Raw genomic sequence first — 55936 nt, forward strand, 5'->3', positions numbered from 1 at the left:
TTCTTTATTGGACTGGCAAGCCGAACAAACTCTAGAACAGATGTTATTGGACTCGTGGCGTTGGAAAAAAAATTATCCAGACGGATTCTGAATATAAAAGGTTTCAGTTTTATGAATCAATCAGAGCAGAGAAAAAAAATACTGGTTCTTACACCTCGCTTTCCCTACCCTGTCATTGGAGGGGATAGATTAAGAGTCTATATGTTATGTAAAGAACTTTCCAAAAAATATGATCTTATTCTTCTGAGCTTATGTGATCAACCACTAGAACTTGAAATAAATATAAATGACTCGGTCTTCAAAGAAATTCATCGTGTCTATCTACCAAAATATAAATCATATTATAATGTATTAAAAGCTTTGGTTACGCAAAAACCGTTGCAAATTGCTTATTATCAATCGGACACATTTAAGAATAAATACAATAAATTAATTAAACAATGCGATGCAGTATTTTGTCATCTGATAAGAGTTGCTGATTATGTTAAGGATACAGACAAGTTCAAAATTCTTGATATGACAGATGCAATATCTTTGAATTACAGTCGCGTTAAAAAATTAGCAAGTAAAAAAAGTTTGCGTGCAATTATTTATTCTCTGGAACAAAAAAGATTAGAATCATATGAACGTTCTGTGGCGAATCTTTTTGATTTGACCACTTTTATTTCATCCGTAGACCGTGACTATCTCTACCCTAATCCGGGCAGTAATATCCATATAGTCAATAATGGGGTTGATACATCAGCCTTGAGATATATAAAAAGAGAAATAAAAATCGATAAGCCTGTGGAACTTATATTTATCGGAAATATGTATTCTTTACAAAATATGGATGCTGCAAAACATTTTGCTAAGAATATTTTACCTTGCTTGTATGATGAGTTTAATATTATTTTTAAAGTGATTGGTAAGATCTCAGAAACTAATAAAAATATATTAAATTCATTTAAAAATACAATTGCTTTAGGTACTGTTGATGATATCAATTCTTCCGCTTCTACAGGGCATATAGGTATATGTCCTGTTCGTCTTGGAGCAGGCGTACAAAATAAAATTCTTGAATACATGGCTTTAGGTTTACCATGTATTACATCTAGCATTGGTTATGAAGGTATTAATGCAAAATCAGGTAGCGAAATTTTTGTTGCAGATACAGTAGAGCAATATAAAAACGTACTAAGAGAAATAATTTACGATTATAATCGTTATACTGAAGTGGCTGAAAATGCCCGTAGTTTTGTAGAAAATAATTTTTCTTGGGAATCAAAAGTTGCCAATTTAATGAATACATTAGATGAGAAATTATATGAACAATAATAAAATTATTACACCTATCATTATGGCTGGTGGTTCAGGCAGTCGGTTGTGGCCACTATCAAGAATTCTCTATCCGAAACAATTTCTTAGCCTAATCGGTAGTCATACCATGCTTCAAACAACGGCTAATCGTCTGGATGGTTTGGATTGTACCAACCCTTATGTCATTTGTAATGAACAATACCGCTTTATAGTTGCTGAACAGCTTAGAAAAATCGATAGATTGACTTCAAAGAATATCATCCTTGAGCCTGTTGGGCGTAACACTGCCCCTGCAATTGCATTAGCGGCGTTGCTGATGTCTAAGTCTGATAAAAGTGCAGATGATCTTATGCTCGTACTGGCTGCAGATCACGTTATACACGATGAAGAAAAATTTTGTAACGCTGTTAGATCGGCAATTCCATACGCTGCTGATGGGAAATTGGTAACATTTGGTATAATTCCAGACAAAGCAGAAACTGGTTATGGTTATATACATCGAGGACAATATATTAATCAGGAAGATTCGGATGCATTTATAGTGTCATCATTTGTTGAAAAGCCAAATCATGAGACAGCCACTAAATATCTTGCTTCCGGTGAGTATTATTGGAATAGCGGTATGTTTTTGTTTAGTGCAAATCGTTATATAGAGGAACTTAAACAATTTCGGCCTGATATTTTATCCGCTTGTGAAAAAGCAATTGCTTCAGCGAACTTTGACCTTGATTTTGTGCGTTTAGATGAAAGTTCTTTCTCTAAGTGTCCTGAAGAGTCAATTGATTACGCTGTAATGGAAAAAACAAAAGACGCAATTGTTATTCCAATGGATGCTGGCTGGAGTGATGTCGGTTCATGGTCTTCTCTTTGGGAAATTAATGATAAAGACTCAGACGGCAACGTAATAGTTGGGGATATTTTCTCTCATGAAACAAAGAATTCTTTCATATATGCCGAATCGGGAATTGTTGCTACAGTTGGAGTGGAAAATTTAGTTGTTGTCCAAACAAAGGATGCTGTTCTTGTCTCAGAGAGAAATAAAGTTCAGGATGTAAAGAAAATAGTCGAACAAATTAAAAATTCAGGTCGTAGCGAGCATTATGTTCATCGCGAAGTATATCGTCCTTGGGGTAAATATGATTCCATTGACACAGGGGAGCGTTATCAGGTCAAACGTATAACAGTAAATCCTGGTGAAGGACTTTCTTTACAAATGCACCATCATAGGGCAGAACATTGGATCATAGTTTCTGGAACTGCAAGGGTGACTATAGGTTCTGAAACTAAGATTCTTAGCGAAAATGAATCTGTTTACATACCTCTTGGTGTAATACACTGCTTGGAAAATCCAGGGAAAATTCCTCTTGATTTAATTGAAGTTCGTTCTGGATCTTATTTAGAAGAAGACGATGTTATCCGTTTTCAGGACCGATATGGTCGTAGCTAAATTTTTGATAATGTAACGTTAGTAGAAGAGCGCTAATATTTTTAGTTAATCTGTAATAAGTATTATTTGTTTAAGGTATATCATGTCGAGTTTACCCTGCTTTAAAGCCTATGATATTCGCGGGAAATTAGGCGAAGAACTGAATGAAGATATTGCCTGGCGCATTGGTCGCGCTTATGGCGAATTTCTCAAACCGAAAACCATTGTGTTAGGCGGTGACGTCCGACTCACCAGCGAAACCTTAAAACTGGCGCTGGCGAAGGGGTTACAGGATGCGGGCGTCGATGTGCTGGATATTGGCATGTCCGGCACCGAAGAAATCTATTTCGCCACGTTCCATCTCGGCGTGGATGGCGGCATCGAAGTTACCGCCAGCCATAACCCGATGGATTACAACGGCATGAAACTGGTGCGCGAAGGGGCTCGCCCGATCAGCGGTGATACCGGACTGCGCGACATCCAGCGTCTGGCAGAAGCCAACGACTTTCCTCCCGTTGATGAAACCAAACGCGGTCGCTATCAGCAAATCAATCTGCGTGACGCTTACGTTGATCACCTGTTCGGTTATATCAACGTCAAAAACCTCACGCCGCTCAAGCTGGTGATTAACTCCGGGAACGGCGCGGCGGGTCCGGTGGTGGACGCCATTGAAGCCCGCTTTAAAGCCCTCGGCGCACCCGTGGAATTAATCAAAGTGCACAACACGCCGGACGGCAATTTCCCCAACGGTATTCCTAACCCGCTACTGCCGGAATGTCGCGACGACACCCGCAATGCGGTCATCAAACACGGCGCGGATATGGGCATTGCCTTTGATGGCGATTTTGACCGCTGTTTCCTGTTTGACGAAAAAGGGCAGTTTATTGAGGGCTACTACATTGTCGGCCTGCTGGCAGAAGCGTTCCTCGAAAAAAATCCCGGCGCGAAGATCATCCACGATCCACGTCTCTCCTGGAACACCGTTGATGTGGTGACTGCCGCAGGCGGCACCCCGGTAATGTCGAAAACCGGACACGCCTTTATTAAAGAACGTATGCGCAAGGAAGACGCTATCTACGGTGGCGAAATGAGCGCCCACCATTACTTCCGTGATTTCGCTTACTGCGACAGCGGCATGATCCCGTGGCTGCTGGTCGCCGAACTGGTGTGCCTGAAAGGAAAAACGCTGGGCGAACTGGTGCGCGACCGGATGGCAGCGTTTCCGGCAAGCGGTGAGATCAACAGCAAACTGGCGCAACCCGTTGAGGCGATTAACCGCGTGGAACAGCATTTTAGCCGTGAGGCGCTGGCGGTGGATCGTACCGATGGCATCAGCATGACCTTTGCCGACTGGCGCTTTAACCTGCGCTCCTCCAACACCGAACCGGTGGTGCGGTTGAATGTGGAATCGCGCGGCGATGTACCGCTGATGGAAGAAAAGACAAAACTTATCCTTGAGTTACTGAACAAGTAATTCAGTAATTTCATATAAATGGGTTTTAAAAAACGGAAAAGATGAGATATCCGGTGTGGTATATCCAAGGTAATGCTATTCAGTATCTCTATGAGTGAGTTAACATCTATACCACATTTAAGCCGCACACTTCGCGGTGACCACCCCTGACAGGAGTAAACAATGTCAAAGCAACAGATCGGCGTAGTCGGTATGGCAGTGATGGGGCGCAACCTTGCGCTCAACATCGAAAGTCGTGGTTATACCGTCTCTATTTTCAACCGTTCCCGTGAAAAGACGGAAGAAGTGATTGCCGAAAATCCAGGCAAAAAACTGGTTCCTTACTATACGGTGAAAGAGTTTGTTGAATCTCTGGAAACGCCTCGTCGCATCCTGTTAATGGTGAAAGCAGGTGCAGGCACGGATGCTGCTATTGATTCCCTCAAGCCATACCTCGATAAAGGTGACATCATCATTGATGGTGGTAATACCTTCTTCCAGGACACCATTCGTCGTAACCGTGAGCTTTCTGCCGAAGGCTTTAACTTCATTGGTACCGGTGTCTCCGGTGGTGAAGAAGGCGCGCTGAAAGGTCCTTCCATTATGCCTGGTGGGCAGAAAGAAGCCTATGAACTTGTTGCGCCGATCCTGACCAAAATCGCCGCAGTGGCTGAAGACGGTGAGCCATGCGTTACCTATATTGGTGCCGATGGCGCAGGTCACTATGTGAAGATGGTTCACAACGGTATTGAATACGGAGATATGCAACTGATTGCTGAAGCCTATTCTCTGCTTAAAGGTGGCCTGAACCTCACCAACGAAGAACTGGCGCAGACCTTTACCGAGTGGAATAACGGTGAACTGAGCAGCTACCTGATCGACATCACCAAAGATATCTTCACCAAAAAAGATGAAGATGGTAACTACCTGGTTGATGTGATCCTGGATGAAGCAGCAAACAAAGGCACGGGCAAATGGACCAGCCAGAGTGCGCTGGATCTCGGCGAACCGCTGTCGCTGATTACCGAGTCTGTGTTTGCACGTTATATCTCTTCTCTGAAAGATCAGCGTGTTGCCGCATCTAAAGTTCTCTCTGGCCCGCAAGCACAGCCAGCAGGCGACAAGGCTGAGTTCATCGAAAAAGTTCGCCGTGCGCTGTATCTTGGCAAAATCGTTTCTTACGCTCAGGGCTTCTCTCAGCTGCGTGCTGCGTCTGAAGAGTACAACTGGGATCTGAACTACGGTGAAATCGCGAAGATTTTCCGTGCTGGCTGCATCATCCGTGCGCAGTTCCTGCAGAAAATCACCGATGCTTATGCCGAAAATCCGCAGATCGCTAACCTGCTGCTGGCTCCGTACTTCAAGCAAATTGCCGATGACTACCAGCAGGCTCTGCGTGATGTCGTTGCTTATGCAGTACAGAACGGTATCCCGGTTCCGACCTTCGCCGCTGCGGTTGCCTATTACGATAGCTACCGTGCCGCTGTTCTGCCTGCGAACCTGATCCAGGCACAGCGTGACTATTTCGGTGCACATACTTATAAGCGCATTGATAAAGAAGGTGTGTTCCATACTGAATGGCTGGATTAATCTGATTTAACCAACATTAAAAATTGAGGCCCGGCGTATATTGCACCGGGCTTTTTTTTGCCAATTATCTTATAGACTAAATTTCACTGCTTAATATTAACTTAATAAATATCAGCTATCCTTATAAAGAAAATCTGAATTTTTTTTCGTTGCGTTGACCATCGAACAACGTAGCGTTAAAACTTTTAGCTCTTATCAGGATGCTAAAAACATCATGATTCACAGTTAAGTTAATTCTGAGAGCATGAAATGAAAATCACCATTTCCGGTACTGGCTATGTAGGCTTGTCAAACGGGCTTCTAATCGCACAAAATCATGAGGTTGTGGCATTAGATATTTTACCGTCACGCGTTGCTATGCTGAATGATCGGATATCTCCTATTGTTGATAAGGAAATTCAGCAGTTTTTGCAATCAGATAAAATACACTTTAATGCCACATTAGATAAAAATGAAGCCTACCGGGATGCTGATTATGTCATCATCGCCACTCCAACCGACTATGATCCTAAAACTAATTATTTCAATACATCCAGTGTAGAATCAGTAATTAAAGACGTAGTTGAGATAAATCCTTATGCGGTTATGGTCATCAAATCAACGGTTCCCGTTGGTTTTACCGCAGCGATGCATAAGAAATATCGTACTGAAAATATTATTTTCTCTCCGGAATTCCTCCGCGAAGGTAAAGCCCTTTACGATAATCTCCATCCGTCACGTATTGTCATCGGTGAGCGTTCAGAACGCGCAGAACGTTTTGCTGCGTTGTTACAGGAAGGCGCGATTAAGCAAAATATCCCGACCCTGTTTACCGACTCCACTGAAGCAGAAGCGATTAAACTTTTCGCTAATACCTATCTGGCGATGCGCGTAGCATACTTTAATGAACTGGATAGCTATGCAGAAAGTTTAGGTCTGAATACTCGCCAGATTATCGAAGGCGTTTGTCTCGATCCGCGTATTGGCAACCATTACAACAATCCGTCGTTTGGTTATGGTGGTTATTGTCTGCCGAAAGATACCAAGCAGTTACTGGCGAACTACCAGTCTGTGCCGAATAACCTGATCTCGGCAATTGTCGATGCAAACCGCACGCGTAAAGATTTTATTGCCGATGCCATTTTGTCACGCAAACCGCAAGTGGTGGGTATTTATCGTCTGATTATGAAGAGCGGGTCAGATAACTTCCGTGCGTCTTCTATTCAGGGGATTATGAAGCGTATCAAGGCGAAAGGCGTTGAAGTGATCATCTACGAGCCGGTGATGAAAGAAGACTCATTCTTCAACTCTCGCCTGGAACGTGATCTCGCCACCTTCAAACAACAAGCCGACATCATTATCTCCAACCGTATGGCAGAAGAGCTTAAGGATGTGGCAGATAAGGTCTACACCCGCGATCTCTTTGGCAGCGACTAACATCTTGTTAGGGCTATTTACGCCCTGATTGTCTTTTGTTACCTCCGCAATAATTCATTATTTTTATCACTTATCCTATAGCATTCACGGGGATTATCGCTAAACTATGCGGACTTGGAAATTTCCGTCAGTTAGGGTAATGATGAGAGTAGAAAATAATAATGTTTCTGGGCAAAACCATGACCCGGAACAGATTGATTTGATTGATTTACTAGTGCAGTTGTGGCGTGGCAAGATGACAATTATCATTTCCGTCATTGTGGCTATTGCCTTGGCTATTGGTTATTTGGCAGTAGCGAAGGAGAAATGGACGTCAACAGCAATTATCACTCAGCCCGACGTGGGGCAAATTGCTGGCTATAACAATGCCATGAATGTTATCTATGGTCAGGCTGCACCGAAAGTATCGGATTTGCAGGAGACGTTAATTGGTCGCTTCAGTTCTGCCTTCTCTGCATTAGCAGAAACGCTGGATAATCAGGAAGAGCCAGAAAAACTTACCATCGAATCTTCTGTTAAGAACCAGCAATTACCATTGACTGTTTCTTATGTTGGGCAAACTGCAGAGGGCGCACAAATGAAGTTGGCCCAATACATTCAGCAAGTTGATGATAAAGTGAATCAAGAGCTAGAAAAGGATCTCAAGGACAACATTGTTCTGGGACGGAAAAACTTGCAGGACTCTTTAAGAACCCAGGAAGTGGTCGCGCAGGAGCAGAAAGATCTGCGTATTCGTCAGATTCAGGAAGCGTTGCAGTATGCGAATCAGGCGCAGGTGACAAAGCCGCAGATTCAACAGACACAGGACGTAACCCAGGATACTATGTTTCTTTTGGGGAGCGAAGCGCTGGAGTCGATGATTAAGCACGAAGCGACCCGTCCGTTGGTGTTCTCATCAAACTACTATCAGACTCGTCAAAACCTGCTGGATATTGACAATCTTGACGTTGATAAACTTGATATTCATGCTTACCGCTATGTAATGAAACCGACGTTACCTATTCGTCGCGATAGCCCGAAGAAAGCAATTACCTTGATTCTGGCTGTGCTGCTGGGCGGCATGGTTGGCGCGGGGATTGTGCTTGGGCGTAACGCGCTGCGTAATTACAACGCGAAATAATATTATTGTGCATTTAAGAGAAACGGGCAGGGTGGTGACACCATGCCCGTTTTTTTTGCCGGATGCGATGCTGGCGCATCTTATCCGGCCTACGTGTGTTGAGATAATGTGTAGGCACGATAAGCTTGCGCATCGGGCAATGGCTCCGGGTGTGACAACAACATCACACCTGCTCAGCACGCCACTCACTGATGCCGTTTACGCAGGTTCTCAATTACCGTTGTTAAATCCAGATCCTGATCCTGCAACAACACCAGCAGGTGATACATCAAGTCAGATGCCTCGTTGGTCAGCTCAAAGCGGTCATGTACCGTTGCTGCCAGTGCGGTTTCCACGCCTTCTTCGCCCACTTTCTGCGCAATGCGTTTGGAGCCGCTGGCATACAGTTTGGCGGTGTAGGAGGTTTCCGGGTCGGCAGATTTACGTTCGGCGAGCAGTTGTTCCAGTTGATACAGGAACAGCCACTGGTGAGCGGTGTCGCCGAAGCAGCTGCTGGTGCCTTTGTGGCAGGTTGGCCCGATGGGATTCGCCAGCACCAGTAACGTGTCGTTGTCGCAGTCCGGCGCAATGCTCACCACATTGAGGAAATTGCCCGAGGTTTCGCCTTTGGTCCACAGTCGCTGTTTAGTGCGCGAGAAGAAGGTAACTTTACCGCTTTCGATGGTTCTGTCTAAGGCTTCCGGGTTCATGTAGCCCAGCATTAACACTTCGCCGGATACCGCGTGTTGCACAATCACCGGCATCAGACCGTCGGTTTTTTCCCAGTCCAGTTCGCGACGTTGTTGTTCTGTTAACATATCCTGATCTCCACGCCCTGTGTTGCCAGGTACGCTTTTAATTCGCCAATATTGATTATTTGTTTGTGGAATACGGAAGCTGCCAGCGCACCGTCAACGTCGGCATCGCGGAAGGCTTCCAGGAAGTGTTCCATGGTGCCCGCGCCACCGGAGGCAATCAGCGGGACGTGGCAAACTTCACGCACTTTTTTCAGCTGCTTGAGGTCGTAACCGTTACGCACGCCGTCCTGATTCATCATGTTGAGGACGATTTCTCCGGCGCCGCGTTTTTGCACTTCCTGCACCCAGTCGAGTGTTTCCCACTGAGTGACGCGGGTGCGGCTTTCATCGCCGGTATATTGATTCACATGATATTTACCGGTTTCGGCGTCGTACCAGGTATCAATGCCGACCACAATACACTGCACGCCAAAGCGATCCGCCAGGCGAGTAATTAACGTCGGGTCCGCCAGCGCAGGGGAGTTAATGGAGATTTTATCCGCGCCAAAGGAAAGAATTTTCGCGGCATCTTCCAGAGACTTAATCCCACCCGCCACACAAAACGGAATGTCGATCACTTCCGCCACGCGAGATACCCAGCTTTTATCTACCACACGGCCATCGCTGGAAGCGGTGATATCGTAGAACACCAGTTCATCTGCACCTTCTTCGGCGTAGCGTTTTGCCAGTGGCACGATATCGCCAATGATTTCATGGTTGCGAAACTGTACGCCTTTCACCACCTGACCATCACGAACGTCGAGACAAGGGATTATGCGTTTTGCCAGCATGCGATGGCCTCCTTCACGGTGAATTTACCTTCCAGTAATGCACGACCAACTATTACGCCGCGTACACCAGTACCACGCAGGGCCGCCACATCGTTAATGTCGCCAATACCGCCGGAGGACTGAAATGCCACCTGTGGATATCTGGCGCACACTTCTTCATATAAAGAGACGTTAGATCCCGCCAGCGTGCCGTCGCGCGAGATATCGGTACATAGCACATGTTTCAGGCCGACGGGCAGATAGGTTTCCACCAGTTGTTCCAGTGAAACGCCCGAGTTCTCTTGCCAGCCGCTGACCGCCACCTGCTTGTTGCCTTGCTCGTCAATACGGACATCCAGCGCCAGCACTAAGGCATCCGCACCGAAACGTTCAAACCAACCTTTCACCATTTCTGGTGATTTCACCGCGGTGGAGCCGACCACCACACGCGCAACGCCCGCTTCCAGTAACGCCGCTACGTCTTTTTCACTACGCACACCGCCGCCAACCTGCACCGGGACGTTAACGCCCGCGACCAGGGTTTTAATCAGCGGGATTTGACGCTTAGCCGGATCTTTTGCCCCGGTCAGATCCACCAGGTGCAACACTTCGGCACCTTGCGCAGCGTAATCCTGTAAGCGCGGCAGCGGGTTGTTACCGTAATCGCGTTGTTTGCCGTAATCGCCCTGATGGAGACGCACCACGGTGCCGTCGATTAAATCTAATGCCGGAATAATCATCACATCTCCAGGAAGTTTTTCAGCAACTTAGCTCCAGCGGCACCAGAACGCTCCGGGTGGAACTGCACGCCGTAGAAGTTATCTTTTTGTACCGCCGCGGTGAACGGTTCGCCGTAATTACACTGGGCGATGGTCCACGGATTGACCGGCATTGCGTAGCTGTGAACAAAGTAAAAGTACGCGCCGTCTTCAATCCCCTGAAACAGGCGGTTGCCTGCCTGCGGGTAAACGCGATTCCAGCCCATATGTGGCAGTGGCAGACCAAAGTCGGTCATTTTCGGCACGTCTTCGTCGATGATGCCCAGCAAGTCGACGCCATTGCTCTCTTCGCTACGTCGCCCGAGCAGTTGCATCCCTAAGCAGATGCCCAGCACCGGTTGGGTACAGGCTTTGATGAGATCAAATAGCTCGCGCTCACGCACCTGGTCCATCGCTGCTTGTGCGGTGCCAACGCCGGGTAAAAACAGTTTATCGGCCAGCAACACGACGTCCGGGTCACGGCTGACTTTGGGTTCATAACCGTGGCGCGCAATGGCAGACTTCACAGAGTTCAGGTTGGCGCAGCCAGTATCAAGGATCACCACGTTCATTACAGCACTCCTTTCGACGAGGGCAGGGTGTCGCCTTCGACGCGGATGGCCTGGCGCAGGGTACGACCAAAGGCTTTGAACAGGCTCTCTACACGGTGGTGATCGTTTTTACCTTTGGTTTTCAGGTGTAGCGTCACGCCCATGGTGTATGAAAGCGAACGGAAGAAGTGCTCGATCATCTCGGTGCTGAGATCGCCCACGCGCTGGTAGGTAAATTCAGCTTTATATTCCAGGTGCGGGCGACCAGAGATATCCAGCGCGCAGCGGGCAAGGCATTCGTCCATCGGCAGCACAAAACCAAAGCGGCAAATACCGCGTTTATCGCCGAGGGCAATTTTTAACGCTTCCCCCAGCGCCAGGCCGGTATCTTCGACGGTGTGGTGATCGTCGATATAGAGGTCGCCTTTGACGTTGATTTCCATACGGAAACCGCCGTGGGTAGCGATCTGATCCAGCATGTGATCAAAGAAGCCAACGCCGGTGTTAATCTTGCTGCCACCCTCGCGATCCAGCCACACCTGGACGTCAATTTGCGTCTCTTTGGTGTTGCGCACTACATGGGCGTAACGGTCTCGTTTAGTGAGTTGCTCACCAATCATCGGCCAGTTCAGGATTTCACGGTCGTAGCGTAAACCATTAATGCCCATGTTTTCCGCCAGTTGAATGTCGGTCGCGCGATCGCCAATCACATAACTGTTGGCGCGATCCATCGCTTGCTCAGCGAGATAACGCTCCACCAGTTTTACTTTCGGCTTACGGCAGTCGCACTCATCGGCGGGCAGGTGTGGGCAAATCAGCACTTCATCAAACTGTACGCCTTGCGAGGTGAAGATCTGCATCATCAGGTTGTGCGGGCCATCGAAATCCGCCTGCGGGAAACTTTGTGTTCCAAGACCATCCTGATTAGTGATCATCACCAGCTTGTAGCCCGCTTTTTGCAGCCTCAGCAGCTCCGGGATCACGCCAGGTTCAAAGGCGAGTTTGTCAAAACGGTCCACCTGAAAATCACTCGGCGGTTCGCTAATCAGGGTTCCATCGCGATCGATAAAAAGATACTTCTGACTCATCAAACTTGCTCCGCACGTAAGGCGTCAATGACGCACTGGCTTTCTTCACGGGTTCCGACGGTAATTCGCAGGCAGCCGCTTAAAGAGGGTTGTTTATTCTGATCACGTAAGATAATGCCCTGATCCCACAAAGATTTAAACACCGCACTGGAGGCTTTAAAGCGCGCCAGAATGTAGTTGGTTTCAGAGTCGAAAACCTGCTCCACGCAGGGGATCTCTTTCAGTGCGGCAATCAGGTATTCGCGTTCTGTAATAATTTGCGCCACCCGTTCGCGCATGGCGACGATTCCCTGCGGGCTTAACGCCTGTGCGGCAATGTCGGCAACCGGCGTCGAGAGCGGGTAGGGGGCGATCACTTTCATCAGCAGGTTGATGACTTCTTCGTTTGCCAGCGTAAATCCGCAACGAAGCCCCGCCAGAGCAAAAGCTTTCGACAGTGTGCGCAAAATAGCCAGGTGCGGATATTCCGCCAGCCAGCCAGCCAGCGATGCCTGCGGGCAAAACTCGATATAGGCTTCATCGGCAACCACAATCGCCTTACCGCGGGTTAACTCCAGCAGGGTGCGAAAATCCTGCGGGTTGATCAGTTGCCCGGTGGGGTTGTTGGGGCTGCAAACATAGACCACTTTTACGCCATCCAGCTTGTCGGAAATGCCCTGTAAGTCCAGTTGCCAGTTGTCCAGCGTCGGCACTGTGCGGCACTCGACGCCAATGGTTTCAGCGCTGACGCTGTACATGCCGTACGTTGGCGGGCAGTAGAGGATGGCGTCTTTACCCGGTTCGCAAAAAGCGCGAATCAGCAGTTCAATGCCTTCGTCCGCGCCACGGCTGACCAGCACCTGTTCCGGTTTTACGCCTGCATATTGCGCGTAATTTTCAATCACCACTTTCGGTTGGCATTCCGGATAGCGGTTGAGCGTTTGCTGAGTGAGCTGAAACTCCACGGCAGTGGGATATTCGTTGGCGTTCAGCCAGACATCGCCGTTACCGCCCAGACGACGCGCTGACTGATACGGCGTCAGGTTGCGGACGTTTTCACGCGCTAAATCGGTAATAGTCACGGTGCTCATGCTTGCTCCTTAAGGGCGTTAACACGCAAAGTAACGGCATTTTTGTGGGCGGTCAGGCGCTCGGCGGCGGCCAGTGTTTCAATGGTCGAAGCCAGCGTGGAAAAGCCTTCTTTCGACAGTTCCTGTACGGTCATGCGCTTCTGGAAATCTGCCAGCCCGAGGCTGGAACAGGTGGCGGTGTAGCCGTAAGTCGGTAGAACGTGGTTGGTGCCGGAGGCGTAGTCGCCTGCCGATTCCGGTGACCAGTCACCAAGAAATACCGAACCGGCGCTGGTGATGCCATCGACCAGTTCGCGGGCGTTGCGGGTCTGAATGATCAGGTGCTCCGGGCCGTACTGGTTGGAGATCTCCACGCACTGCGCTAAATCTTTAGTCACGATCAGGCGGCTGGCGTTCAGTGCCTGGCGGGCGGTTTCGGCACGCGGCAGTTCTGCCAGTTGGCGTTCGACGGCCTCGGCAACGCGACGCGCCATATCGGCGTCGGGGGTCAGTAAAATTACCTGTGAGTCAGGGCCGTGTTCAGCCTGAGAAAGCAAATCAGAAGCCACGAAATCCGGCGTAGCGCCGCTGTCAGCAATCACCAGCACTTCCGACGGGCCTGCGGGCATATCGATCGCCGCACCGTCCAGACGCTGGCTTACCTGGCGTTTTGCTTCGGTGACAAAGGCGTTACCCGGCCCGAAGATTTTGTCCACTTTCGGCACAGATTCCGTACCAAACGCCAGCGCGGCAATGGCCTGTGCACCGCCGACGTTAAACACGTCCTGCACACCGCACAGCTGCGCCGCGTAAAGTATCTCATCGGCTATCGGCGGCGGTGAGCACAGCACCACTTTTTTACAGCCCGCAATACGCGCCGGAGTCGCCAGCATTAATACCGTTGAGAAGAGCGGGGCGGAGCCGCCAGGAATATACAACCCAACTGAAGCTACCGGACGCGTGACTTGCTGGCAACGTACGCCTGGCTGCGTTTCTACATCTACCGGCGGCAGTTTTTGCGCAGTGTGGAAGGTTTCAATATTCTTTACTGCCACCGCCATCGCCTGTTTTAGCTCGTCGCTCAGGCGTTCGCTGGCGGCGGCGATCTCATCAGCAGACACCTTCAGCGCGGTAACCGTGGTTTTATCAAACTTCGCGCTGTATTCACGCAGGGCCTCATCGCCACGCGTTTTCACGTTATCGAGAATATCGTTAACGGTGCGGGTAATGCTTTCAGAAGCGGAGATCGCCGGGCGCATTAACAGCTGGCGTTGTTGCTCCGCAGTACAGCTATTCCAGTCAATGATTGTGTTAAAGCTCATGGCGATCACTCCATCATCTTCTCAATCGGCAGGACCAGGATTGAACTGGCACCCAACGCTTTCAGTTTTTCCATCGTTTCCCAGAACAGGGTTTCGCTACTCACCATGTGCATCGCTACGCGCTGTTGGTCACCCGCCAGCGGCAGAATGGTTGGGCGTTCGGCACCTGGCAGCAGGGCGATGACTTCATCCAGGCGTTCGGTCGGTGCGTGCATCATGATGTATTTTGATTCGCGCGCCTGGATCACACCCTGAATACGGGTCAGCAGTTTGTCGATCAGTTGCTGTTTGGATTCTTCCATTTCGCCATCGCGCTGGATCAGGCAGGCTTTCGAGCGGTAGATAACTTCGACTTCGCGCAGGCCGTTAGCTTCCAGCGTGGCACCGGTGGAAACCAGATCGCAAATCGCATCCGCCAGTCCGGCACGCGGCGCAACTTCGACAGAACCGTTCAGTAAGCAGGATTTAAAAGAGATACCTTTCTGATCGAGATAACGCTTGAGCAGGTGAGGATAAGAGGTGGCGATACGTTTACCGTTTAAGGAGAGCGGACCGTCCCAGGCTTCATCAACCGGCGTTGCCAGTGAAAGTCGGCAGCCGCCGAAATCCAGACGACGCAGGGTAAAGTAGCGCGGATCTTCACCCTGGGCTCGGCGGTTAAGCAGCTCTTCTTCCAGCACGTTTTCGCCGATAATCCCAAGATCTACCACGCCGTCCATTACCAGACCGGGAATGTCGTCGTCACGCACGCGCAGAATATCAATCGGCATGTTTTCTGCCATCGCGATCAGGCGCTGGGTGTGAAGATTAATTTTAATGCCGCAGCGCGCCAGTAATTCGCGTGAGTCATCACTTAAACGGCCGGATTTCTGCATAGCTATGCGTAAACGAGTGTTGTCTGTCATTTTCTTATTCCTCTTTAAACCTGTCTGAACCGTTAACAACCGCGCAATAAAAAAGCCCCCGGAAGGTGATCTTCCGGGGGCTTTCTCATGCGTTCATGCACCACTGGAAGATCTGAATGTCTTCCAGCACACATCGCCTGAAAGACTAGTCAGGATGATGGTGATGATGGTGGTGTTTAAATTGAACGCGTGTCATAAAAGTCTCTGTGAATGTTTATTCAACTGATGTCTTTTAACCTAAACCACTTTCACGTTAGAAAGCAAGGGGTTTTTTATATATTTTATGGCGATGGATTTGTTTAATGAATGAGCGGGGAAAGGAGGGGGCTAAGAGGACTGTCCTCTAACTTGACAGCACCAAAAAGAGCAAAGTCTGATTTTTCGTCTCGCTGACAATGTCTTGATCTACAAACTAATTAATAAATAGTTAATTAACACCCATCATTGTACAATGAACTGTACAAAAGAGGAGATTTACATGCGTACAATTAGCTACAGCGAAGCGCGTCAGAATTTGTCGGCAACAATGATGAAAGCCGTTGAAGATCATGCCCCGATCCTCATTACTCGTCAGAATGGAGAGGCTTGTGTTCTGATGTCACTCGAAGAATACAACTCGCTGGAAGAGACGGCTTATCTACTGCGTTCCCCCGCTAACGCCCGGAGATTGATGGACTCAATCGATAGCCTGAAATCAGGCAAAGGAACGGAAAAGGACATTATTGAGTGAAACTAATCTGGTCTGAGGAATCATGGGATGATTATCTGTACTGGCAGGAAACAGATAAGCGAATTGTTAAAAAGATCAATGAAATTATCAAAGATACACGCAGAACACCATTTGAAGGTAAGGGGAAGCCAGAACCCCTGAAACATAATTTGTCAGGCTTCTGGTCCCGACGCATTACAGAGGAGCACCGTCTGGTATACGCGGTTACCGACGATTCACTGCTCATTGCAGCATGTCGTTATCATTATTGAACAGATTCATTCATAGAATGAATTGTCAGTTTTGATACGCTAGCGTAGCCTTATAGATCTAAGGTGTATCAGGAGATAACGGATGAAAAAGGTCGCAATTGTCGGGTTAGGGTGGTTAGGCATGCCGCTGGCGATGTCACTTTCAGCGCGAGGCTGGCAAGTCACCGGGAGTAAAACCACACAAGATGGTGTCGAAGCGGCCCGAATGAGTGGCATTGATAGCTATCTGCTTCGCATGGAGCCTGAGTTAGTTTGCGATTCTGACGATCTGGATGCCCTGATGGATGCCGATGCGCTGGTCATTACGCTTCCGGCACGTCGTAGCGGCCCCGGCGATGAGTTCTATTTACAAGCGGTACAAGAGTTAGTGGATAGCGCGCTGGCCCATCGTATTCCCCGCATTATTTTTACCAGCTCGACATCTGTCTATGGCGACGCGCAAGGCACGGTGAAAGAAACCACCCCGCGTAATCCGGTGACCAACAGTGGACGAGTATTAGAAGAACTCGAAGACTGGCTGCACAATTTACCCGGTACTTCGGTCGATATTCTGCGTCTTGCGGGCCTGGTCGGACCGGGACGTCATCCCGGACGCTTCTTTGCCGGAAAAACCGCCCCTGATGGTGAACATGGTGTTAATTTAGTCCATTTAGAAGATGTTATTGGCGCTATCACTCTGTTGTTACAGGCACCTAAAGGCGGACACATCTATAATATATGTGCGCTAGCTCACCCTGCGCGTAATGTTTTCTATCCGCAGATGGCCCGTTTACTGGGGCTGGAACCTCCGCAGTTCAGAAATAGTCTGGACAGCGGCAAAGGTAAGATTATTGATGGCAGTCGGATTTGTAATGAACTGGGATTTGAATACCAGTATCCCGATCCGCTGGTAATGCCGCTGGAGTAAACGATCACGCCAGCAGGACGCCGCATGCACTGCAAGGGGGCGTGTATGAAACCACTGCTGGATGTGTTGATGATCCTCGATGCCTTAGAAAAAGAAGGCAGTTTTGCGGCGGCGTCAGCCAAACTCTACAAGACGCCGTCCGCTCTGAGTTACACCGTTCACAAGCTGGAAAGCGACCTTAATATTCAATTGCTTGATCGTAGCGGACACCGCGCTAAATTCACCCGTACCGGAAAAATGTTATTAGAGAAAGGGCGGGAAGTTCTGCATACCGTGCGAGAACTGGAAAAGCAGGCGATCAAACTGCATGAAGGCTGGGAAAACGAGCTGGTGATTGGCGTGGACGACACGTTTCCTTTTTCTCTGCTTGCGCCTCTCATTGAAGCTTTTTATCAACATCATAGCGTGACGCGCCTGAAGTTTATCAATGGCGTACTCGGTGGTTCCTGGGATGCCCTGACTCAGGGGCGAGCGGATATTATCGTTGGCGCGATGCATGAGCCACCATCTTCCAGTGAGTTTGGTTTCTCGCGGTTGGGCGATCTTGAACAAGTCTTTGCGGTCGCGCCTCATCATCCGTTAGCCCAGGAAGAAGAACCGTTAAACCGTCGTATCATTAAACGATATCGGGCGATTGTGGTGGGGGACACTGCGCAGGCAGGCGCTTCTACGGCCTCACAACTTCTCGACGAACAAGAAGCCATTACCGTTTTCGATTTTAAAACCAAGCTGGAGCTGCAAATTAGCGGCCTTGGCTGCGGCTATTTACCACGGTATCTGGCGCAACGTTTTCTCGATAGTGGCGCGTTAATCGAGAAGAAAGTGGTCGCCCAAACTCTCTTTGAACCCGTCTGGATTGGCTGGAATGAACAGACCGCAGGGCTTGCCAGCGGCTGGTGGCGAGATGAAATTTTAGCAAATAGTGCGATCGCCGGTGTTTATGCAAAATCTGATGACGGAAAATCAGCCATTTAAAGAAAAATTATTATGGCAAGCCTCTCATTCTCTTGTCATTTCCCCCCCATTTAGGCACAATGCGCCGCTGTCAAAAAATGACTAAAAACCGACGTTTAATTAGCGTCGGTTATTTTTTGCTTCAAACCAATCATTCATACCAAGAGGCCGGGCTTCGTACCGGATAGATATTTACTAAAAATCGACAGTTGTTGTCGCTGAGGAATCCAAAAAAATGGGGCAATTTTTTGCTTACGCGACGGTTATCACCGTAAAGGAGAATGACCATGTCGCATAACGTTACTCCAAACACCTCTCGCGTGGAATTGCGTAAAACGCTTACGTTAGTTCCGGTTGTAATGATGGGTCTAGCCTATATGCAGCCGATGACGCTGTTTGATACATTTGGTATCGTTTCAGGCCTCACGGATGGTCATGTGCCGACAGCCTATGCGTTCGCATTGATTGCGATCCTGTTTACGGCTCTGAGCTACGGGAAGCTGGTTCGCCGCTATCCTTCTGCTGGCTCTGCATACACTTACGCCCAGAAATCCATTAGCCCGACTGTCGGCTTTATGGTGGGTTGGTCTTCTCTGCTCGACTATCTGTTCGCGCCGATGATCAACATTCTGCTGGCGAAAATCTATTTTGAAGCTCTGGTGCCTTCCATTCCATCGTGGATGTTTGTGGTGGCTCTGGTGGCCTTTATGACCGCCTTTAACCTGCGTAGTCTGAAATCCGTAGCGAACTTCAACACTGTAATCGTCGTGTTGCAGATAGTGCTGATCGCGGTGATTCTGGGCATGGTTGTTTATGGCGTATTTGAAGGTGAAGGCGCTGGTACGCTGGCGAGCACTCGTCCGTTCTGGTCTGGCGATGCGCATGTTATCCCGATGATTACCGGGGCGACAATCCTGTGCTTCTCCTTTACCGGTTTTGACGGCATCAGCAACCTGTCGGAAGAAACCAAAGATGCAGAGCGCGTGATCCCGCGTGCGATTTTCCTGACCGCGCTGATCGGCGGCATGATCTTCATCTTTGCAACTTACTTCCTGCAGCTGTACTTCCCGGATATCTCTCGTTTTAAAGATCCGGATGCGTCACAGCCTGAAATCATGCTGTACGTTGCGGGTAAAGCGTTCCAGGTTGGCGCGCTGATCTTCTCCACCATTACCGTACTGGCGTCCGGTATGGCGGCGCACGCAGGCGTTGCGCGTCTGATGTACGTAATGGGTCGTGACGGCGTGTTCCCGAAAAGCTTCTTCGGTTATGTACACCCGAAATGGCGTACTCCGGCGATGAATATCATCCTGGTTGGCGCGATTGCCCTGCTGGCAATCAACTTCGACCTGGTAATGGCTACGGCGCTGATTAACTTTGGTGCGTTGGTGGCGTTCACCTTCGTTAACCTGTCGGTCATCTCGCAGTTCTGGATCCGTGAGAAGCGTAACAAAACGCTGAAAGATCACTTCCAGTATCTGTTCCTGCCGATGTGTGGTGCGCTGACCGTTGGTGCGCTGTGGGTTAACCTGGAAGAAAGCTCAATGGTTCTGGGTCTGATCTGGGCTGCTATCGGTCTGATTTACCTGGCTTGCGTAACCAAGAGTTTCCGTAACCCGGTTCCGCAGTACGAAGACGTAGCGTAATCTTACAAACCGGATGACATAATCATCCGGTAAATCTCAAAAAGCCGGAGTTTGTCGCTCCGGCTTTTTTGTTTCAGACGATCTCTTCCGCGTACTGCCAAAGCGCTTTTAACAGCGCCACTTTCTCTTTGTCATCGGCATACTGTTGTGCCAGCATCTGCAATTCATCAGCGTAGCCCTGCAAAAACTCTGGCGTGAAGACCTGGCGGCGGTGCTCCAGCCAGCGTTGCTGCTCGGCATAATCCAGCGTCCCCGGGAAGTTGCGCGCTCGATAATTGAACAACAGTTTTTCAATTCGTTTATCAACAAAAGTGATATCCAGTGCCGGTAAATTACGCGGCTCGGTTTCCAGCACAATTTTCATTGCTGCACGATCGGCGTCACTGAAAAAGCCATTATAAAGCTGTGCATCCACGTTCTCTGAAGGCGTAAACGGTTCGGCTTCCGCGAATATCGCCACCACTTTTTCACGCACTTGCGGATTTTCACGCAGAATTTTTAGGTTATCGAGGCAATGCTGACGATTAATTCCCAGTCGGTCGGCATCTTCCGGGCGTAGCGTATTCGCCTGGGCCAGTACCGGACATTTATTGATATGCACCAGCTTAACCGGAACGGCGGCGTTATCGCCAAGATCGGCTTTTGCGGTATATAAACGCTCGCGCAATGTGTCGCTATCCAGCTCCAGTAATGGCGAAATGTCTCCTGCCAAATCCACCATAATTACGGCATTGCGATTTTCAGGATGCCACGCCAGCGGTGCCACCCAGCTGGTATTGCCGCGCCATGCCCCAAACATTCCGGAAACGTGAACCAGGGGTTTCATCTGCGGAACATCAATCAACGCCATCAGTTTGTGTTTATTACGATGGGTAAAGAGATAATCAAACAGGCGTGGCTGACGCGTTTTTACCAGTTTCGCCATCGCAATAGTGGCGTACACATCAGCCATCGCATCGTGGGCGTTGCTATGTTCAATACCATTCGCTTTGGTTAAATGCTCAAGGCGAAAGCTCGGTAGACCGTCATCATTTTCAGGCCAGTTTATTCCTTCCGGGCGCAGGGCATAACAGGCACGCATAACATCCAGTAAATCCCAGCGCGAGTTATCATGCTGCCAGCTCCAGGCGTAAGGATCGTAGAAATTACGATAAAAAACGTTGCGTGTGACTTCGTCGTCGAAACGCACATTGTTGTAGCCCAGAATACAGGTCTTCGGTACGGTAAAAAGCGAGTGAATACGGGCGGCAAATGCGGCTTCGTTTTCTCCTTTCGCCCGAGCTTCCTGCGGGGTAATACCGGTAATTAATACTGCTCCAGGCTGGGGTAAATAGTCATCCGCGGGCTTGCAGTAAAAGACTTCGGGTTCGCCGATGACATTGAATTCGCTATCGGTGCGAATGGCTGCGAACTGTGCAGGGCGATCTAACGCGGGGTGCGTGCCAAAGGTTTCGTAATCGTGAAACAAAAAGGTAGATTGTTGCTTACCGTCATTCATCATTAGGTTAAATCCGTTGTTTCTGCTGTCTGCCAGAGTATCAAATATCACCGTGCTAATCAGCTTTAGCGCGACAATTTGGCAGCGAGTGGCAACAGATCATGTCAGATAAAAATGAGAGGGTAGTCACATTTTCTTGCACTTTATTCCAGCCAGTTCATAAGTATTTCCGTAAAAAGAACAGCTATTTGAAACTCCTGAGGGTTTGCTGTTGAAACGCCGTCTTATTATTGCTGCTTCTTTGTTCGTTTTTAATTTATCGTCTGGTTTTGCGGCGGAAAACATTCCTTTTTCACCTCAACCTCCAGAGATTCATGCCGGGTCCTGGGTATTGATGGATTACACCACCGGTCAGATTCTCACCGCGGGTAATGAGCATCAACAGCGCAATCCCGCCAGCCTGACAAAGCTGATGACGGGCTATGTCGTGGATCGCGCTATCGATAGTCATCGCATTACGCCAGACGATATTGTCACCGTGGGGCGTGATGCGTGGGCGAAAGATAATCCGGTGTTTGTCGGTTCTTCACTGATGTTTTTGAAAGAGGGCGATCGCGTATCGGTACGTGATTTAAGCCGTGGTTTAATTGTGGATTCCGGAAATGACGCTTGTGTTGCACTGGCTGACTATATTGCCGGTGGGCAACGGCAGTTTGTTGAAATGATGAACAACTATGCCGAGAAGCTGCATCTCAAGGATACGCATTTTGAAACAGTGCATGGTCTGGATGCACCTGGCCAGCATAGCTCGGCTTATGATTTAGCTGTGCTTTCTCGCGCTATCATCCACGGCGAGCCCGAGTTTTATCATATGTACAGTGAGAAAAGCCTCACCTGGAACGGTATCACCCAGCAAAACCGTAACGGGTTATTGTGGGATAAAACCATGAATGTTGACGGCCTGAAAACGGGTCATACTTCTGGTGCCGGGTTTAATCTCATTGCTTCGGCTGTAGATGGGCAGCGTCGTCTCATTGCAGTGGTAATGGGGGCTGACAGCGCAAAAGGTCGTGAGGAAGAGGCAAGAAAATTACTGCGTTGGGGTCAACAAAACTTTACTACGGTGCAAATTTTGCACCGTGGGAAAAAGGTTGGTACGGAACGCATCTGGTATGGCGATAAAGAAAATATCGCCCTGGGAACGGAACAAGAGTTCTGGATGGTGCTACCGAAAGCCGAAATTCCACATATCAAAGCCAAATATACCCTTGATGGTAAAGAACTCACCGCGCCAATTAGCGCCCATCAGCGGGTAGGGGAAATTGAACTTTACGACCGTGATAAACAGGTGGCGCACTGGCCGCTGGTTACCCTGGAATCTGTCGGGGAAGGCAGCATGTTTTCCCGGCTGAGTGATTATTTCCACCATAAGGACTGACCTTTCTTTTGCAGCAGACTGGCAGGAGTGCGAATCTGCTCGCATAATCAACACTCATTCCTTGTGGTTTTAATATTGCAACTATACTGTATATAAAAGGGTCTTCCCCTGTTGTGGTGGGTGGTACATAATTGAGTGATTTTCAAACACCACACAGTACCTTTATGGTGTCTCTTTTTACATGAGAGGGAATTCTTATGAGTGTGCCGCAAACAAAAGCTGAACTGCTTTTAGCTATTGATAAAAATTTTAGTAAATTAATTAGTTACCTCAACACAATCCCACCAGAAATTACTTCAGATAAATCAATGGACGGACACGCCAAAGGAACGGAGATGAGTGTTCGTGATCTCGTTTCGTATCTGCTTGGATGGAATGCTCTTGTTGTAAAGTGGATCGCTTCTGATGCTAAAGGTCTGCCTGTCGATTTTCCGGAAACTGGCTATAAATGGAATCAGCTTGGCCTTCTTGCTCAAAAATTTTACTCAGATTACAGTGAGTTAAGTTATGAGTTGTTAGTAGCTGAACTTCAGACTGTAAAAAATGAGATTGTGAACCTTATTAATGATCGTACCGATGATATTTTGTATGGAAGACCATGGTACACAAAATGGACGATGGGGAGAATGATCTCATTTAACACATCTTCGCCTTACGCCAACGCTAATGGAAGATTAAGAAAGTGGGCAAAAAATAATAATATCAGTTTAAAGTAAGCTTCAGAATGAAATTATATGGACGAAAAATCCCTCTATGCCCATATCCTTAACCTGACTGCACCATGGCAGGTTAAATCCCTTACCCTCGATGAAAATGCAGGTTCCGTTACTGTTACAGTCGGAATTGCTGAAAATACTCAGTTAACCTGTCCGACCTGCAGGAAATCCTGTTCTGTTCACGATCACCGACATCGTAAATGGCGCCACCTTGATACCTGCCAGTTCATGACATTAGTAGAAACCGATGTTCCCCGCGTTATGTGCCCGGAGCATGGCTGCCAGACTCTGCCTGTACCGTGGGCAGGTTCCGGCAGTCGGTACACTCTGCTGTTCGAATCGTTCGTGCTCTCATGGCTTAAAATCAGCACCGTTGATGCGGTCAGAAAACAACTTAAACTTAGCTGGAATGCCGTTGACGGCATCATGACCCGCGCGGTTAAGCGAGGCCTGTCGCGGATTAAAAAGCCTTTATCAGTGCGTCATATGAATGTAGACGAAGTCGCCTTTAAAAAAGGGCATAGGTATATAACCGTGGTATCTGATCGCGACGGGCGGGCACTGGCATTAACCGATGATCGTGGCACAGAGAGTCTTGCCAGCTATCTCCGTTCGCTTACTGACAGTCAGTTGTTGGCCATCAAAACACTGTCGATGGACATGAATGCGGGCTATATAAGAGCAGCGCGTATCCATTTACCCAATGCGGTCGAGAAAATCGCCTTCGATCGCTTCCATGTGGCGAAGCAACTGGGCGAAGTGGTTGATAAAACCCGCCAGAATGAACATCCGCACCTCCCTGTTGAAAGTCGTCGTCAGGCCAAAGGTACCCGCTTCCTGTGGCAGTACAGCGACAAATGGATGACTGAGTCCCGGCAGGAAAAGCTGATGTGGTTGCGGGAACAGATGCAACAGACAAGCCAGTGCTGGACACTGAAAGAGCTGGCAAAAAATATCTGGGATCGCCCCTGGAGCACAGAACGCAGGAATGACTGGTTGCAGTGGATATCGCTGGCGTCTGAATGTGATGTGCCGATGATGAAAAACGCAGCGAAAACCATTAAAAAACGGTTATACGGAATACTGAATGCAATGCGTCATCGCGTCTCGAATGGAAATGCGGAGGCGCTGAACAGCAAGATCAGACTGCTGAGGATAAAGGCCAGGGGATACCGAAACCGGGAACGCTTTAAACTGGGAGTTATGTTCCACTATGGGAAACTGAATATGGCGTACTGAGTCTTCCCACCATGATCGGGGAAGACCCATATAAAAACAGTATTAATGGGGGCGTCATGAACTACGAGATTAAGCAGGAAGATAAACGTACCGTTGCAGGTTTCCATCTCGTTGGCCCGTGGGAACAGACGGTAAAGAAAGGCTTTGAGCAGTTGATGATGTGGATAGATAGCAAAAATATTGTGCCGAAGGAGTGGGTTGCTGTCTATTACGACAATCCAGATGAAACACCCGCCGAAAAATTACGCTGCGACACCGTCGTGACGGTGCCGAATAACTTTACGCTCCCCGAAAACAGTGAGGGCGTCATTCTGACAGAAATTTCAGGTGGTCAGTATGCGGTGGCGGTGGCTCGTGTAGTCGGTGATGATTTTGCTAAACCCTGGTATCAGTTCTTTAATAGCCTCTTGCAGGACAGTGCCTATGAAATGTTACCAAAGCCCTGCTTCGAGGTTTACTTGAACAATGGCGCGGAAGATGGGTACTGGGATATCGAAATGTATGTTGCGGTGCAGCCAAAACATCACTAATTCATCTCAGGGCGGTGTGTTGACGCGAAGACCACTCTTTTTTTGAAAGCGAAAAGAGTAAGATGCGCCTTTCAAATTTTTCGCTCCTGCCGGGAAATTACACTGTTCCCGGTATGTCCGTCGGATAACTCAGAGGCGCGCCTTCTGGCCGACAGATGTGTTATGAGCGCTTTTAATCTTCATTACGGAGTTTCTGCGTGCGTGCCGATAAGTCATTAAGCCCGTTTGAAATCCGGGTATACCGCCATTACCGCATTGTGCATGGTACTCGGGTCGCGCTGGCATTCCTGCTCACTTTTCTCATTATCCGCCTGTTTACTATCCCGGAAAGCACCTGGCCGCTGGTCACCATGGTGGTGATTATGGGGCCAATCTCGTTCTGGGGGAACGTTGTCCCTCGTGCCTTCGAACGTATTGGCGGTACGGTGTTGGGTTCGATTTTAGGTCTTATCGCTCTGCAACTGGAGTTAATTTCGTTACCGCTGATGTTAGTCTGGTGCGCGGCGGCGATGTTTCTTTGCGGTTGGCTGGCGCTGGGCAAGAAACCGTATCAAGGATTATTGATTGGGGTGACGCTGGCAATTGTTGTGGGTTCCCCGACAGGTGAAATTGATACGGCGTTATGGCGAAGCGGCGATGTGATCCTCGGCTCTTTACTGGCAATGTTGTTTACCGGTATCTGGCCACAACGGGCGTTCATCCACTGGCGCATTCAACTGGCGAAAAGTCTGACCGAGTATAATCGGGTCTATCAATCTGCATTCTCACCGAACTTACTCGAACGCCCACGTCTGGAAAGCCATCTACAAAAACTGCTGACCGATGCCGTGAAAATGCGTGGGCTGATTGCGCCCGCCAGCAAAGAAACCCGTATTCCCAAATCGATATATGAAGGTATCCAGACCATTAATCGCAATCTGGTTTGTATGCTGGAGTTGCAAATCAATGCATACTGGGCCACGCGCCCCAGCCATTTCGTGTTATTGAACGCGCAAAAACTTCGTGATACCCAGCACATGATGCAGCAAATACTGCTGAGCCTTGTTCATGCGCTGTACGAAGGTAATCCGCAGCCGGTTTTTGCCAATACGGAAAAATTGAACGATGCTGTGGAAGAGCTGCGTCAGTTGCTCGATAACCACCATGATCTGAAAGTCGTGGAAACACCAATCTATGGTTATGTGTGGCTGAACATGGAAACGGCACATCAGCTTGAGTTGCTATCGAATCTGATTTGCCGGGCCTTGCGCAAATAATTCCTGAACTTCAGAATCATCTTGCTGCTGCTTCGATTCAGCAAGGATAAAGGGTATGATAGTGAAAAGGGATAAAAGCATTGTCATCTGCGGCAGCTATGAGTAATGTTGGCCCTAACGAATAGCGGTTGCTTAAACGAATCCGACTCTCACATTATCAGGGGTATAAAAATGGAAACTACCAAGCCTTCATTCCAGGACGTACTGGAATTTGTTCGTCTGTTCCGTCGTAAGAACAAACTGCAACGTGAAATTCAGGACGTTGAGAAAAAGATCCGTGACAACCAGAAGCGCGTCCTGTTGCTGGACAACCTGAGCGATTACATCAAGCCAGGGATGAGCGTTGAAGCAATCCAGGGCATCATCGCCAGCATGAAAGGTGACTATGAAGATCGCGTTGACGATTACATCATCAAAAATGCCGAGCTCTCCAAAGAACGCCGCGATATCTCCAAAAAGCTGAAAGCTATGGGCGAAATGAAAAACGGCGAAGCGAAGTAATTCCCGTTTTATTCAATGAGGGTTGCCCGGCAACCCTCATTGCTCATTGATTCTTATCTGTGTATCACCGTCATCATTCTCATCTGAGAACCAATCGAAATTAACAACAGCCTTCTTCTGTATGCAGCAAGGCAAAAAGTTCTGTAACTCCATTGTTATTAACTGCACTGGTTACTAACACGTTGTGCGCTCCAGCTTCCCGTAACCAACTTTTCACCAAAGATATTTGTTCCATGCTGGCTAAATCTGCTTTGGTTACTACTCCAATGACCGGGTGATTCATGGCCCGGTAGGGCGTTTTTACCTCTAATTCCTGCTTCAGCGCTGAGATTCCTGCTTGTTGCCGGAAAAGCAGGCACCTGCCGTCTGAACGGTATCGATCCGGAAGCGTATCTGCGCCATATTCTGAGCATACTGCCGGAATGGCCCTCCAACCGTGTTGACGAACTCCTGCCATGGAACGTAGTTCTCACCAATAAATAAGCGTCAATACGGTGCTCCGTTGACGCTTACTTTAATCCGTTTTCTGAGCTTAGATTTTTCTGTTCCTACCCAGACCGTGGATTTGGAATTCATTTTTTGTCAGGTCAATGCTAATCGTTAAAACGGCCATAACGCACCTCCACTGGAAGGTTTATCAGTAATATCCTACCGTTGCTTCATGGTCGGGGCGTCCATTCCATTATTATCGGTTTTCCTTTCTGTTTATAAATGAAAACGCCAGCTGTATTCAGGCTGGCGTCAGGGGAAATGAAGCCTGTTGAGTGAGATTCACCGGTTCTGGTGCAGAAGCTGCAGATGGCGCAGGGTAAGGACATCTTCTCTTGCCTGCTTAATACAGGACAACAGTGCTGTTTCTGTGGTTAATGGCACTATACCCTGTATCACTGCATTGTCTTACAGCAACTGGTGAGGGCTGGCATAAGTTGCCGGTGTTTCGGTAGAGTCACGGCCATCCACCACGCGGAGTGAATAACCGTTTTCAGCGGCCTTATTAATCAGTTCAGTGATATTAACACCATCAATGTCAACGACAATGTGCCCCATATCCAGCGCCTGTACGTTAACGCTGTCGGCTTCCAGTGTCATCATTTCGCCTCCGGATACTTACCCAGGGTAATGTTATTTACCGTTCTGTAATTGTCGCGGGTCATCAGGCCGGTCGCCCTGCGAGCCCGGAGGATATCGATGCTGTTTATTAACTGAGAGCGGGTACAGGCGCTGAATCCCGGCTGGTCGGTACGCACCAGCGCGTATTTTTCCACGAGAAAGTTCACCGCATCACACAGTGAAATGCCTGCCTCAATATGCTGCTCAATCACACGTTCATCGGCAAACGGTGTGTCATTCAGTGTGAGGCCGTAGTGCTGGTCCAGCAGTCGGGACAGCAGTATCTGCCAGATTTCAACAGGAGACGGGCGAGAACTGGCCGCCTGCCCGGGTAATACAGGTAATGTTTTCATACTGAAGATTTTCCTGATATGCAGATATAAAAATGGGAAAGTTGCGTGGTGAAAACACCAGGCCGTAGCAGAAGGCTATTCTGGAGAGTTAATTTTTCATTTCGGGCGTCGGATAAACAGCCAGATAAACGTAACCACAGGAGCCCAGGGTATCGGCTTCGCAGGTCAGTCCTTTCGCATACAGCGTGACGGTATGCTGATAGCGGGGGCTGAGTTCACCACTGGTGAGCATGAGCTCCAGTTGTTTCATCAGCAACGGAAAGGCCTGGTCCAGGTGGTACGCATCTGCATCGCTGAACAGGCCTCTGATACCGGCACGGTCGGCAAGGTAATGCAACCGGTTACCCTCCTGCACCAGACGGGCGCCGAAACAGGGCGTCACGGTGCAGGGTAGCCCCCACCAGGGGCGGTCGTGATTGTCGTCGGGAAGTGTTGTCCCGGGGAGTGTGTCTGACACGATAAAATCCCTACAGAAAATCGGTTAAGAATGGTCCGGTGGTGGCGATAATTCTGCTCATCAGAATTCCCACTCAGTTCAGGGTGACGCTCATCAGTCGGACATACGGGCCAAAACTGTCCTTACGGCGTTCAGCAAACACGGCCAGCACACCGGGAATATCCTGCACTTCACGACCGGTATACGCTTCAGCACTGCCGTGCCAGCGGTATTTACCGGTACAGAACGGAAAAAGACGGGATGTCGGATGTTGTTGGTGAATACGCATGGCTTCACCACGGGTGATAATTTTCATAATAGGATACCTTTGAAGACAGAAGATAAAAGTGAAAACAGGTGTGATGTGATTGTGGCGGTGACGGGTTAAAGCAGGCCGTGTTCCGCAAAGGAGAAAACCTGGCTGCCACCGACTATCAGATGGTCCGGCACCCGGATATCCACCAGGCCCAGTGCCTGTACCAGACGTTCGGTGATAAGCCGGTCTGCCTTACTGGGTGTGACTTCACCGGACGGGTGATTGTGTGCCAGCACCACGGCTGCGGCATTGTGATACAGGGCGCATTTAATCACTTCCCGGGGATGGACTTCCGTGCGGTTGATGGTGCCGGTGAAGAGGGTTTCACCGGCAATCAGCTGATTCTGGTTATTCAGATATAGCACCCGGAATTCTTCACGCTCCAGTCCCGCCATGTTCAGAATCAGCCATTCCCGTGCCGCACGGGTGGAGGTGAAGGCCACACCGGGTTCATGAAGATGACGGTCCAGGGTTTTCAGGGCCCGCAGAATGAGACTGCGCTCGCCGGGCGTCATCTCTCCGGGCAGAAAGGAAATCTGTTGCATTGTTCCTGCCCCCTTTCAGTCAATGATGCGCATAATGGCGTCGTATTCCGGATGTTGCAGGGCGTAATCCCGCAGACGGTAATAATGAACCGTCATGGCATAACACTCCGTACGGCAGGCGTGATGACTGTACGTCATCAGACAGGCAGCAATGCCGGCGGCTTCCGGGCTCATTTCAGCGCGGTTACCGTTCATGGCATTGAACAGTACCCATGTTTCGTCATCATCGTCATCCGGTTCGGGTGCCATAAATGCGCCACCGTTGTTCAGGGTGTACAGATTCCAGATACCACCGCAGTAGTCTTCATACAGACGGTCCATCCAGCCGAAGACACGGGGCTCCAGGGTGACCCACTGTGGAATGAGGCCAAAATGCTGCGGCCAGAAGCTGATGCGCTGTTCATCAGGGACGGGAGTGGCAACCAACTGAGACTGGTTATTCCCTGATGCAGCGGCCACGGAAACAGAAGGTGTGGTGGAATTATGCGAAGAGGTTGTCATGAGATTATTCCTTATAAAAAGTAAATGAATGGTGGAATGTCTGGGGGAAGGGACAGCCGTGAACAGGACTGCGCTTTCAGGGAAACGGTATCAGCGCAGGCTCTCCAGCAGCGTTTCTGCCATCACCCACAACGCCCGGTTGAGCTTAATGTCGGTATCGATGCTGTGAATGGCCCGGGTATGGATACGTTTTCCTCTGGCACTGCGACCGGAAATCCCGCCTTTCAGCATATTCTCCTGGATGGTCTGATAAGCACTCCACAGGTCCTTACCGTAATCCTCCCGGCGTCGTGGCGTCAGAATGTCGGTAGTGGTGACGGGCTGATGTTCATCACCATAACGGTAAGTCAGCGCCGCCTGTGCCAGCGCCTGGCGTGCCGGTGGCGGCAGGACCAGCGACTGCATGGCATCACGCTTTTCCTCAATCAGGTCAAACACGCCCACCACTTCGTAAGCACCTTCTATGACCCTGTCCACCACGTTTCCCCGGTGTGGCACCCGGACTTCTCCCAGCGACTGACCGCAGACCAGGCCATTGGTACAAATGGCACGAAAATATCCGGGTAACATCTGGTAGCTGGATGAACCGTCATGGGAGTTGAGCAGAATAATTTCAGGCACATGCTGACCGGTTATCTGTCCGGCCCGCCGCAGACGCAGCATATGTTTGGTATATTCCCGGCGGCTCTGGTCGCGCACACGGGTCTGGCAGGCGAAGAACGGCTGAAAGCCTTCCCGCTGCAGATTTTCCAGTACGGTGATGGTGGGGATGTACGTATAGTTCTGGCTTCGGGACGTGTGTTTCTCTTCCCCGAAAATCCCCGGCACATGGTGCATCAGCTCTTCATGTGTCAGTGGACGGTCACGACGTATCTGGTTTGCAGCATAACCAAAACGACTTGCTAATCGCATACTTTGCTCCTTATCGGTGGTTAAGATTTACTGGTGTAATAAATGAAAAAAGCCACGTCTCCCGGAGAAGACGCGGCCTGACGGGTGAAATGAATGAGGTTTATTGTCTGAGAAGCCTTTCACTGGCGAGCCACGCATTAAGCGGCTTTCCGGCAACAATGGCTGGGGCTGTATTTACCTTTGATATTAATAATGTGCAGAGAAACGCATGGTTTACTCCTCAGGTTTTAAGTTTGTCCAGAGCCACAACGACAGGTTTTCCGGATGTGTCGATGACTCCTACCGTCGGTACGCCATTTTTGATTTCGAAGAACGGTTTGTTGCTACCTGAGCACAGCTGGTTGTCTTTGTATTCGAGCATCTGTGCTTTCCCGGTTTTCAGGTTAAGTACCGAGACAGTGTAGTCGTAACACCAGGCACCACCACGTTCAAGCACGAAAACATAGCTGTTATCTTTATAGTTAAACGGATTCTTCGTCTGGCAATTCATACCGTCAATCTCAGTACAGGAAAACGCCTCTGTAGTATTAACGTATTTGATGTTGTTTGGCAGTTTTACTTGTTTCGCCGTAGCGAAGACAGAGAACAGAATAGTTACAGCAACGAGTAAAGTTTTGATAAAAGTTTTCATGACAGACTCCTTAAATTAGTTAACCGCAGCTACGTAGTTTTTCACCAGATACGCGAATTCATGCACGCCAATTTCGCCGAACCAAACCAGGTAGGCCGGGTCATCTAAACCAAAGTAGCGGTAGCCAACGACTTCATGGGTTTTTGGGTTATAGAGTGTTACGATAAAGTCCCAGCCGCAGGTATTGGCTTTGCAACCGTCGCCCTGGAGCCAGACTGTACCGTTAATGGTTACTGGCGTTACGTTTCCGCCAGGGCCATCCATATACCCGCCTTTACCGAACATGCCGCTCAGTCCGACCGGTTTTAATGCTTTGTCAAGCGCAGCTTTGTAGGCAGCGTCACCTTCGTACAACTCGTACGTTGTTGGACACGCTCCAGGTTGTTCAGCCCGGGCGTTTGGGTCGCAGCTGAGCGCTTGTTTCACGCTCGCTGCTTCCACGTTAAAGCCAGTAAACAGAACCGCCAGAAATAACATCAGGGTATGTAAACGTTTCATTGTAAATATTCTTCCGTTGTAAATGGCGCTGGAAAATTTCTCATCAGTGAAACCTTCCGGAAATTCCCCCCCCTTGTATGATGTATATCGCCAGTATTTTATTTCATCCCGGATGTAATTTTTATATTTCCCGGCACGTGCAATAACGCTGACCAGAGATATAAGGCTCATTAATAACTTTACAGGTAATTGCATAATTAAATTTCCAGTGAGTGAATTGACAGGTGAGGGGTAAAACTTTCTCTCAGGTAATATATATCTGAAAATATTTTCAATAACACCAGCCAGGAAAAACACCACCACAGGCGGTGGCGTTTCTTTGGGGCGTCTTTATTTAATCCGGGCCATCGCGTTTCTCAGTGCCAAATCTGCCTCTTCCGTTATCTCCAGACTTTTCTGCAACACCGTTTCTGACCGGGACAGTACCTGACGTGCTGCCAGCGGTTTCCGGATATGCTCCATCGTCAGCATCGTGTCTTCATAGCCCTGCTGACGCCAGGCGTCGGTATGTGCCAACGTGAAACTGAGCAGACCGCCGCTGTTGTCACCATCACCTGCATATTTCAGCCTTTTCCGGGGACGGATCTCAAGGATTGTGGTGTCCGGAAAAGCCTGGCGATCCCATAAAGAACCGTCACTCAGATGCGTCACAATCACCATATTGCATCCGGCATCGACCAGAGGCGTCACAGGGGTATTTCCCTGCATATTTCGCCATCCTCCCATACCACCATCACCGAACATTGTCCCCTGAACCTCACGGGGACGGAACAGCAGGGGCAGCGCGGCTGACGCAAGCAGAGCCTCTTTCTGCTGTCCGCGGGGCAGGCTCTGGATATGCTGAAAAACGGCGTTTTTCGTGGTTCCGGCACCCAGTTCAGCACGAATGCAGTCAATAATATCCTGCATGCCCCCTTCTGTGGGGTACAGCGACACATACAGCGGTAGCCCGTCTGCCAGAGCATCAGTATCAAGATAATGATCCAACAGCGCTGTCAGGGGCTCATCTGACAACAACGGCTGAGCCATCAGATTGTCAAACCCGTTGAGTATCGATATATGGCGAAGAAGCGTCGTAAGCAGTGCTCCTGCACGTCCGGGGATCTGGCAGAGGTTCATTGCCTGGAACAATTTTTTCAGCAATGAAAAGTAAACCAATCGGTTTACCGACAGCACCTGATTATTCCCCAGATGATCCCAGAGCGCCTCCAGGCGTACGGCAGCTTCTGACAGATCGGGAGAGGCCGCGATAATGGCACCATTGAATGCGCCAATGCTGGCCCCTGAAACCATGCTGATCTGTGTACCACACTCTGCCAGTGCCTTAACCACTCCCGCCTGATAAGCGCCCACCGCCCCGCCACCGGACAGCACCAGCCCCGTTTTCATTTCTGTACTCATGCAGCCCCCTTCTGAAATATTTCATCGACCATACTTTCAGAGAGGCGTTCTGCAGAGCAGAGGCGAGGCATGCGAACCGGTAAGTGTTCTGCAGCCTGCGTGGTTGACCAGATCACCGGATGCTGCTCTTCACTGCACCAGTCTCCCAGCCAGTTAATCGCGTCATGCCACTCGTTATCTGCCTGCTCCCGGCCCTGACCACCAAGCCAGTCCAGAGTGTTCAGACGCACGGTTGCACTACCGCCACTCTCCTGTGCCATCTGCGTTAATGCTTTATGTCTGAGAATATCCAGTAGCTGGTTAACCTGGCCTGTTTCGCCCTGACGTATCACATCACCAAACGCGCCCCAGCGAAGCTCTTCAAGTGCCACATAACAACGTCCGGCAGGGGAAAATGACGCGTATCGCCCGGCGCTCCACCATGAGAATATCTGCTCAAGATGTAACTGCGCCCGCTGAACCTGGTCAACACGGTGGAGTTTTTCTTCAAGATGATTCAGTTTATGGTGAACCTGATCGGCCAGGATGAGTAACTGCTCCCGTGTATCTGCGGAATAATGCGCCAGCCTGGCAGTATCACTGACCAGTGAACTGACCCTGTCGTTTACCCGGGTAATCGCGTAGTTTGTGGTGGCAAGTGACGTTGTCAGCTCCGTCAGCCAGCGCAGGGACGCCTCAACGCCCTGTGCAAGCGAAGCATTGATGGCATTCTGCCGTGCAGCGCCTTCGCCGGTCAGTCCCTCTTTTAAACGCCGGAAGAACGTGCGCTCTCTGGCCGTGCGGATATGCTCCTGTGCAACATCGATTCCGTTTGCGAAATCAACCACAAATTTTTCAGGAAGACAGGTGAGTACCTGACATACCCGGTTATCAGCAATTTGTTGAATAAATGGTGAAGTCACAGCATTGTCTCCAGCTCTTCCCTCAGCGCCTTACTGTCAGTAATGAGCTCAGGAACCCTTTCATTTAATGCCTGAAGTCTCCCGGTAAGCCGTTCCTGTGCCTGCTGATCGCGTTTATGATCTTCAGAGCTCTGAATCAGCGTGTTACGCAGTTGTTCAACTTTCTCCCTGAATGCGCAGAAAAAGGCATCGATTTCCTGGCGGACGGGCTGGTTAATATCCTGCTCAATGGATGCCTGCAGCTCCCCGAAATATGCCCGGGTCAGTGACATAACTTCCTCTCTGACCTTGTTGATATTGATCACGCTGCGACTCACATCCTCGTCATAGTTTTCCCAGCCCAGGTCACTGGTGCCAAACCATCGACAAACGGTTCCCCATACGCCACTCTGCCGACGGCGACGGGTGACGGTCTCCGTTCTTTCCTCCATAAGCGCACTCAGATTTGTTTTTACCGCGAGCCGGGTCTGTAACTGACTGACTGCCGGAAAACTGATTTTTACGGTAAAGCCCTCATCCTCCAGGCGGGCATTGATGCGACCGGCAATGTTTTCTGTGGCGTACAGGGCCGTGCCACGAAAACCTGTTTCAATCCCGCTGACGATTTTCTCCAGCTCAGGCCGGAACTGTGCTTCAGCCTCACGGTGCAGGCTGGTCACGGTCGATTCGATTTGCGTCATCAGTTCAAGGGCTTCCCTGCGATCACTGAATTTTATTTCGGGGCTGTCGGGATCAAAGTCCCGCATCCTGTCATGCTGATTTCCGGTTCCGAAAATATCGTGAAAGAAAGCGAATGCGTTTCTCTCCCGGGGCTGCGCTGAATTTTCTTCCTCCAGCATTTGCTGTTCTTTGCGTTTACCGCTTCTGAAATAGTCATTCAGCTCCTCTTCCAGTGAGGTGCAGACCCCCGTCAGTAATTCCCGGGTTCTGGCATCGATCTCCTCCATGGCCATTCTGACATCAGCGGTCACCTGCTCCTGACAGTCTGCTATTTCCCGGATATCCTCAAGCAGGCTGGTGATATGCGCCTGCAGTGACTGAATACTTTGCATCAGCCCCTGATGGCGTAACGACAGGTATTCACTGATATTTTCTGCATTCTGCATCAGTTTTGCGGCGGCAGAATCAACCGCCAGTGCCGCAGCTCTGGAGTGTGAACTCAGTATGACTTCCGTTATCAGTTGATCGATAAGTGAGCATTCCCACAGGTCTGTCGCCCCTTCAGTTGCCAGTTCGCTGTCTTTACAGACGTAATCTTTTTTCATGCGACCGAAGGCTTCCCTGACAAAATCATCGACCCAGGCTTCATCAACAGGAAGGGTTCCGTTTTTCCGTAACTCATGAAGCGCACGGTTAGCCAGGTATGCCTGGCGTGAGGATCCGGGATAAACGCGGGAGGCGGGCAGCACATCGCTGTTCAGCATTGCCGGAACTTTCTGGCGTACGGCATCTGCCCCATCGCCATTGCGGTCTTTCTCATCAAATTTATTGACCAGTACAAACAGGCGGCCGGCTGATACGTCAGCAATGGCATTAAGCTCTTTACGGACGTCTTCATCCGCTTTTGAGTTCATCTGGGTGTAATCCATCACAGCCAGAACCGCAGAGGCTTTCTGCAGTTGATCCCGCATCATCACTTCCATCTGCGGTTGTCCGGCCTCATTAGGGCCGGGGGTATCCAGCAGTGTGAGTGTTCCCTGGCATGCATCCATCCCCACCAGATGGCTGAATTCCACGTCGATCACCGGCAGTTTCTGCACTTCTGCGTATTCATCAAAAGGAAATTCAGTCCCCATTGCCGCAGCAAGACGAACCAGATCGTTTAACGATGCCAGTCCGGTAAAGATTTCCTCCTCCCCGTGGTATTCATTTTTGAGCCAGCCATCATCCGTCAGAATATCCAGCAGTTCGCGGGTATCCCCGGTTTGCTGCAGGGTCTGTGCGACCTGCTGTCCTGCCGGGGTGGCGAGTTTTTCCTGCAGTGTGATTAATAAATTGCGGACAGGCTGAATATGTTCCAGATGGAGAACCGGCTCAGTTTTTCCGGGAACGTGGCGGATGAGCGTCGGTACAGAGGTCATGGGGCGGTTACGGTTAGGCAGAATTTCCTGCCCCACAATGGCGTTGATGGTGGTTGATTTGCCTGCTTTCATCGTGCCGACAACAGCCAGCACCATCTCCCTGCGGGCGGTTTTGATTTGTTCGCCCTCCAGCTCCTCAATTCTTTTCAGTGCTTTCTGTTTATCAAAAAGCAGTCTGTTTTCGTTCTTACTGTCAGATAACACATCTGGCTCCTCAACCATTTGCCGGAGCAGATTAATGTTCAGTTGCAAAAGTCGGTCGGCTTCATCACAAAGCAGGGCGATGTTCTTTTCGTGCATTATTTAACCTTCCTGAGACGCATTTTCATGACAACCACGGAGGAGGTCATTTACTACAAACGATCGTTTATAACGATCGATATGATAGTAACGATCGATGTATTCTATTAACTTGGGAAGCACAACGCAAGGGGACACCCCGGGTATGGCTGCGTTTGCATAGTGTTTTCATGGAGTTAAAAATCTGTAACAACAGCCTGGTACATCACCACCGGGTTCAGAAGAAAATCCAGTTCCATACCGCGCGGGCAACAGAGACCACCGAGTCACGGACGGCGCGCAGAACCGTGCGTGCAACAGAGGCAATGCAGACACTCTCCGCCGTGTCAAATATCCGGTCCACCGCACCGGTAAACTGTTCACGGGTCTGAGTGCGGACAGACTCCGTGCGCAGTTCGTCCTGCAGGCGTGTCATCAGATGGATGGCGGCATGTCCGGGAAGCACTGTCATGAGTGCACTGACCGGGGTGACCTCCCCCTGAAACAGTGCATTACAGAGTGAGGATTTACCGGCCCCGCTTTTACCCATAATGCCAGGCACGGGTTCGTGACGGGTGAGTTTGCGCAGATGTTCCAGGATGTGACGGGAAATCGGGTAAGGCAGGGAGGAGAGCGGTTTTTCAATTGCCTCAATGGCATCAGACGGATTCATACATGTATTCCCAGTGAAAAAAGACAAAACCCCGTGCACCGGAAAGGTGGCGGGGGATTCACGGAGATAATATCTTTCTGAAATTATTTTGAATGCAGGTATATGTGGCTGATTTGTATCAGCTAATGAGTACAGGTCTGAATCTAATCTGACAGTCCGCTTTGTGCCAAAGGCGGACGCTCAAGTAGATACTGTCCTGACAGTATGCGGTAATCAGAGTTGTTATATATTACTTGCGTCCAAACCAGCTTTCTGACAACCCGGCCGCTCCTGCTTTCAACAACGCGCCGCCATACTTTTATGCTGCAAAGAGCGGAGACAGAAGGTTAGCGTAATTTGTAAATAACTTACATTCACGTGTGATCTGGATCATAATTTTGCCTATGCACCGATCGTAATATAAATATTTACATAACGATCAGTGATTCATGAAAACTCAAATAACTTTCGCTGCGCTTTTGCCAGCATTAGCGTCTTTCATACCGCTTCATGCTCATGCCTCGTCTACTTCTGAAGATGAAATGATTGTCACGGGCAACACCGCCGCCGACACCACCGATTCTGCCGCCGGTGCCGGTTTCAAAACGAACGATATAGATGTCGGCCCGCTGGGAACGAAATCCTGGATCGAAACACCATATTCCAGCACCACTGTAACTAAAGAGATGATTGAAAATCAGCAGGCGCAAAGCGTCAGCGAGATGCTGAAATACTCTCCCAGTACGCAAATGCAGGCGCGCGGTGGAATGGATGTCGGGCGTCCGCAAAGTCGGGGGATGCAGGGCAGCGTGGTGGCCAACAGCCGTCTGGACGGGCTGAATATCGTTTCAACAACCGCGTTTCCGGTGGAAATGCTTGAGCGCATGGATGTGCTTAACAGTTTGACCGGCGCGCTGTACGGCCCGGCGAGCCCAGCAGGGCAGTTTAATTTCGTGGCGAAGCGCCCAACCGAAGAGACGCTGCGTAAAGTGACGCTGGGCTATCAAAGCCGCAGTGCGTTTACCGGCCATGCCGATCTGGGTGGCCATTTTGATGAAAACAAACGGTTTGGCTATCGCGTGAACCTGCTTGATCAGGAAGGGGAAGGCAATGTGGATGACAGCACGCTGCGTCGCAAACTCGTTTCCGTTGCGCTCGACTGGAATATTCAGCCGGGCACTCAGCTACAGCTCGACGCCAGCCATTACGAATTTATCCAGAAAGGCTATGTCGGTAGCTTTAACTATGGGCCGAACGTCAAACTGCCGTCTGCGCCGAATCCGAAGGACAAAAATCTGGCGCTCAGCACTGCGGGCAACGACCTCACTACCGATACCATCAGCACTCGCCTGATCCACTACTTTAACGACGACTGGTCCATGAACGCTGGCGTGGGCTGGCAGCAGGCTGACCGCGCGATGCGTAGTGTTTCCAGTAAAATACTCAACAATCAGGGCGATATCTCTCGTTCGATGAAGGATTCCACCGCTGCCGGACGTTTTCGCGTCCTGAGCAACACCGCCGGGCTGAATGGTCATATTGATACCGGCTCTATCGGCCACGATCTGTCACTTTCTACCACGGGATATGTCTGGTCGCTTTATAGTGCCAAAGGAACAGGTTCCAGCTATAGCTGGGGTACAACAAATATGTATCACCCGGATGCGATAGATGAGCAGGGCGATGGCAAAATCCGCACCGGCGGGCCGCGATACCGCTCCAGCGTAAATACTCAGCAGAGCGTTACGCTCGGCGATACGGTGACATTTACGCCGCAGTGGTCGGCAATGTTCTATCTCAGCCAGAGCTGGCTGCAGACTAAAAACTACGATAAGCACGGTAATCAAACGAACCAGGTTGATGAAAATGGTTTAAGTCCGAACGCCGCGCTGATGTATAAAATTACCCCTAACACAATGGCCTACGTTAGCTATGCCGATTCGCTGGAGCAGGGCGGTACCGCACCGACGGATGAGAGCGTAAAAAATGCCGGTCAAACGCTAAACCCGTATCGCAGCAAGCAGTATGAAGTGGGGCTAAAATCGGACATCGGCGAGATGAATCTAGGCGCCGCGCTGTTCCGACTGGAACGTCCGTTTGCCTATCTTGATACGGATAACGTGTATAAAGAGCAGGGTAACCAGGTTAACAACGGCCTTGAGTTAACCGCTGCCGGGAATGTGTGGCAGGGGCTGAATATTTACAGCGGCGTGACCTTCCTCGACCCGAAACTGAAAGATACGGCGAATGCCTCAACCAGCAATAAACAGGTTGTCGGCGTGCCGAAAGTGCAGGCCAATCTGTTGGCGGAATACAGTTTGCCGTCCATACCGGAATGGGTTTACAGCGCTAACGTCCATTATACGGGCAAACGCGCGGCGAACGATACCAACACCTCTTACGCCAGCAGCTATACCACATGGGATTTGGGAACGCGTTACACCACGAAAGTGAGCAACGTCCCAACCACTTTCCGCGTGGTGGTAAACAACGTGTTTGATAAACATTACTGGGCTTCTATCTTCCCATCGGGTACCGATGGCGATAACGGTTCCCCAAGTGCGTTTATCGGCGGCGGCCGCGAAGTGCGTGCATCCGTCACCTTCGATTTCTGATGGATAAATGATGAAACTCTCCCGTTTATTTCCGCTGCTGGCGCTGCTGCTGGCGGCCAGCCTGCACGCAGAAAATACGCACAAGGAGGTGCGTATCGCGTCACCGTGGCCGGCGCAAAATACCATTATTGCCATGCTGGGGTACGGCGATAACATTGTCGGAACCTCGATGATTGCAAAAAGGATCCCCCTGTTTCGCCAGAGCCTGCCGCGCATAGAGAAAGTCGCAGCAGTTAGCGTAAACAGCGGGCATGAAATCAATCCCGAACAGATTATCGCGCTGGGGGTCGATATGCTTTTTGTACCGCAGAATATGGTAGTGCCTCAACAGGCGTTGCTGAAACAGGCTGGGGTGCAGGTGCTGGCGTTTGAGGCGAATTCACTGCGGGCGTTAACGCAGCGCGTACAGCAAACGGCAGCGGTGCTGGGGCCCGATGCGCAGCAAAAAGCGCTCGCCTATCAACGCTACTTCGATCGCAACGTGGCCCTGGTCACCGGGCGCCTGAAAGATCTTCCTGCGTCACAGCGCGTGTCGCTCTATCACAGTATGGGCAATCCGCTGACCACCACCGGTAGACCCTCGCTAAACCAGGACTGGATTGACCTGGCCGGCGGCAAAAATATCGCTGAAAATTGGTTTGGCGAGCATCAACAAAACCGTTCGGGTGAAGTCGCGCTGGAGAAAATTGTCACTGCCAATCCGGCGGTTATCATCGCGATGAACAAGCGCGACGCGGATGCCATTCTGAGTTCTCCGCAGTGGGCAAGCGTGGACGCGGTCATTCATCATCGCGTTTACGTTAATCCGAAAGGAATGTTCTGGTGGTGCCGTGAAACCAGCGAAGAGGCGCTGCAATTTTTGTGGCTGGCGAAAACGCTTTATCCTGCGCGATTTGCTGATGTGGATATACGCAAAGAGACGCGTGAGTTTTATCGGCAGTTCTTTGGCCTGACGTTAAGCGATGCGCAGATGAGCGATGTGCTCAATCCGCCGCGCTAACGGAGGCTGTGAAAAACCATGACTGTATTGGAAAGTACGCTGTCGGTCGAGAACCGCTATCGCCAGCTTTTTCGCCAGCGTCTGGTAATACTGGCGGTTATTTTTATCGCTATCATTGCTTCGCTGCTGCTCGATTTCACCCTCGGCCCCTCAGGGCTCCCTTTACATTCGCTGATAAAGACTTTGATGCATCCGTCCGGGGCGACTAACGGCATGCGGGTTATCGTTTGGGACATCCGTTTGCCCTATGCGCTGATGGCGCTCCTGGTAGGAATGGCGCTGGGTTTGGCCGGGGCAGAGATGCAAACTATTCTGAATAACTCCCTCGCCAGCCCGTTTACGCTTGGCGTTTCGTCGGCGGCGGCCTTTGGCGCAGCGCTGGCGATTGTTCTGGGCATCGGTATTCCCGGCGTTCCCGAAAGCGGGTTTATACCGGCAAACGCTTTTCTTTTTGCGCTCCTGTCCGCCCTGCTGCTCGATAGTCTGACCCGCTGGACGCGCGTGCCGACGTCGGGCGTTGTGCTGTTTGGGATTGCGCTGGTGTTTACCTTCAATGCGCTGGTGTCCATTATGCAGTTTGTCGCCGATGAAGATACTTTGCAGGGCCTGGTGTTCTGGACGATGGGCAGCCTGGCTCGCGCATCATGGGAGAAACTGGCGGTGCTGGCGGCGGCGATGGCGATTGTTTTACCCTGGTCGCTGCGTCGTGCCTGGCAGCTTACCGCGCTACGCCTCGGCGAAGAGCGGGCGATGAGTTTTGGCATTGATGTTCGCCGTTTGCGCCTGGGTTCCCTGCTGCGCATCAGCCTGCTGGCGGCCCTTTCGGTTGCGTTTGTGGGGCCAATTGGCTTTATTGGCCTGGTTGCACCGCATATTTCCCGCCTGTTGCTGGGAGAAGATCATCGCTTTTATTTGCCCGGAAGCATCCTTATCGGTGGGCTGGTGCTATCGCTGGCCTCGGTAGCGTCGAAGAACATCATTCCCGGTGTCATTTTACCGGTAGGAATTGTTACCTCGCTGGTAGGCGTTCCGTTCTTTCTGAGCATTGTAATGCGTCATCGAGGGAGTATGTCATGAGCGGGCTTACGATTAATGCGCTGTGCGCCGGTTACGGCAAACGGCGGATTATTGAGCATCTGTCGATTTCTACGCTGCCGCGCGGCGAAGTCACTGTACTGCTGGGGCCTAATGGCTGCGGTAAATCAACGCTACTGCGCGCCCTGGCCGGGCTAAATCGCGCCAGTGGCGAAGCCTGGCTGAATGAAGAGAATCTCTTATCGCTGCCGTTTGCTCGTCGGGCTGAAAAAGTTGTGTTCCTGCCGCAGTCCCTGCCGCAGGGCGTGCATTTACAGGTGCTGGAGTCGGTGGTTGTCGCCCAGCGCGCCTCCGGCGCCGGGCAAAATCAGGCGCAGGCTATAGCGCTGCTCGAAGAGCTAGGCATCGCACATCTGGCAATGAACTACCTCGATAGCCTGTCCGGCGGTCAGAAGCAGCTGGTGGGGCTTGCACAGTCGCTTATTCGCCGCCCCGCATTATTATTGCTGGATGAACCACTGAGCGCGCTGGATCTCAATTATCAGTTCCATGTGATGGATGTTGTATCGCGCGAAACGCGAAGACGCAATATGGTTACGCTGGTCGTCTTACACGATATCAATATCGCACTGCGGCATGCCGCCCAGGTCATCATGCTGAAAGAGGGGAAACTTATCGACAGCGGCGACCCGCAAACGGTGATCCATGCAGAGAGCCTTGCGCAGGTATACGGCGTACGCGGGAGAGTTGAACGTTGTGCTCAGGGAAGATCGATGGTGATAGTGGATGGTGCAATCGAAAAATAGTCGGATTAACGTGGTTGCTTCAGCCTCAGGTAAAGATCAATAGGAAGTCTGTAATGCAACATATAGACCGCCTTAATGTCATTAAAGCACTTGTGCTTCTAGAAGATGAGCAGATTGTTCGTTTTAACATCGCTGCGAACGATAACGCCTCGCAGATCCACATGCTCGTTGACGGTCTGGGCGTCGGGCTGACACATGAGCCTGTCGCTGCCGGAATGATTTCGCACCGGACAGCTTGTCACCGTTCTAGGCAACATGACAGACCTGCGCATTCCTATTTCTATTATCTATCCGCCTACCAAGTTGCTTAATGTCAGGCTAAGGCCCTTTAATGACTGGATTTCAGACCGATTTTCTGGACAGCCGAGCGGGTAAATCGCAGTACACTGACAGCTAGACAATAAAGCTCCGGTTCATGTTTGAACCATGTGTAGTGAATGTCCGCTGTTCGCTCACAACGGACCTTCAGTTCAGCCGCTCCGGCCGCTTCATGCCATGAATGTACGCAGCCAGTCAGAATATTAAGGTGCGGATTTCAGTTCACTTGTCAGCGCCAGTGACACAAGACAGTAATGACCAACAATTTGGTATTGACACAACAAGTTGCGGCCCCGGTTCGTGGGGGAGATGAAACGAAGGTAGCTGAAGTTACTGAAATGAAGAATTCAGAGAGACTGAATGATATGTCGCACCTTCAGTGAATAGTGTAAAAACCGGGATATTCTCATCCGGGATTACCCACTCATACTCAATGCGTAACTTTAGTGCGGCCCCCACAGGTAAGAGCCGGACACATTCGTTGTGTATGCTGCAGAATCGGTAACCGGAGGCCCTGCGGTCCTTAACTCAGTGTCTTGTGTTGCTCATTTGCCACAAAGTCCTGGTACGCCTGCTCAATCATTTCATTCAGCAGTTTTTTTGGGAGGACACCACGACTTCGGGCAATACTTTCAAGCTGTTTGTGGATTTTTCCGGACAGTTTCAGCGGGACGGAACCATCAGCACGTTCATCACGCCTTTTTTGTTGCTCCCGGGCACTTTTCAGCTCATCAAGAAGAATCGCTTTATGCTGAATCCTGGGGGCCTGGAAGGAGGCCTGCGTAAACTTCGCTCTGTTCCGTCTGGGATTACTTTCCAGTAAAAACTGTACCTGTTGCTCATTCCAGCCTTCCCAGTTATCAAACGTGGCGCAGGCGAACCAGTATTTCTGCTCCGGGGTAAGGGGATTCAGCGGGGTTCCCACACACCGGACCTGCATGGCGTTCCATAACCAGTCACACTGTTCACTGTCCCTGCTGTCCACCCACGAAAAGGGGGAGGAGTAATCATTGAAGATGCTGGCCCATTCACAGAATATTGAGTTGATGATCGTCCTCGTAGCCTCTGGTCCGGATTTCCGCAGGTAACCGGAGCAGAACCATATAATTTCACGGTAGATTTTATCCGGATGCACGGTGCGCATCGGCTTTCCTTTGGGACCGGCAATCTTCGGTTGCGGTGGAAACCCTGTGGCAAACCGCAGATGTTCCGGGGGCATTCCTGAACGTTTTTCAGGAATGGGTGTGAGTCCTGAGTTTCTGGTCTTTTCCGCTTGTCCGGTATTGCCTCCGGCCGGAGTGTTGTCGGGAGTATCTTCCGGAGGCGAGGTGTTTTCATTAGTTGGGGGAACAACAGCAGAACTGTCCATCTCCGGAATGGGTTGAGGGGCATAATCACTGTGGTAGCCCGGGGAAAGCGTTAAGTCCCGAAGGGTGACATCAGGTTCCGGGCAGTGAGTGCCACCGGGAGTGAACGGGAGTTGTTGCTTTTTGGGGAAAAATGTATTGTGAATGCGGGTATACAGCCGGAACAGAAAAAAATAAGATGCCCGTGGTTCTTTTTTTAACCACTGTGTATATTCCTCTATGGCACCGAGCTGTTGTTTGTGCCGTTTTATAGCATCGATATACGGACAGCTGGTGCAGATATCATCCAGTTCCTTTCCCACAATACACCTCACCTGCTCTTCCCACATTTGCAGATTTTAAGAAAGCAAACAAAAACCTCCGTACATGATGTACAGAATGTACAGAACAATCTGGCAGGTACTGGCGTCAGAAGAGCTCCGGGCCGCCTGCACTTTCCGGAATGGCCGGTTATGAAAAACCGGAAATTCAGTCTCTGTTGTAAGATGTACCCTCTGATACTACGTTTTCGTTTTCTCTGTGTATTTAACTCACTGTATTTATTGTCTTTTTAAGCCTGACTGGTATTCTCCGGTCATAGTGTGCCGGATATATATCCCGTAATCTTCTCATTTTTATATAAAAATACCTGCACTCTCTTCAGCGCATCTGTCTCCTTTAAGTAAAAAATGTTTTCACGTATTGCTGTAAATTCATTTTAAATCAGTGTATTACCTTGATATTGCTGTCTCCTGGTTTGATGCGTAATCGTTCTGCCTTTCTGGATGATTCTGGTGCTTCCGGGTGCATTCTCCTCTGCACATGCAACAGTTCGTCATCGCCACGTTCCCAAAAAGCATATAAAAACGAATCGAATTTGATATTTTTTTCAATCGTTTTTCATAGGAATTTCGTAGGGTGTTCTCCGCTATAACCTCCATATTTGCTGTCTTTTTCTTCATAAATCGTATGCAATGTAGCCTGTCTGTCAAGACCTCTTCTCTGCTGTTGAGGAGACGATCTCATTTTTGGTCTTTTCCGGGAGAGAGGCTGTCAGATGAGCGAGCCGGATTTACTGTCAGAGGTACACCCCGTAGCAGACCTGTGCTCCCATTTCCGCGATCCGGAACCAACAACGCCCTACGGTTAATACTATTTGAAGCGTCAGGTACTGCAGGAAGTTCCCCCCTGCGCGGACATCGGTTCCTGCCGACATCTCACAATACGGTCAGACTGTCATGCAGTAACACCCGCAATGCGGTCTGCGGTTTTAAGTGCACCGATAATGCGTCATAGTAAGTCTGGGGGAGTTACGGAATGCCTGTTAAGTCGTGCCGTGGGTGGAGACAGCTTACTTTTCCACAGCAACTGCAGTCATTCAGGATGATCAGGAGATATTCTGTCAATGTCACGATCCTGCCATTTTCGTACCCGCTAAGATACTTCCGTTACTGGTGCTGTCCGCTTTTCACCATTTCATCCTCACTGACAGGCGTTGCGTTTTGGGTCATCACCACAGCTTTACGTTTCTCTTTTAACCGGTAACGCTCTCCTTTGATATTCAGCGTGGTTGAGTGATGCAGCAGTCAATCCAGGAGCTCTGTTGTCCGGCAACCACCATATCAACTTCTTCCCGGGTGTGGCGGAGAGGTGGTATCCTGGCTGAGTTTCGAAGCGAACCGTTCTTTTTGACGGGCGCATTTTACGTCCGGGCTGAATGTAGTAACGCGGCATGGAACGTCGGCCCGTATGGCCCATTGTGTCACGAACGGTGCAATAGTGATCCACACCCAACGCCTGAAATCAGATCCAGGGGGTAATCTGCTCTCCTGATTCAGGAGAGCTTATGGTCACTTTTGAGACAGTTATGGAAATTAAAATCCTGCACAAGCAGGGAATGAGTAGCCGGGCGATTGCCAGAGAACTGGGGATCTCCCGCAATACGGTTAAACGTTATTTGCAGGCAAAATCTGAGCCGCCAAAATATACGCCGCGACCTGCTGTTGCTTCACTCCTGGATGAATACCGGGATTATATTCGTCAACGCATCGCCGATGCTCATCCTTACAAAATCCCGGCAACGGTAATCGCTCGCGAGATCAGAGACCAGGGATATCGTGGCGGAATGACCATTCTCAGGGGATTCATTCGTTCTCTCTCGGTTCCTCAGGAGCAGGAGCCTGCCGTTCGGTTCGAAACTGAACCCGGACGACAGATGCAGGTTGACTGGGGCACTATGCGTAATGGCCGCTCACCGCTTCACGTGTTCGTTGCTGTTCTCGGATACAGCCGAATGTTGTACATCGAATTCACTGACAATATGCGTTATGACACGCTGGAAACCTGCCATCGTAATGCGTTCCGCTTCTTTGGTGGTGTGCCGCGCGAAGTGTTGTATGACAATATGAAAACTGTGGTTCTGCAACGTGACGCATATCAGACCGGTCAGCACCGGTTCCATCCTTCGCTGTGGCAGTTCGGCAAGGAGATGGGCTTCTCTCCCCGACTGTGTCGCCCCTTCAGGGCACAGACTAAAGGTAAGGTGGAACGGATGGTGCAGTACACCCGTAACAGTTTTTACATCCCACTAATGACTCGCCTGCGCCCGATGGGGATCACTGTCGATGTTGAAACAGCCAACCGCCACGGTCTGCGCTGGCTGCACGATGTCGCTAACCAACGAAAGCATGAAACAATCCAGGCCCGTCCCTGCGATCGCTGGCTCGAAGAGCAGCAGTCCATGCTGGCACTGCCTCCGGAGAAAAAAGAGTATGACGTGCATCCTAGTGAAAATCTGGTGAACTTCGACAAACACCCCCTGCATCATCCACTCTCCATCTACGACTCATTCTGCAGAGGAGTGGCGTGATGATGGAACTGCAACATCAACGACTGATGGCGCTCGCCGGGCAGTTGCAACTGGAAAGCCTTATAAGCGCAGCGCCTGCGCTGTCACAACAGGCAGTAGACCAGGAATGGAGTTATATGGACTTCCTGGAGCATCTGCTTCATGAAGAAAAACTGGCACGTCATCAACGTAAACAGGCGATGTATACCCGAATGGCAGCCTTCCCGGCGGTGAAAACGTTCGAAGAGTATGACTTCACATTCGCCACCGGAGCACCGCAGAAGCAACTCCAGTCGTTACGCTCACTCAGCTTCATAGAACGTAATGAAAATATCGTATTACTGGGGCCATCAGGTGTGGGGAAAACCCATCTGGCAATAGCGATGGGCTATGAAGCCGTCCGTGCAGGTATCAAAGTTCGCTTCACAACAGCAGCAGATCTGTTACTTCAGTTATCTACGGAACAACGTCAGGGCCGTTATAAAACGACGCTTCAGCGTGGAGTAATGGCCCCCCGCCTGCTCATCATTGATGAAATAGGCTATCTGCCGTTCAGTCAGGAAGAAGCAAAACTGTTCTTCCAGGTCATTGCTAAACGTTACGAAAAGAGCGCAATGATCCTGACATCCAATCTGCCGTTCGGGCAGTGGGATCAAACGTTCGCCGGTGATGCAGCACTGACCTCAGCGATGCTGGACCGTATCTTACACCACTCACATGTCGTTCAAATCAAAGGAGAAAGCTATCGACTCAGACAGAAACGAAAAGCCGGGGTTATAGCAGAAGCTAATCCTGAGTAAAACGGTGGATCAATATTGGGCCGTTGGTGGAGATATAAGTGGATCACTTTTCATCCGTCGTTGACACATTGCCTTAATCTCCGCAAAGATAACCTCGTCATTCCGGACATTCTCTGCCAGGCATATGTCGATGTAATCCATAAACGATTTCAGCTTAACCCTTTTGTGGCCGGTCTTTCTGGCTGGCGGTTCAGGGGATGTTTTCTGGTTATCGTGTACCACAAAACTGGGATATTGCCCCGATAGTCACATTTCAGATTGATCGCGGTCTGAAGATGTGGCACTGAGGTAACGTGCTGGTGTCACTGGTATTGCTGAAGTTATGGTTTTTCGGGGTCAGGTGAGCCTGTTGTGTGTATGCTTTTTGTTCAGATCAGAGGGGGGCTGTGCGGACAGCGGCTTTTGTCTCCGGGCATTCACGCCTGAACGATGAATGCGATTTTCAGCAATATTTGTCTTTGTGACACTCTCTGGTTGAGAAGCTAATGCGCGCCCCTGTTTCCACAGAGAATGAGGCTTGCCATCAGCCGAAACATCAGTATTCCACGCCATACAGACGGCGCCTGACCATGTGCTGATGCAGGTAAAATGTTTCAACTACAACTGTTCGGGTTGCTATGCAACGAAACAGCGATTCTCACGATCTTTAACTGCAACGTTTTTCCGCCTGAAAGCTGACTGCCTCCTGCTGAGGTGGGAGGCTATGATTCAGTGCGTTTATAGTCTCCGGGGTATGCATGTACCGGAGCATACCATTTCTGGTGGATAACAAGCCGGCACATTCAGCCTGCAGTGAAGATGGAGGCACCTGGTTGTGAAGAACGTTTCTGCCCGTGGCTGCTTCGCATCATCAATGGTATTCATACCCGCTCAGAAATGACCGGGTGCTGAAGCCCTCCGTTATCGCGCAGTATAATGACGTATATGATCTGTGGACGAGTGAGCGGCGTGCCTGATGTACGCCGCTATTACTGTATTTTACCACAGGGCTGGTTTTCTGCTGCCAGCCCTGTGGTTATCAGACATCAACTGTGAGCGGCATCAACCGATGTACGGTATGCCATAAGCACGTACTGATCCATCAGATTTGTCAGTGGTTCACTCTGACCCTGACGTGCAATGATCCATTGCTCCAGATCTTTTTCTGATTTGTGTTTCAGGTTTTTCGTCCAGTCGTCAAGGCTGTTTCCGGTCATTAAGTCAAGCCAGCAGAGCCAGACCAGTTTGAGACGTAACTCCGTGCCGCCAAACTGACGGAAGAGGCTGATCAGTTTGTTTGCCAGAGAATGTTGCTTCAGGCGCTCACATTCAGACAGCAGGATCCCTTCCAGCATCGGATGATGAATCAGCAGGTGTTCGCTGGTGCATAAATTCACCACCAGATCATCATCCAGGGACGGGGAGCTCCGTTTGTCCGGACCATAAATCAGCCGGTGCAGACTCTGGGGAACGATGGCAATCTCCGGTTTTTCGCCATTGAATGACACCCACCCGGGCGTCAGATTATGGAAATAGTAGATATTCGGATGACACACGCCCCATGATACGGCGTGCCGGGTGAAGCCGGTCAGCCATTTCTGGTAGTTTTCATGGAGCAGCTCGTAACGGGTCTGATACTGTTGTTTCATTTTCATATTCCTCACGGGGGATAACAGGCAGCAGAGCGCCGCCGGCAGGCCGGAGATTGCGTCTGCTTTGGGCGAAGGGTTAGTGGTTAAAAATTACGGACGGGACTGTGCAATACGCGCCTGCAGCCAGGCTTCCACTTCACTTTTCAGCCAGCGGGAGCTGCGCCCCATTTTGATGGGGGCAGGAAAGCCCCCAACTTTGATGAGTTTGTAAAACCACTTATCGGTTAAGCCGGTCAGTTGAGTGATAAACGCCATGTCGACCATCTGGTCATCCATCAGCGAAACTGGGGTAGCCATGAGAATGTTCCTCCGGATGTTGTTAAACCAGCCGGTGTGGTCATGAAAACAGCGCGCCACCTTCACCGGCATAACAACCGGGGAGAAACGTAAAAAATAATCGGGAATCTGGCTGTCCGGAGATAAACGGGGGGATTGCGATGGCAGAGCCGTAGCGGAATCCCGGGGGGTGCCCCTATTAAGTTGTCAAGCATGTTATGACGCCTGCGGGGTATAAAAAGTCCCGTCGCGCATCATGGCGAACAGAACGTCGCAGCGTCGTCTCGCCAGGGCGATAAGCGCCTGATTGTGTCGTTTTCCCTGACTCATTTTGCGGGTGTAGTAAGCCCTGGAGAGCGGATCCCTGAGCGCGGCGAAGGCCGACAGGAACAACGCCCGTTTGAGAGCTTTATTACCCCGTCGCGAGGGATGCTCACCGCGTATTGACGAGCCGGATCGCCGAGTTACCGGCGCAAGGCCAGCATAAGCAGCGAGATGTGCGACAGAGGCGAAGGCGCGGCAGGCGACCTCGGTGAGGAGTCTGGCTGCGGTCCTGACACCGACTCCGGGCATACTGGTCAGGACCGGGTAAAGAGGGTGAGCAAGAACTCGCTGTTCTACCGCAAGCGCCACCTCGTCTCTTTGCTTACGCAGCGTGATGAGCTGGAGTGCCAGACGTGGCAGTACTACGGCAGCGGCATTCGTGCCGGGAACGACGACGGTTTGTTCGGCCAGTGCCTGAGCTATGTCTGCTGCAAGGCGTTTACCCAGACGAGGCGCAAGTTTGCAGAGCTGGGCTGCCAGCTTCTTCTCACCCAGCGAAGCGAGTTTTTCTGGTGAGGGATATCGCTGGAGAAGATCGAGTACCGCCGGGTGATCAAGTCTCGGACCGAGAACGCGCTCCAGTGCCGGATGTATCTGGGTCAGAAGGCCGCGGATACGGTTGCTGGCCTGCGTTGTCTGTGCGGCAAGATCATCATCGAAGCCGCAGAGCATGGAGAGTTCGGCGATTTGCTCGTCAGCCAGTTTCAGCGTGCGTAGCGCGTGAGGCAGGGTACGGGCAGCTTCGGCAATGATGGCAGCGTCACGAGCATCAGTTTTAGCTTCACCGGCGTGTAAGTCGGCTATGCGGCGCATGGCCAGTCCAGGGAGGTATCCGACAAGGACTCCTTCTGAGCGGGCAACGGCGACAGGTAACGCACCGATGGTAGCTGGCTGATCAACAACCAGCAGTATCTGACCATGTTGTTTCAGGTCAGATATTAGCGACCTGAGTTTGTTTTCGTCGTTGGGTAATGCTTTATCGAACAGGCGTTTACCTGAACGATTAATGGCTACAGCGTGATGCGTATCTTTACCGACATCAACGCCGATAAAGACCTGGACGGATTCGTAATCGCTGGATTCGGTCATTCTGTCTCCCTTGTATATGGGTTAACCAGATAACCACGGGGAGCAGGTACCGGCATCCACGTTACAGACGGTCCCGGCAAAAGTGCCTGACCTGACCCCTATTAGCGGTTACCAGCGCCCCACCAGACCCGGTGACATCACCCCCCGGATCATGGACGACTGGGGGCAGTAATCATGCCGGGTCTGGCTGGCTAACACCCCATTATAAGGGGTACGAATAAAGTAACGGGGGTGCGAAAAGATGCTTCCGCACGCACGCGCGATAAAGAGGGGATAGTTTTCGTGAGGACAGGGAGAGAAGCAGGCGTTCTGATAATTGCAGAGTTGTTTTCGGAGGTGGTTACAGTGAGTCAGCCCGTTCCTGGCGAGCAGGAGACTGATATCACCGATGGGATAAGGTTGTCTGATTGGTATTATAAATATAAGAAGTCATCAGAGAGTAACGTAAAGGATTTGCCAGAATAACCTAAGAGAGTAAATCTCTCCGGTAACAGAGCGCTGTGAAGCATTCTGTATCAGAGTGCAAATACATGAACGCTGATGCGTAAAATCAGCAGTGACACGCCAGCTCCCCCTATGCCCATTCCTGTATAAGACATGAACTGAGCGTATTAATGCTCCTGCCCTGAGACTGAGCCGGTGAGTGAGGGGCTGAGAAATCCCTCTTGACACTGCTCTAACCAGAAATACTTCCCCGGTTGTTGCGGTGCGTCCGGATCCCCGATAACGGAACACTAAGGCTGTATTGCGGGACACCAGGTAAGTGGCAGCCCGTAATACGTCAGGAGACGCGGGAAAAGTGAATTCCCACACGCGTTATAAACTTACCCTTGCGGAGCTGGAAGCCTTTAACTCTGCCGTTGACAACCGGCTGGCAGAACTGACCGCAAATTTTACGAGTGCGTGCTGGCTTCAGTCTTGTCACCTGAGCGTTCGGTAACGGAGGCGCGGGCGGTAATAGACTGATTTTCAGGTATTACCGGCTTACGGCGTGTGGTTGATATTGAGGGGCTGTGAGTTTCGCGTATTTGTCAGAAACCCAGACGAGTTTTCCTGTATGGGACGAAATAAGGCAGCGGCAATACCTGGAAAAATTTAATATGGTATGAAGGAGAACCTGTCGGTTACGCTTAATATACCCGGTACACTGTCAGCTCAGGGGATACATGAACCGTTATCTCACCAGCTACACAGTATATACACACTGACGCTGACAGTAGTCAGCAGGACCACAATAATCAGTGCCAGCAGTATGGTAACGATACGGTCTGTATTCCGGTAATAGCCGAAGGGGTCGACAGAACCACAATACGGGCAACACACTGTATTATGAGTAATCGCGTTTCCACAGTCCCTGCACTTCTTTTTGCGTATCACCATCACTCCCTCCTCACAGCCTTACCCGTAACCGGTTTTTTACATTAAAAAAACAACGCTGAAAATTCAACCGTCAGTCCGGAGACGACCGTTCGGGTTATCACAGAGTGCCTGAGACAGTGCCCTGCCGGAGGTCACTTCAGGGACTCTGCGCATTTTTTACGACGTGGCTATTCCGTATGAACCATACGGAGATTTAACCATGACCTACAAATACAACCCCTTCTGGCAGCAACGTATTCGTGAGACAGTGCGGCACGCACTGAATGTTCATCCCCGCCTGACGGCATTGCGGGTTGACCTGCGTTTCCCGGATGTACCGGCAGCAACGGACGCAGCTGTGATATCCCGCTTCATCAATGCCCTGAAAGCCCGAATCGACGCTTACCAGAAACGTAAGCATCGGGAAGGTAAACGCGTGCATCCCACCACTCTGCATTACGTCTGGGCCCGGGAGTTTGGGGAGTGCAAAGGTAAAAAACACTATCATCTGATGCTGCTGGTCAACCGGGATACCTGGTGTCGTGCCGGTGATTACCGCGCTCCGGGATCACTGGCCGGAATGATTGAACAGGCCTGGTGCAGTGCCCTGGGGGTGGATGCCGGATGCCATGCCACGCTGGTGCATTTTCCGGCCTGGCCGGCGGTGTGGCTGGCGCGTAATGATGACACCGGCTTTCAGCAAGTGCTGGAACGTGCTGACTATCTGGCGAAGGAGCATACCAAAGCTCACTGCACCGGTGAGCGCAACTTTGGCTGCAGTCGTGGCTGAGCCAGACAGACGAGTTATCTGACTTCAGTGTGATGACGTGTTCATGGCCACCACACTGATTTTCCCTTATGAGACTGAACTGAAACCGCCATTCACACCTGACCACGCTGCCCGTACCGGGACGGCTGTTGCCTGCGTGTCGTCTGACGGTAAGGAACATATACTATGTACGCAAAATCCTTTCTCGCTCTTGATAGCAACGGACGTCTGACGGGCGCCCGTACTGTACAGGCCGCACCTTATGCTCACTACACCTGCCACTTGTGTGGCAGTGCACTCAGATACCATCCGCAATACGACACTGAACTTCCCTGGTTTGAACACACTGACGACAGGCTGACAGAGCACGGTCAACAGTGCCCTTATGTCAGGCCGGAGCGCAGAGAAATACAGTTGATTAAACGTCTGCAGCAATTCGTACCGGATGCCTTACCCGTGGTGCGTAAAGCCAGCTGGCACTGCAGACAATGTCACCACGATTATTATGGGGAGCGGTACTGCACACACTGCCAGACCGGAGGATTCAGTATTCCCCGGACAACTCAGGAGGAAATATGCGAATTCTGAACTGTTATATGGCGAATGACAGCAAAGGCCATTTTGTTACGGCGAAAGAAGCAGCGAAGCACAACCGCCAGGACGTTTTGTGCTGTGTGTCCTGTGGATGCCCGTTAACACTTCAGCGGGGCAATGACGGACAACCACCGTGGTTTGAACATGACCAGATGACTGTCGCTGAGAAAATCCTGCTGCGATGCACCTGGCTTGACCCGGCAGAGAAAGAGGCCCGTCGTTTGCATCTGCAGGGTATGACGGTTCCGGATTATACGGTGAAGGTGAGAAAGTGGTTTTGTGTGATGTGTGACGAAGATTATGAAGGAGAAAAGTGCTGCCCGCGTTGTGGTACCGGGGTATACAGCAGGGAGGGGGGGCTGCAGGAAGGCAACTGGAAGGATAGGAACTGAGCGGTTCAGTCGCGGAAATCAGTTGTAGAGCTGTAATGATATCTCCGGGAGTGCTGCGTTGGTAGGGGCATCCCGGGATAGAGAAATTTTAGCACTTTGCCCTGAATGATTGTAGACGTCCCGGGTACTCGTACCGGTCTGAGTTATTACAGTTAGATATTCACTTTTTCTCCCGCATACTTCACATCTGTCAACGACGGATGAAAAGTGGTTCTTCCGCAACCTGGGTGGAAGAAAATGGATGAAACTTTCTGGCGAACAAGGATCTAAGCTGTTTTAAGTTATGGGCAACGCAATGCACTCTCTTAAGACACTTCTACAGTTACCTTGCGGATGGCGATGCAGTCGACAAATTATTAGCTCTGACGGTATAACCCTCCATCTCCACGGAAAACGCAAAACAGCACAATGTCCTGAATGCTTTAAGCGTAGCGACTCTGTTCATAGTTGTCGTCGGCGCCGGATACAGCATCTACCCTGCTCAGGGCAGACGCTATGGCTTGTATTTTCCGTCCGCCACTGGTACTGCCGTAACCCGGCTTGTTAACGTAAAATTTTTGCCGAGTCGCTTGCTCCCTTCGCCGGTTCACACCAGCAGTCTTCACAGGCGTTACAAAATTTACAACGTCAACTGGGATTAATAGCTGGAGGTGAGGCTGGAAAACGGGCTGCAACGGCAGCGGGTCTCCGTTGCAGTGCTGATACTCTTCTTCGCAGGGTTATCAATACCCCGGAGACGAAACAGTCAGGCGCGCCTCATGTCGGTATTGATGAGTGGGCGTGGCATCGGGGCCACTGCTGCGGTATGTTAATAGTCAATCTTGATACTCACCGTCCCCTCGTCCTGCTTCCCGGCCGTGATCAGCGTACGCTGGCGACCTGGTTCAGAAAATATCCGGAAATACAGGTTGTCTCGCGTGATCGCAGTGGAGTCTATGCGACAGCAGCACGTGAAGGTGCACCTCAGGCCAGACAGGTGGCCGATCGA

At 50.4% G+C, this 55936-nt stretch carries 60 protein-coding genes, 7 pseudogenes and 1 other annotated feature (2 of these 68 cut by a window edge); of the genes and pseudogenes, 33 read left to right on the forward strand and 34 right to left on the reverse strand.

All coding sequences use genetic code 11. The features are described from left to right. The 7 genes from galE to wzzB all read left to right on the forward strand — a co-directional run. Positions 1 to 91, forward strand: partial view of a UDP-glucose 4-epimerase GalE gene (gene galE, locus HBM92_RS08895; protein WP_001024185.1) — the 3' end only. It extends 917 nt beyond the left edge of the window; the window shows 91 of its 1008 coding nt (coding positions 918-1008); its start codon lies off the left edge, out of view; its stop codon occupies positions 89 to 91. Between the two features lie 20 nt (positions 92 to 111). Next, positions 112 to 1317, forward strand: coding sequence for a glycosyltransferase family 4 protein (locus HBM92_RS08900; RefSeq protein WP_001076405.1), 1206 nt, complete (start codon positions 112 to 114; stop codon positions 1315 to 1317). Then, positions 1307 to 2746: a mannose-1-phosphate guanyltransferase gene (gene cpsB / locus HBM92_RS08905; RefSeq protein WP_001297922.1), complete on the forward strand. Its 1440-nt coding sequence runs from the start codon at positions 1307 to 1309 to the stop codon at positions 2744 to 2746. The genes HBM92_RS08900 and cpsB overlap by 11 nt, the downstream gene beginning before the upstream one ends. 82 nt (positions 2747 to 2828) lie before the next feature. After that, positions 2829 to 4199, forward strand: a complete 1371-nt coding sequence (gene cpsG / locus HBM92_RS08910; RefSeq protein ID WP_000096784.1) for a colanic acid biosynthesis phosphomannomutase CpsG — start codon at positions 2829 to 2831, stop codon at positions 4197 to 4199. Between the two features lie 162 nt (positions 4200 to 4361). Beyond that, entirely contained in the window at positions 4362 to 5768 is a 1407-nt protein-coding gene (gndA, locus tag HBM92_RS08915; protein ID WP_000043483.1) for an NADP-dependent phosphogluconate dehydrogenase, read from the forward strand. Positions 5769 to 6017: 249 nt separating this feature from the next. Next, positions 6018 to 7184 carry a UDP-glucose 6-dehydrogenase gene (gene ugd / locus HBM92_RS08920; RefSeq protein ID WP_000704861.1) on the forward strand — a complete coding sequence of 389 codons (1167 nt, stop codon included), beginning with the start codon at positions 6018 to 6020 and terminating at the stop codon, positions 7182 to 7184. Between the two features lie 142 nt (positions 7185 to 7326). Continuing rightward, on the forward strand, positions 7327 to 8304 hold the full coding sequence (gene wzzB, locus HBM92_RS08925; RefSeq protein WP_001297921.1) for an LPS O-antigen chain length determinant protein WzzB: 978 nt from the start codon (positions 7327 to 7329) through the stop codon (positions 8302 to 8304). A 185-nt stretch (positions 8305 to 8489) separates the two neighbouring features. Here wzzB and hisIE read toward each other — a convergent pair whose 3' ends face one another. The 9 genes from hisIE to hisL all read right to left on the reverse strand — a co-directional run bounded on the left by hisIE (position 8490) and on the right by hisL (position 15719). After that, positions 8490 to 9101 (reverse strand): bifunctional phosphoribosyl-AMP cyclohydrolase/phosphoribosyl-ATP diphosphatase HisIE, encoded by a 612-nt coding sequence (gene hisIE / locus HBM92_RS08930; protein ID WP_000954917.1) that lies wholly within the window; start codon positions 9099 to 9101, stop codon positions 8490 to 8492. After that, positions 9095 to 9871 (reverse strand): imidazole glycerol phosphate synthase subunit HisF, encoded by a 777-nt coding sequence (hisF, locus tag HBM92_RS08935; RefSeq protein ID WP_000880185.1) that lies wholly within the window; start codon positions 9869 to 9871, stop codon positions 9095 to 9097. The genes hisIE and hisF overlap by 7 nt, the downstream gene beginning before the upstream one ends. Next, on the reverse strand, positions 9853 to 10590 hold the full coding sequence (gene hisA / locus HBM92_RS08940) for a 1-(5-phosphoribosyl)-5-[(5-phosphoribosylamino)methylideneamino]imidazole-4-carboxamide isomerase (RefSeq protein WP_000586497.1): 738 nt from the start codon (positions 10588 to 10590) through the stop codon (positions 9853 to 9855). Before hisA ends, hisF begins: the two co-directional genes overlap by 19 nt. After that, a complete protein-coding gene (hisH, locus tag HBM92_RS08945) occupies positions 10590 to 11180 on the reverse strand; it encodes an imidazole glycerol phosphate synthase subunit HisH (protein WP_001103560.1) in 591 nt (196 codons plus the stop codon). The genes hisA and hisH overlap by 1 nt, the downstream gene beginning before the upstream one ends. Next, positions 11180 to 12247 carry a bifunctional histidinol-phosphatase/imidazoleglycerol-phosphate dehydratase HisB gene (gene hisB / locus HBM92_RS08950; RefSeq protein WP_000080122.1) on the reverse strand — a complete coding sequence of 356 codons (1068 nt, stop codon included), beginning with the start codon at positions 12245 to 12247 and terminating at the stop codon, positions 11180 to 11182. The genes hisH and hisB overlap by 1 nt, the downstream gene beginning before the upstream one ends. Continuing rightward, positions 12247 to 13317 carry a histidinol-phosphate transaminase gene (gene hisC / locus HBM92_RS08955; protein ID WP_000108995.1) on the reverse strand — a complete coding sequence of 357 codons (1071 nt, stop codon included), beginning with the start codon at positions 13315 to 13317 and terminating at the stop codon, positions 12247 to 12249. The genes hisB and hisC overlap by 1 nt, the downstream gene beginning before the upstream one ends. Further along, a complete protein-coding gene (hisD, locus tag HBM92_RS08960) occupies positions 13314 to 14618 on the reverse strand; it encodes a histidinol dehydrogenase (protein WP_001297912.1) in 1305 nt (434 codons plus the stop codon). Before hisD ends, hisC begins: the two co-directional genes overlap by 4 nt. 5 nt (positions 14619 to 14623) lie before the next feature. Then, the gene (hisG, locus tag HBM92_RS08965) at positions 14624 to 15523 is read right to left on the reverse strand and encodes an ATP phosphoribosyltransferase (RefSeq protein ID WP_000131782.1); all 900 of its coding nucleotides are present in this window, start codon (positions 15521 to 15523) and stop codon (positions 14624 to 14626) included. 46 nt (positions 15524 to 15569) lie between these two features. Further along, positions 15570 to 15693: a sequence feature (His leader region), on the reverse strand. Next, entirely contained in the window at positions 15669 to 15719 is a 51-nt protein-coding gene (hisL, locus tag HBM92_RS08970) for a his operon leader peptide (RefSeq protein WP_001364200.1), read from the reverse strand. It overlaps the preceding feature by 25 nt. A gap of 282 nt (positions 15720 to 16001) precedes the next feature. Here hisL and yefM point away from each other — a divergent pair, with 282 nt between their 5' ends. From yefM to plaP, 6 genes are all read left to right on the forward strand, one after another. After that, positions 16002 to 16253, forward strand: coding sequence for a YoeB-YefM toxin-antitoxin system antitoxin YefM (gene yefM, locus HBM92_RS08975; RefSeq protein WP_001259255.1), 252 nt, complete (start codon positions 16002 to 16004; stop codon positions 16251 to 16253). Next, positions 16250 to 16504: a type II toxin-antitoxin system mRNA interferase toxin YoeB gene (gene yoeB / locus HBM92_RS08980; RefSeq protein WP_000767822.1), complete on the forward strand. Its 255-nt coding sequence runs from the start codon at positions 16250 to 16252 to the stop codon at positions 16502 to 16504. Before yefM ends, yoeB begins: the two co-directional genes overlap by 4 nt. A gap of 82 nt (positions 16505 to 16586) precedes the next feature. Beyond that, positions 16587 to 17411: an SDR family oxidoreductase gene (locus tag HBM92_RS08985; RefSeq protein WP_000754733.1), complete on the forward strand. Its 825-nt coding sequence runs from the start codon at positions 16587 to 16589 to the stop codon at positions 17409 to 17411. Between the two features lie 45 nt (positions 17412 to 17456). Continuing rightward, the gene (locus HBM92_RS08990; RefSeq protein ID WP_000803366.1) at positions 17457 to 18386 is read left to right on the forward strand and encodes a LysR substrate-binding domain-containing protein; all 930 of its coding nucleotides are present in this window, start codon (positions 17457 to 17459) and stop codon (positions 18384 to 18386) included. Positions 18387 to 18600: 214 nt separating this feature from the next. Then, on the forward strand, positions 18601 to 18663 hold the full coding sequence (gene yoeI, locus HBM92_RS08995) for a membrane protein YoeI (protein WP_010723108.1): 63 nt from the start codon (positions 18601 to 18603) through the stop codon (positions 18661 to 18663). Beyond that, a complete protein-coding gene (plaP, locus tag HBM92_RS09000) occupies positions 18653 to 20011 on the forward strand; it encodes a putrescine/proton symporter PlaP (protein ID WP_000019194.1) in 1359 nt (452 codons plus the stop codon). Before yoeI ends, plaP begins: the two co-directional genes overlap by 11 nt. Before the next feature lie 73 nt (positions 20012 to 20084). Here the strand turns inward: plaP and sbcB are convergent, their stop codons facing one another. After that, on the reverse strand, positions 20085 to 21512 hold the full coding sequence (sbcB, locus tag HBM92_RS09005; RefSeq protein ID WP_000980604.1) for an exodeoxyribonuclease I: 1428 nt from the start codon (positions 21510 to 21512) through the stop codon (positions 20085 to 20087). Between the two features lie 208 nt (positions 21513 to 21720). Between sbcB and dacD the strand changes: the two genes are divergently transcribed. The 6 genes from dacD to HBM92_RS09035 all read left to right on the forward strand — a co-directional run bounded on the left by dacD (position 21721) and on the right by HBM92_RS09035 (position 27129). Continuing rightward, positions 21721 to 22887: a serine-type D-Ala-D-Ala carboxypeptidase DacD gene (gene dacD / locus HBM92_RS09010; protein ID WP_001297905.1), complete on the forward strand. Its 1167-nt coding sequence runs from the start codon at positions 21721 to 21723 to the stop codon at positions 22885 to 22887. 197 nt (positions 22888 to 23084) lie between these two features. Next, positions 23085 to 23603: a ClbS/DfsB family four-helix bundle protein gene (locus tag HBM92_RS09015; RefSeq protein ID WP_000115885.1), complete on the forward strand. Its 519-nt coding sequence runs from the start codon at positions 23085 to 23087 to the stop codon at positions 23601 to 23603. 18 nt (positions 23604 to 23621) lie between these two features. Next, positions 23622 to 24842, forward strand: coding sequence for an ISL3-like element ISEc53 family transposase (locus HBM92_RS09020; RefSeq protein WP_001546343.1), 1221 nt, complete (start codon positions 23622 to 23624; stop codon positions 24840 to 24842). A gap of 56 nt (positions 24843 to 24898) precedes the next feature. Continuing rightward, positions 24899 to 25372: a DNA gyrase inhibitor SbmC gene (gene sbmC / locus HBM92_RS09025; protein WP_001105376.1), complete on the forward strand. Its 474-nt coding sequence runs from the start codon at positions 24899 to 24901 to the stop codon at positions 25370 to 25372. Between the two features lie 197 nt (positions 25373 to 25569). After that, entirely contained in the window at positions 25570 to 26628 is a 1059-nt protein-coding gene (locus HBM92_RS09030) for an FUSC family protein (protein ID WP_001200890.1), read from the forward strand. Between the two features lie 171 nt (positions 26629 to 26799). Then, positions 26800 to 27129: a DUF496 family protein gene (locus tag HBM92_RS09035; protein WP_000450409.1), complete on the forward strand. Its 330-nt coding sequence runs from the start codon at positions 26800 to 26802 to the stop codon at positions 27127 to 27129. A gap of 100 nt (positions 27130 to 27229) precedes the next feature. Here the strand turns inward: HBM92_RS09035 and HBM92_RS25665 are convergent, their stop codons facing one another. Next, positions 27230 to 27412, reverse strand: coding sequence for a EutP/PduV family microcompartment system protein (locus HBM92_RS25665; RefSeq protein WP_001016348.1), 183 nt, complete (start codon positions 27410 to 27412; stop codon positions 27230 to 27232). Positions 27413 to 27474: 62 nt separating this feature from the next. Here HBM92_RS25665 and HBM92_RS25800 point away from each other — a divergent pair. Then, positions 27475 to 27612: pseudogene (locus HBM92_RS25800) on the forward strand (transposase domain-containing protein); the annotation flags it as partial. Between the two features lie 288 nt (positions 27613 to 27900). Here HBM92_RS25800 and HBM92_RS09050 read toward each other — a convergent pair. From HBM92_RS09050 to HBM92_RS09115, 14 genes and pseudogenes are all read right to left on the reverse strand, one after another. Continuing rightward, a pseudogene (locus tag HBM92_RS09050) lies at positions 27901 to 27993 on the reverse strand (DUF957 domain-containing protein); the annotation flags it as partial. Positions 27994 to 28026: 33 nt separating this feature from the next. After that, complete coding sequence (locus HBM92_RS09055) at positions 28027 to 28221, reverse strand: DUF5983 family protein (RefSeq protein WP_000988601.1); 195 nt, start codon at positions 28219 to 28221, stop codon at positions 28027 to 28029. Beyond that, positions 28218 to 28592 carry a type IV toxin-antitoxin system cytoskeleton-binding toxin CbtA gene (cbtA, locus tag HBM92_RS09060; RefSeq protein WP_000854814.1) on the reverse strand — a complete coding sequence of 125 codons (375 nt, stop codon included), beginning with the start codon at positions 28590 to 28592 and terminating at the stop codon, positions 28218 to 28220. Before cbtA ends, HBM92_RS09055 begins: the two co-directional genes overlap by 4 nt. A gap of 88 nt (positions 28593 to 28680) precedes the next feature. Further along, positions 28681 to 29049: a type IV toxin-antitoxin system cytoskeleton bundling-enhancing antitoxin CbeA gene (gene cbeA / locus HBM92_RS09065; protein ID WP_001285586.1), complete on the reverse strand. Its 369-nt coding sequence runs from the start codon at positions 29047 to 29049 to the stop codon at positions 28681 to 28683. A gap of 73 nt (positions 29050 to 29122) precedes the next feature. Next, positions 29123 to 29344 carry a DUF987 domain-containing protein gene (locus HBM92_RS09070; protein WP_000692323.1) on the reverse strand — a complete coding sequence of 74 codons (222 nt, stop codon included), beginning with the start codon at positions 29342 to 29344 and terminating at the stop codon, positions 29123 to 29125. Positions 29345 to 29412: 68 nt separating this feature from the next. Beyond that, positions 29413 to 29889, reverse strand: a complete 477-nt coding sequence (locus HBM92_RS09075; RefSeq protein ID WP_001351157.1) for a RadC family protein — start codon at positions 29887 to 29889, stop codon at positions 29413 to 29415. Between the two features lie 15 nt (positions 29890 to 29904). After that, positions 29905 to 30390: an antirestriction protein gene (locus tag HBM92_RS09080; protein ID WP_000213703.1), complete on the reverse strand. Its 486-nt coding sequence runs from the start codon at positions 30388 to 30390 to the stop codon at positions 29905 to 29907. Positions 30391 to 30480: 90 nt separating this feature from the next. After that, complete coding sequence (locus tag HBM92_RS09085) at positions 30481 to 31302, reverse strand: DUF932 domain-containing protein (RefSeq protein ID WP_001234569.1); 822 nt, start codon at positions 31300 to 31302, stop codon at positions 30481 to 30483. Positions 31303 to 31522: 220 nt separating this feature from the next. After that, the gene (locus HBM92_RS09090; RefSeq protein WP_000846704.1) at positions 31523 to 31933 is read right to left on the reverse strand and encodes a hypothetical protein; all 411 of its coding nucleotides are present in this window, start codon (positions 31931 to 31933) and stop codon (positions 31523 to 31525) included. A 15-nt stretch (positions 31934 to 31948) separates the two neighbouring features. Further along, positions 31949 to 32626: a hypothetical protein gene (locus HBM92_RS09095; protein ID WP_001362823.1), complete on the reverse strand. Its 678-nt coding sequence runs from the start codon at positions 32624 to 32626 to the stop codon at positions 31949 to 31951. Positions 32627 to 32761: 135 nt separating this feature from the next. After that, the gene (locus tag HBM92_RS09100; protein WP_000102631.1) at positions 32762 to 33832 is read right to left on the reverse strand and encodes a patatin-like phospholipase family protein; all 1071 of its coding nucleotides are present in this window, start codon (positions 33830 to 33832) and stop codon (positions 32762 to 32764) included. Next, positions 33829 to 34734, reverse strand: coding sequence for a diguanylate cyclase regulator RdcB family protein (locus tag HBM92_RS09105; protein WP_000203555.1), 906 nt, complete (start codon positions 34732 to 34734; stop codon positions 33829 to 33831). Before HBM92_RS09105 ends, HBM92_RS09100 begins: the two co-directional genes overlap by 4 nt. Next, entirely contained in the window at positions 34731 to 37115 is a 2385-nt protein-coding gene (locus HBM92_RS09110; protein WP_166726889.1) for a dynamin family protein, read from the reverse strand. Before HBM92_RS09110 ends, HBM92_RS09105 begins: the two co-directional genes overlap by 4 nt. A 217-nt stretch (positions 37116 to 37332) precedes the next feature. Then, positions 37333 to 37767: a hypothetical protein gene (locus HBM92_RS09115; protein ID WP_001069647.1), complete on the reverse strand. Its 435-nt coding sequence runs from the start codon at positions 37765 to 37767 to the stop codon at positions 37333 to 37335. Positions 37768 to 38195: 428 nt separating this feature from the next. Between HBM92_RS09115 and HBM92_RS09120 the strand changes: the two genes are divergently transcribed. The 5 genes from HBM92_RS09120 to HBM92_RS09140 all read left to right on the forward strand — a co-directional run bounded on the left by HBM92_RS09120 (position 38196) and on the right by HBM92_RS09140 (position 43513). Continuing rightward, on the forward strand, positions 38196 to 40361 hold the full coding sequence (locus HBM92_RS09120) for a TonB-dependent receptor (RefSeq protein ID WP_000856947.1): 2166 nt from the start codon (positions 38196 to 38198) through the stop codon (positions 40359 to 40361). 10 nt (positions 40362 to 40371) lie between these two features. After that, positions 40372 to 41361, forward strand: a complete 990-nt coding sequence (locus tag HBM92_RS09125; protein ID WP_000778018.1) for an ABC transporter substrate-binding protein — start codon at positions 40372 to 40374, stop codon at positions 41359 to 41361. 18 nt (positions 41362 to 41379) lie between these two features. Beyond that, positions 41380 to 42438 carry a FecCD family ABC transporter permease gene (locus HBM92_RS09130; RefSeq protein ID WP_000217077.1) on the forward strand — a complete coding sequence of 353 codons (1059 nt, stop codon included), beginning with the start codon at positions 41380 to 41382 and terminating at the stop codon, positions 42436 to 42438. Then, positions 42435 to 43202, forward strand: a complete 768-nt coding sequence (locus HBM92_RS09135) for an ABC transporter ATP-binding protein (protein WP_000016205.1) — start codon at positions 42435 to 42437, stop codon at positions 43200 to 43202. Before HBM92_RS09130 ends, HBM92_RS09135 begins: the two co-directional genes overlap by 4 nt. 92 nt (positions 43203 to 43294) lie before the next feature. Next, positions 43295 to 43513: a hypothetical protein gene (locus tag HBM92_RS09140; protein WP_072276226.1), complete on the forward strand. Its 219-nt coding sequence runs from the start codon at positions 43295 to 43297 to the stop codon at positions 43511 to 43513. Between the two features lie 530 nt (positions 43514 to 44043). Here HBM92_RS09140 and HBM92_RS09145 read toward each other — a convergent pair. The 3 genes and pseudogenes from HBM92_RS09145 to HBM92_RS25805 form a co-directional block, all read right to left on the reverse strand. Next, the gene (locus HBM92_RS09145; protein ID WP_000263646.1) at positions 44044 to 45216 is read right to left on the reverse strand and encodes a hypothetical protein; all 1173 of its coding nucleotides are present in this window, start codon (positions 45214 to 45216) and stop codon (positions 44044 to 44046) included. 1098 nt (positions 45217 to 46314) lie between these two features. Then, a pseudogene (locus tag HBM92_RS25065) lies at positions 46315 to 46452 on the reverse strand (AAA family ATPase); the annotation flags it as partial. Between the two features lie 14 nt (positions 46453 to 46466). Then, positions 46467 to 46624, reverse strand: a pseudogene (locus tag HBM92_RS25805) (IS21 family transposase); the annotation flags it as partial. An 88-nt stretch (positions 46625 to 46712) separates the two neighbouring features. Here HBM92_RS25805 and istA point away from each other — a divergent pair. Both istA and istB read left to right on the forward strand, forming a co-directional pair. Then, positions 46713 to 47735, forward strand: coding sequence for an IS21-like element IS100 family transposase (gene istA / locus HBM92_RS09155; RefSeq protein ID WP_001297914.1), 1023 nt, complete (start codon positions 46713 to 46715; stop codon positions 47733 to 47735). Next, positions 47732 to 48514: an IS21-like element IS100kyp family helper ATPase IstB gene (gene istB, locus HBM92_RS09160; RefSeq protein WP_011076463.1), complete on the forward strand. Its 783-nt coding sequence runs from the start codon at positions 47732 to 47734 to the stop codon at positions 48512 to 48514. The genes istA and istB overlap by 4 nt, the downstream gene beginning before the upstream one ends. A gap of 66 nt (positions 48515 to 48580) precedes the next feature. Here istB and HBM92_RS09165 read toward each other — a convergent pair. From HBM92_RS09165 to HBM92_RS09185, 5 genes and pseudogenes are all read right to left on the reverse strand, one after another. Beyond that, positions 48581 to 48709, reverse strand: a pseudogene (locus tag HBM92_RS09165) (IS21 family transposase); the annotation flags it as partial. 141 nt (positions 48710 to 48850) lie between these two features. Beyond that, complete coding sequence (locus HBM92_RS09170; RefSeq protein ID WP_001327829.1) at positions 48851 to 49066, reverse strand: hypothetical protein; 216 nt, start codon at positions 49064 to 49066, stop codon at positions 48851 to 48853. 473 nt (positions 49067 to 49539) lie between these two features. After that, complete coding sequence (locus HBM92_RS09175) at positions 49540 to 50142, reverse strand: hypothetical protein (protein ID WP_000813428.1); 603 nt, start codon at positions 50140 to 50142, stop codon at positions 49540 to 49542. A gap of 93 nt (positions 50143 to 50235) precedes the next feature. After that, positions 50236 to 50442: a helix-turn-helix transcriptional regulator gene (locus HBM92_RS09180; protein WP_000235219.1), complete on the reverse strand. Its 207-nt coding sequence runs from the start codon at positions 50440 to 50442 to the stop codon at positions 50236 to 50238. Between the two features lie 195 nt (positions 50443 to 50637). Further along, a complete protein-coding gene (locus tag HBM92_RS09185; protein WP_001296203.1) occupies positions 50638 to 51834 on the reverse strand; it encodes an IS110-like element ISEc20 family transposase in 1197 nt (398 codons plus the stop codon). Positions 51835 to 52065: 231 nt separating this feature from the next. On the opposite strand from HBM92_RS09185, the gene HBM92_RS25670 reads away from it, so the two are divergent. After that, positions 52066 to 52299: a hypothetical protein gene (locus HBM92_RS25670; RefSeq protein WP_001224230.1), complete on the forward strand. Its 234-nt coding sequence runs from the start codon at positions 52066 to 52068 to the stop codon at positions 52297 to 52299. A gap of 331 nt (positions 52300 to 52630) precedes the next feature. Then, positions 52631 to 52774 (forward strand): annotated as a pseudogene (locus HBM92_RS09190) (Hha/YmoA family nucleoid-associated regulatory protein); the annotation flags it as partial. Between the two features lie 239 nt (positions 52775 to 53013). On the opposite strand, the gene HBM92_RS25285 reads toward HBM92_RS09190, so the two are convergent. Next, positions 53014 to 53214, reverse strand: a complete 201-nt coding sequence (locus HBM92_RS25285; protein WP_001297900.1) for a hypothetical protein — start codon at positions 53212 to 53214, stop codon at positions 53014 to 53016. Between the two features lie 199 nt (positions 53215 to 53413). Between HBM92_RS25285 and HBM92_RS09195 the strand changes: the two genes are divergently transcribed. The 4 genes and pseudogenes from HBM92_RS09195 to HBM92_RS09210 form a co-directional block, all read left to right on the forward strand. Then, a complete protein-coding gene (locus HBM92_RS09195; RefSeq protein ID WP_000221519.1) occupies positions 53414 to 53983 on the forward strand; it encodes an inovirus Gp2 family protein in 570 nt (189 codons plus the stop codon). A gap of 165 nt (positions 53984 to 54148) precedes the next feature. Then, the gene (locus tag HBM92_RS09200) at positions 54149 to 54550 is read left to right on the forward strand and encodes a putative zinc ribbon protein (protein ID WP_000271042.1); all 402 of its coding nucleotides are present in this window, start codon (positions 54149 to 54151) and stop codon (positions 54548 to 54550) included. After that, positions 54538 to 54948: a zinc-ribbon domain-containing protein gene (locus HBM92_RS09205; RefSeq protein ID WP_001221617.1), complete on the forward strand. Its 411-nt coding sequence runs from the start codon at positions 54538 to 54540 to the stop codon at positions 54946 to 54948. The genes HBM92_RS09200 and HBM92_RS09205 overlap by 13 nt, the downstream gene beginning before the upstream one ends. Before the next feature lie 283 nt (positions 54949 to 55231). Beyond that, positions 55232 to 55936 (forward strand): annotated as a pseudogene (locus HBM92_RS09210) (ISL3 family transposase) (it continues 915 nt past the right edge of the window).

Source organism: Escherichia sp. E.sYA108 (genome assembly GCF_011754335.1).
GTDB lineage: Bacteria > Pseudomonadota > Gammaproteobacteria > Enterobacterales > Enterobacteriaceae > Escherichia > Escherichia coli.

Bases quoted from the DNA above. Each gene is read 5' to 3' on its own strand.
- cbtA (WP_000854814.1), bottom strand. From the start codon at position 28,592: ATGAAAACATTACCTGTATTACCCGGGCAGGCGGCCAGTTCTCGCCCG.
- HBM92_RS08985 (WP_000754733.1), top strand. From the start codon at position 16,587: ATGAAAAAGGTCGCAATTGTCGGGTTAGGGTGGTTAGGCATGCCGCTG.
- HBM92_RS09205 (WP_001221617.1), top strand. From the start codon at position 54,538: ATGCGAATTCTGAACTGTTATATGGCGAATGACAGCAAAGGCCATTTT.
- HBM92_RS09085 (WP_001234569.1), bottom strand. From the start codon at position 31,302: ATGCGATTAGCAAGTCGTTTTGGTTATGCTGCAAACCAGATACGTCGT.
- HBM92_RS08900 (WP_001076405.1), top strand. From the start codon at position 112: ATGAATCAATCAGAGCAGAGAAAAAAAATACTGGTTCTTACACCTCGC.
- hisIE (WP_000954917.1), bottom strand. From the start codon at position 9,101: ATGTTAACAGAACAACAACGTCGCGAACTGGACTGGGAAAAAACCGAC.
- HBM92_RS09180 (WP_000235219.1), bottom strand. From the start codon at position 50,442: ATGGCTACCCCAGTTTCGCTGATGGATGACCAGATGGTCGACATGGCG.
- HBM92_RS09020 (WP_001546343.1), top strand. From the start codon at position 23,622: ATGGACGAAAAATCCCTCTATGCCCATATCCTTAACCTGACTGCACCA.
- HBM92_RS09145 (WP_000263646.1), bottom strand. From the start codon at position 45,216: ATGTGGGAAGAGCAGGTGAGGTGTATTGTGGGAAAGGAACTGGATGAT.
- HBM92_RS09170 (WP_001327829.1), bottom strand. From the start codon at position 49,066: ATGGCGTGGAATACTGATGTTTCGGCTGATGGCAAGCCTCATTCTCTG.
- HBM92_RS09200 (WP_000271042.1), top strand. From the start codon at position 54,149: ATGTACGCAAAATCCTTTCTCGCTCTTGATAGCAACGGACGTCTGACG.
- HBM92_RS09195 (WP_000221519.1), top strand. From the start codon at position 53,414: ATGACCTACAAATACAACCCCTTCTGGCAGCAACGTATTCGTGAGACA.
- hisC (WP_000108995.1), bottom strand. From the start codon at position 13,317: ATGAGCACCGTGACTATTACCGATTTAGCGCGTGAAAACGTCCGCAAC.
- cpsG (WP_000096784.1), top strand. From the start codon at position 2,829: ATGTCGAGTTTACCCTGCTTTAAAGCCTATGATATTCGCGGGAAATTA.
- hisB (WP_000080122.1), bottom strand. From the start codon at position 12,247: ATGAGTCAGAAGTATCTTTTTATCGATCGCGATGGAACCCTGATTAGC.
- wzzB (WP_001297921.1), top strand. From the start codon at position 7,327: ATGAGAGTAGAAAATAATAATGTTTCTGGGCAAAACCATGACCCGGAA.
- ugd (WP_000704861.1), top strand. From the start codon at position 6,018: ATGAAAATCACCATTTCCGGTACTGGCTATGTAGGCTTGTCAAACGGG.
- HBM92_RS09125 (WP_000778018.1), top strand. From the start codon at position 40,372: ATGAAACTCTCCCGTTTATTTCCGCTGCTGGCGCTGCTGCTGGCGGCC.
- HBM92_RS09090 (WP_000846704.1), bottom strand. From the start codon at position 31,933: ATGAAAACTTTTATCAAAACTTTACTCGTTGCTGTAACTATTCTGTTC.
- yefM (WP_001259255.1), top strand. From the start codon at position 16,002: ATGCGTACAATTAGCTACAGCGAAGCGCGTCAGAATTTGTCGGCAACA.
- HBM92_RS09130 (WP_000217077.1), top strand. From the start codon at position 41,380: ATGACTGTATTGGAAAGTACGCTGTCGGTCGAGAACCGCTATCGCCAG.
- HBM92_RS08990 (WP_000803366.1), top strand. From the start codon at position 17,457: ATGAAACCACTGCTGGATGTGTTGATGATCCTCGATGCCTTAGAAAAA.
- sbcB (WP_000980604.1), bottom strand. From the start codon at position 21,512: ATGATGAATGACGGTAAGCAACAATCTACCTTTTTGTTTCACGATTAC.
- HBM92_RS09035 (WP_000450409.1), top strand. From the start codon at position 26,800: ATGGAAACTACCAAGCCTTCATTCCAGGACGTACTGGAATTTGTTCGT.
- istA (WP_001297914.1), top strand. From the start codon at position 46,713: ATGGTCACTTTTGAGACAGTTATGGAAATTAAAATCCTGCACAAGCAG.
- HBM92_RS09095 (WP_001362823.1), bottom strand. From the start codon at position 32,626: ATGCAATTACCTGTAAAGTTATTAATGAGCCTTATATCTCTGGTCAGC.
- hisG (WP_000131782.1), bottom strand. From the start codon at position 15,523: ATGACAGACAACACTCGTTTACGCATAGCTATGCAGAAATCCGGCCGT.
- HBM92_RS25285 (WP_001297900.1), bottom strand. From the start codon at position 53,214: ATGGTGATACGCAAAAAGAAGTGCAGGGACTGTGGAAACGCGATTACT.
- hisH (WP_001103560.1), bottom strand. From the start codon at position 11,180: ATGAACGTGGTGATCCTTGATACTGGCTGCGCCAACCTGAACTCTGTG.
- sbmC (WP_001105376.1), top strand. From the start codon at position 24,899: ATGAACTACGAGATTAAGCAGGAAGATAAACGTACCGTTGCAGGTTTC.
- HBM92_RS09080 (WP_000213703.1), bottom strand. From the start codon at position 30,390: ATGACAACCTCTTCGCATAATTCCACCACACCTTCTGTTTCCGTGGCC.
- hisA (WP_000586497.1), bottom strand. From the start codon at position 10,590: ATGATTATTCCGGCATTAGATTTAATCGACGGCACCGTGGTGCGTCTC.
- gndA (WP_000043483.1), top strand. From the start codon at position 4,362: ATGTCAAAGCAACAGATCGGCGTAGTCGGTATGGCAGTGATGGGGCGC.
- HBM92_RS09075 (WP_001351157.1), bottom strand. From the start codon at position 29,889: ATGCAACAGATTTCCTTTCTGCCCGGAGAGATGACGCCCGGCGAGCGC.
- HBM92_RS25665 (WP_001016348.1), bottom strand. From the start codon at position 27,412: ATGAATCACCCGGTCATTGGAGTAGTAACCAAAGCAGATTTAGCCAGC.
- HBM92_RS09185 (WP_001296203.1), bottom strand. From the start codon at position 51,834: ATGACCGAATCCAGCGATTACGAATCCGTCCAGGTCTTTATCGGCGTT.
- HBM92_RS09110 (WP_166726889.1), bottom strand. From the start codon at position 37,115: ATGCACGAAAAGAACATCGCCCTGCTTTGTGATGAAGCCGACCGACTT.
- HBM92_RS09100 (WP_000102631.1), bottom strand. From the start codon at position 33,832: ATGAGTACAGAAATGAAAACGGGGCTGGTGCTGTCCGGTGGCGGGGCG.
- cpsB (WP_001297922.1), top strand. From the start codon at position 1,307: ATGAACAATAATAAAATTATTACACCTATCATTATGGCTGGTGGTTCA.
- hisF (WP_000880185.1), bottom strand. From the start codon at position 9,871: ATGCTGGCAAAACGCATAATCCCTTGTCTCGACGTTCGTGATGGTCAG.
- hisD (WP_001297912.1), bottom strand. From the start codon at position 14,618: ATGAGCTTTAACACAATCATTGACTGGAATAGCTGTACTGCGGAGCAA.
- HBM92_RS09135 (WP_000016205.1), top strand. From the start codon at position 42,435: ATGAGCGGGCTTACGATTAATGCGCTGTGCGCCGGTTACGGCAAACGG.
- HBM92_RS09070 (WP_000692323.1), bottom strand. From the start codon at position 29,344: ATGAAAATTATCACCCGTGGTGAAGCCATGCGTATTCACCAACAACAT.
- HBM92_RS09175 (WP_000813428.1), bottom strand. From the start codon at position 50,142: ATGAAACAACAGTATCAGACCCGTTACGAGCTGCTCCATGAAAACTAC.
- HBM92_RS09055 (WP_000988601.1), bottom strand. From the start codon at position 28,221: ATGATGACACTGGAAGCCGACAGCGTTAACGTACAGGCGCTGGATATG.
- HBM92_RS09120 (WP_000856947.1), top strand. From the start codon at position 38,196: ATGAAAACTCAAATAACTTTCGCTGCGCTTTTGCCAGCATTAGCGTCT.
- HBM92_RS09115 (WP_001069647.1), bottom strand. From the start codon at position 37,767: ATGAATCCGTCTGATGCCATTGAGGCAATTGAAAAACCGCTCTCCTCC.
- HBM92_RS09015 (WP_000115885.1), top strand. From the start codon at position 23,085: ATGAGTGTGCCGCAAACAAAAGCTGAACTGCTTTTAGCTATTGATAAA.
- plaP (WP_000019194.1), top strand. From the start codon at position 18,653: ATGTCGCATAACGTTACTCCAAACACCTCTCGCGTGGAATTGCGTAAA.